At 72.5% G+C, this 54,346-nt stretch carries 60 protein-coding genes (2 of these 60 only partly in view); 35 read left to right on the top strand and 25 right to left on the bottom strand.

What is annotated here, in order from left to right:
• Both ACZBH1_RS11385 and ACZBH1_RS11380 read right to left on the bottom strand, forming a co-directional pair.
• Positions 1-1,097, bottom strand: partial view of a zinc-dependent alcohol dehydrogenase gene (locus ACZBH1_RS11385; protein ID WP_463646428.1) — the 5' portion only. 49 nt of this gene lie to the left of the window's left edge; 1,097 of the gene's 1,146 nt are visible here — the first part of the coding sequence; the start codon lies at positions 1,095-1,097; the stop codon falls past the left edge of the window.
• 126 nt (positions 1,098-1,223) lie between these two features.
• Positions 1,224-2,525, bottom strand: a complete 1,302-nt coding sequence (locus ACZBH1_RS11380; protein WP_463646427.1) for a M18 family aminopeptidase — start codon at positions 2,523-2,525, stop codon at positions 1,224-1,226.
• 248 nt (positions 2,526-2,773) lie between these two features.
• Here ACZBH1_RS11380 and ACZBH1_RS11375 point away from each other — a divergent pair, with 248 nt between their 5' ends.
• The 8 genes from ACZBH1_RS11375 (at position 2,774) to ACZBH1_RS11340 (ending at position 8,924) form a co-directional block, all read left to right on the top strand.
• Positions 2,774-3,772 (top strand): aggregation-promoting factor C-terminal-like domain-containing protein, encoded by a 999-nt coding sequence (locus ACZBH1_RS11375; protein ID WP_463646426.1) that lies wholly within the window; start codon positions 2,774-2,776, stop codon positions 3,770-3,772.
• A 96-nt stretch (positions 3,773-3,868) separates the two neighbouring features.
• The gene (locus tag ACZBH1_RS11370) at positions 3,869-4,549 is read left to right on the top strand and encodes a response regulator transcription factor (protein ID WP_463646425.1); all 681 of its coding nucleotides are present in this window, start codon (positions 3,869-3,871) and stop codon (positions 4,547-4,549) included.
• The gene (locus tag ACZBH1_RS11365; protein WP_378884476.1) at positions 4,546-5,589 is read left to right on the top strand and encodes a sensor histidine kinase; all 1,044 of its coding nucleotides are present in this window, start codon (positions 4,546-4,548) and stop codon (positions 5,587-5,589) included. The genes ACZBH1_RS11370 and ACZBH1_RS11365 overlap by 4 nt, the downstream gene beginning before the upstream one ends.
• Before the next feature lie 84 nt (positions 5,590-5,673).
• A complete protein-coding gene (locus tag ACZBH1_RS11360; RefSeq protein WP_378884479.1) occupies positions 5,674-6,147 on the top strand; it encodes a hypothetical protein in 474 nt (157 codons plus the stop codon).
• A gap of 35 nt (positions 6,148-6,182) precedes the next feature.
• A complete protein-coding gene (locus ACZBH1_RS11355) occupies positions 6,183-6,890 on the top strand; it encodes a ferric reductase-like transmembrane domain-containing protein (protein WP_463646424.1) in 708 nt (235 codons plus the stop codon).
• 23 nt (positions 6,891-6,913) lie between these two features.
• Positions 6,914-7,603 (top strand): ferric reductase-like transmembrane domain-containing protein, encoded by a 690-nt coding sequence (locus tag ACZBH1_RS11350; protein ID WP_463646423.1) that lies wholly within the window; start codon positions 6,914-6,916, stop codon positions 7,601-7,603.
• Between the two features lie 23 nt (positions 7,604-7,626).
• Positions 7,627-8,211 (top strand): FMN-binding protein, encoded by a 585-nt coding sequence (locus tag ACZBH1_RS11345; protein ID WP_378884484.1) that lies wholly within the window; start codon positions 7,627-7,629, stop codon positions 8,209-8,211.
• Positions 8,208-8,924 carry an FAD:protein FMN transferase gene (locus ACZBH1_RS11340; RefSeq protein WP_463646422.1) on the top strand — a complete coding sequence of 239 codons (717 nt, stop codon included), beginning with the start codon at positions 8,208-8,210 and terminating at the stop codon, positions 8,922-8,924. Before ACZBH1_RS11345 ends, ACZBH1_RS11340 begins: the two co-directional genes overlap by 4 nt.
• A gap of 76 nt (positions 8,925-9,000) precedes the next feature.
• On the opposite strand, the gene ACZBH1_RS11335 is transcribed toward ACZBH1_RS11340, so the two are convergent.
• Complete coding sequence (locus ACZBH1_RS11335) at positions 9,001-9,345, bottom strand: DUF2200 domain-containing protein (RefSeq protein WP_378884490.1); 345 nt, start codon at positions 9,343-9,345, stop codon at positions 9,001-9,003.
• Positions 9,346-9,695: 350 nt separating this feature from the next.
• Between ACZBH1_RS11335 and ACZBH1_RS11330 the strand changes: the two genes are divergently transcribed.
• Positions 9,696-10,496 carry a glycosyltransferase family 2 protein gene (locus ACZBH1_RS11330; protein WP_336394940.1) on the top strand — a complete coding sequence of 267 codons (801 nt, stop codon included), beginning with the start codon at positions 9,696-9,698 and terminating at the stop codon, positions 10,494-10,496.
• A 63-nt stretch (positions 10,497-10,559) separates the two neighbouring features.
• The gene (locus ACZBH1_RS11325; RefSeq protein ID WP_463646421.1) at positions 10,560-11,516 is read left to right on the top strand and encodes a hypothetical protein; all 957 of its coding nucleotides are present in this window, start codon (positions 10,560-10,562) and stop codon (positions 11,514-11,516) included.
• A gap of 13 nt (positions 11,517-11,529) precedes the next feature.
• Here ACZBH1_RS11325 and ACZBH1_RS11320 read toward each other — a convergent pair whose 3' ends face one another.
• The gene (locus ACZBH1_RS11320; RefSeq protein WP_463646420.1) at positions 11,530-13,191 is read right to left on the bottom strand and encodes an alpha-amylase family protein; all 1,662 of its coding nucleotides are present in this window, start codon (positions 13,189-13,191) and stop codon (positions 11,530-11,532) included.
• Positions 13,188-14,153 carry a TIGR03885 family FMN-dependent LLM class oxidoreductase gene (locus tag ACZBH1_RS11315; RefSeq protein WP_336394937.1) on the bottom strand — a complete coding sequence of 322 codons (966 nt, stop codon included), beginning with the start codon at positions 14,151-14,153 and terminating at the stop codon, positions 13,188-13,190. Before ACZBH1_RS11315 ends, ACZBH1_RS11320 begins: the two co-directional genes overlap by 4 nt.
• A gap of 213 nt (positions 14,154-14,366) precedes the next feature.
• On the opposite strand from ACZBH1_RS11315, the gene ACZBH1_RS11310 reads away from it, so the two are divergent.
• From ACZBH1_RS11310 to msrA, 4 genes are all read left to right on the top strand, one after another.
• On the top strand, positions 14,367-15,173 hold the full coding sequence (locus ACZBH1_RS11310; RefSeq protein ID WP_463646419.1) for an endonuclease/exonuclease/phosphatase family protein: 807 nt from the start codon (positions 14,367-14,369) through the stop codon (positions 15,171-15,173).
• Positions 15,170-15,748 carry a DUF2238 domain-containing protein gene (locus ACZBH1_RS11305; protein ID WP_463646418.1) on the top strand — a complete coding sequence of 193 codons (579 nt, stop codon included), beginning with the start codon at positions 15,170-15,172 and terminating at the stop codon, positions 15,746-15,748. Before ACZBH1_RS11310 ends, ACZBH1_RS11305 begins: the two co-directional genes overlap by 4 nt.
• Positions 15,749-15,858: 110 nt before the next feature.
• Positions 15,859-16,326, top strand: a complete 468-nt coding sequence (msrB, locus tag ACZBH1_RS11300) for a peptide-methionine (R)-S-oxide reductase MsrB (RefSeq protein ID WP_463646417.1) — start codon at positions 15,859-15,861, stop codon at positions 16,324-16,326.
• Positions 16,323-16,877, top strand: coding sequence for a peptide-methionine (S)-S-oxide reductase MsrA (msrA, locus tag ACZBH1_RS11295; RefSeq protein WP_336394933.1), 555 nt, complete (start codon positions 16,323-16,325; stop codon positions 16,875-16,877). Before msrB ends, msrA begins: the two co-directional genes overlap by 4 nt.
• Positions 16,878-16,935: 58 nt before the next feature.
• Here the strand turns inward: msrA and ACZBH1_RS11290 are convergent, their stop codons facing one another.
• Positions 16,936-17,598: a hypothetical protein gene (locus tag ACZBH1_RS11290; RefSeq protein ID WP_336394932.1), complete on the bottom strand. Its 663-nt coding sequence runs from the start codon at positions 17,596-17,598 to the stop codon at positions 16,936-16,938.
• A gap of 223 nt (positions 17,599-17,821) precedes the next feature.
• Here ACZBH1_RS11290 and ACZBH1_RS11285 point away from each other — a divergent pair, with 223 nt between their 5' ends.
• Complete coding sequence (locus ACZBH1_RS11285; RefSeq protein ID WP_336394931.1) at positions 17,822-18,277, top strand: SRPBCC family protein; 456 nt, start codon at positions 17,822-17,824, stop codon at positions 18,275-18,277.
• A 61-nt stretch (positions 18,278-18,338) separates the two neighbouring features.
• Here ACZBH1_RS11285 and ACZBH1_RS11280 read toward each other — a convergent pair whose 3' ends face one another.
• The 3 genes from ACZBH1_RS11280 to ACZBH1_RS11270 form a co-directional block, all read right to left on the bottom strand.
• Positions 18,339-18,965 (bottom strand): GyrI-like domain-containing protein, encoded by a 627-nt coding sequence (locus ACZBH1_RS11280; protein WP_463646416.1) that lies wholly within the window; start codon positions 18,963-18,965, stop codon positions 18,339-18,341.
• Entirely contained in the window at positions 18,962-20,053 is a 1,092-nt protein-coding gene (gnd, locus tag ACZBH1_RS11275; protein WP_336394929.1) for a phosphogluconate dehydrogenase (NAD(+)-dependent, decarboxylating), read from the bottom strand. The genes ACZBH1_RS11280 and gnd overlap by 4 nt, the downstream gene beginning before the upstream one ends.
• A gap of 67 nt (positions 20,054-20,120) precedes the next feature.
• The gene (locus ACZBH1_RS11270; protein ID WP_336394928.1) at positions 20,121-21,026 is read right to left on the bottom strand and encodes an SDR family oxidoreductase; all 906 of its coding nucleotides are present in this window, start codon (positions 21,024-21,026) and stop codon (positions 20,121-20,123) included.
• Between the two features lie 93 nt (positions 21,027-21,119).
• Here ACZBH1_RS11270 and ACZBH1_RS11265 point away from each other — a divergent pair, with 93 nt between their 5' ends.
• Complete coding sequence (locus ACZBH1_RS11265; protein ID WP_336394927.1) at positions 21,120-21,773, top strand: LON peptidase substrate-binding domain-containing protein; 654 nt, start codon at positions 21,120-21,122, stop codon at positions 21,771-21,773.
• Here ACZBH1_RS11265 and ACZBH1_RS11260 read toward each other — a convergent pair whose 3' ends face one another.
• The 5 genes from ACZBH1_RS11260 to ACZBH1_RS11240 form a co-directional block, all read right to left on the bottom strand.
• On the bottom strand, positions 21,774-22,409 hold the full coding sequence (locus ACZBH1_RS11260; protein ID WP_378884651.1) for a DUF1345 domain-containing protein: 636 nt from the start codon (positions 22,407-22,409) through the stop codon (positions 21,774-21,776). It abuts the gene before it with no gap.
• Between the two features lie 59 nt (positions 22,410-22,468).
• Complete coding sequence (locus tag ACZBH1_RS11255) at positions 22,469-24,169, bottom strand: ABC1 kinase family protein (protein WP_463646415.1); 1,701 nt, start codon at positions 24,167-24,169, stop codon at positions 22,469-22,471.
• A 103-nt stretch (positions 24,170-24,272) separates the two neighbouring features.
• Complete coding sequence (locus ACZBH1_RS11250; protein ID WP_336394925.1) at positions 24,273-24,836, bottom strand: PadR family transcriptional regulator; 564 nt, start codon at positions 24,834-24,836, stop codon at positions 24,273-24,275.
• Positions 24,837-24,939: 103 nt separating this feature from the next.
• Positions 24,940-25,434: a DUF427 domain-containing protein gene (locus ACZBH1_RS11245; RefSeq protein ID WP_378884520.1), complete on the bottom strand. Its 495-nt coding sequence runs from the start codon at positions 25,432-25,434 to the stop codon at positions 24,940-24,942.
• The gene (locus ACZBH1_RS11240; protein ID WP_336394923.1) at positions 25,431-26,849 is read right to left on the bottom strand and encodes a dihydrolipoyl dehydrogenase family protein; all 1,419 of its coding nucleotides are present in this window, start codon (positions 26,847-26,849) and stop codon (positions 25,431-25,433) included. The genes ACZBH1_RS11245 and ACZBH1_RS11240 overlap by 4 nt, the downstream gene beginning before the upstream one ends.
• Before the next feature lie 161 nt (positions 26,850-27,010).
• On the opposite strand from ACZBH1_RS11240, the gene ACZBH1_RS11235 reads away from it, so the two are divergent.
• From ACZBH1_RS11235 to ACZBH1_RS11220, 4 genes are read left to right on the top strand one after another with little or no spacing between them, the layout of a single operon-like run.
• Positions 27,011-27,835: an ABC transporter ATP-binding protein gene (locus ACZBH1_RS11235; protein ID WP_336394922.1), complete on the top strand. Its 825-nt coding sequence runs from the start codon at positions 27,011-27,013 to the stop codon at positions 27,833-27,835.
• Entirely contained in the window at positions 27,832-28,515 is a 684-nt protein-coding gene (locus ACZBH1_RS11230; RefSeq protein WP_336394921.1) for an ABC transporter permease, read from the top strand. The genes ACZBH1_RS11235 and ACZBH1_RS11230 overlap by 4 nt, the downstream gene beginning before the upstream one ends.
• Positions 28,512-29,237, top strand: a complete 726-nt coding sequence (locus ACZBH1_RS11225; protein ID WP_463646414.1) for an ABC transporter permease — start codon at positions 28,512-28,514, stop codon at positions 29,235-29,237. The genes ACZBH1_RS11230 and ACZBH1_RS11225 overlap by 4 nt, the downstream gene beginning before the upstream one ends.
• A gap of 26 nt (positions 29,238-29,263) precedes the next feature.
• Positions 29,264-30,178 carry an ABC transporter substrate-binding protein gene (locus ACZBH1_RS11220; protein WP_378884530.1) on the top strand — a complete coding sequence of 305 codons (915 nt, stop codon included), beginning with the start codon at positions 29,264-29,266 and terminating at the stop codon, positions 30,176-30,178.
• A 145-nt stretch (positions 30,179-30,323) separates the two neighbouring features.
• On the opposite strand, the gene ACZBH1_RS11215 is transcribed toward ACZBH1_RS11220, so the two are convergent.
• On the bottom strand, positions 30,324-31,079 hold the full coding sequence (locus ACZBH1_RS11215) for a sulfurtransferase (RefSeq protein WP_463646413.1): 756 nt from the start codon (positions 31,077-31,079) through the stop codon (positions 30,324-30,326).
• Between the two features lie 169 nt (positions 31,080-31,248).
• Here ACZBH1_RS11215 and ACZBH1_RS11210 point away from each other — a divergent pair, with 169 nt between their 5' ends.
• Complete coding sequence (locus tag ACZBH1_RS11210) at positions 31,249-31,449, top strand: hypothetical protein (protein WP_336394917.1); 201 nt, start codon at positions 31,249-31,251, stop codon at positions 31,447-31,449.
• 45 nt (positions 31,450-31,494) lie between these two features.
• Here ACZBH1_RS11210 and ACZBH1_RS11205 read toward each other — a convergent pair whose 3' ends face one another.
• Both ACZBH1_RS11205 and ACZBH1_RS11200 read right to left on the bottom strand, forming a co-directional pair.
• Positions 31,495-32,424, bottom strand: a complete 930-nt coding sequence (locus tag ACZBH1_RS11205; protein WP_463646412.1) for an SDR family oxidoreductase — start codon at positions 32,422-32,424, stop codon at positions 31,495-31,497.
• A gap of 21 nt (positions 32,425-32,445) precedes the next feature.
• Complete coding sequence (locus ACZBH1_RS11200) at positions 32,446-33,870, bottom strand: amidase (protein WP_463646411.1); 1,425 nt, start codon at positions 33,868-33,870, stop codon at positions 32,446-32,448.
• A gap of 177 nt (positions 33,871-34,047) precedes the next feature.
• Here ACZBH1_RS11200 and ACZBH1_RS11195 point away from each other — a divergent pair, with 177 nt between their 5' ends.
• A complete protein-coding gene (locus ACZBH1_RS11195) occupies positions 34,048-34,638 on the top strand; it encodes a Dps family protein (protein WP_336394914.1) in 591 nt (196 codons plus the stop codon).
• 103 nt (positions 34,639-34,741) lie between these two features.
• Positions 34,742-35,350 (top strand): ArsR family transcriptional regulator, encoded by a 609-nt coding sequence (locus tag ACZBH1_RS11190; RefSeq protein WP_463646410.1) that lies wholly within the window; start codon positions 34,742-34,744, stop codon positions 35,348-35,350.
• Between the two features lie 3 nt (positions 35,351-35,353).
• On the opposite strand, the gene fdhD is transcribed toward ACZBH1_RS11190, so the two are convergent.
• Entirely contained in the window at positions 35,354-36,277 is a 924-nt protein-coding gene (gene fdhD, locus ACZBH1_RS11185) for a formate dehydrogenase accessory sulfurtransferase FdhD (protein WP_452324591.1), read from the bottom strand.
• 1 nt (position 36,278) lies between these two features.
• On the bottom strand, positions 36,279-37,325 hold the full coding sequence (gene moaA / locus ACZBH1_RS11180; protein ID WP_452324776.1) for a GTP 3',8-cyclase MoaA: 1,047 nt from the start codon (positions 37,323-37,325) through the stop codon (positions 36,279-36,281).
• Positions 37,326-37,586: 261 nt separating this feature from the next.
• Between moaA and ACZBH1_RS11175 the strand changes: the two genes are divergently transcribed.
• The 4 genes from ACZBH1_RS11175 to cydC are packed head-to-tail and all read left to right on the top strand — an operon-like array spanning position 37,587 to position 43,534.
• On the top strand, positions 37,587-39,032 hold the full coding sequence (locus tag ACZBH1_RS11175) for a cytochrome ubiquinol oxidase subunit I (protein ID WP_463646409.1): 1,446 nt from the start codon (positions 37,587-37,589) through the stop codon (positions 39,030-39,032).
• A gap of 18 nt (positions 39,033-39,050) precedes the next feature.
• Complete coding sequence (gene cydB, locus ACZBH1_RS11170; RefSeq protein ID WP_463646408.1) at positions 39,051-40,085, top strand: cytochrome d ubiquinol oxidase subunit II; 1,035 nt, start codon at positions 39,051-39,053, stop codon at positions 40,083-40,085.
• 36 nt (positions 40,086-40,121) lie between these two features.
• Positions 40,122-41,816 (top strand): thiol reductant ABC exporter subunit CydD, encoded by a 1,695-nt coding sequence (gene cydD, locus ACZBH1_RS11165; RefSeq protein WP_463646407.1) that lies wholly within the window; start codon positions 40,122-40,124, stop codon positions 41,814-41,816.
• The gene (cydC, locus tag ACZBH1_RS11160; protein WP_463646406.1) at positions 41,813-43,534 is read left to right on the top strand and encodes a thiol reductant ABC exporter subunit CydC; all 1,722 of its coding nucleotides are present in this window, start codon (positions 41,813-41,815) and stop codon (positions 43,532-43,534) included. Before cydD ends, cydC begins: the two co-directional genes overlap by 4 nt.
• Here cydC and ACZBH1_RS11155 read toward each other — a convergent pair.
• The 6 genes from ACZBH1_RS11155 to ACZBH1_RS11130 form a co-directional block, all read right to left on the bottom strand.
• Positions 43,515-45,089: an SDR family oxidoreductase gene (locus ACZBH1_RS11155; RefSeq protein WP_336394907.1), complete on the bottom strand. Its 1,575-nt coding sequence runs from the start codon at positions 45,087-45,089 to the stop codon at positions 43,515-43,517. The two genes, cydC and ACZBH1_RS11155, sit on opposite strands and share 20 nt — an antisense overlap.
• A 65-nt stretch (positions 45,090-45,154) precedes the next feature.
• The gene (locus ACZBH1_RS11150; protein WP_463646405.1) at positions 45,155-45,766 is read right to left on the bottom strand and encodes a GNAT family N-acetyltransferase; all 612 of its coding nucleotides are present in this window, start codon (positions 45,764-45,766) and stop codon (positions 45,155-45,157) included.
• Positions 45,767-45,775: 9 nt separating this feature from the next.
• Positions 45,776-46,852 (bottom strand): ABC transporter ATP-binding protein, encoded by a 1,077-nt coding sequence (locus ACZBH1_RS11145; protein WP_336394905.1) that lies wholly within the window; start codon positions 46,850-46,852, stop codon positions 45,776-45,778.
• A complete protein-coding gene (locus tag ACZBH1_RS11140; RefSeq protein WP_463646404.1) occupies positions 46,849-47,619 on the bottom strand; it encodes an ABC transporter permease in 771 nt (256 codons plus the stop codon). The genes ACZBH1_RS11145 and ACZBH1_RS11140 overlap by 4 nt, the downstream gene beginning before the upstream one ends.
• A 59-nt stretch (positions 47,620-47,678) precedes the next feature.
• Positions 47,679-48,482, bottom strand: coding sequence for a molybdate ABC transporter substrate-binding protein (gene modA / locus ACZBH1_RS11135; protein WP_463646403.1), 804 nt, complete (start codon positions 48,480-48,482; stop codon positions 47,679-47,681).
• Between the two features lies 1 nt (position 48,483).
• Entirely contained in the window at positions 48,484-48,876 is a 393-nt protein-coding gene (locus tag ACZBH1_RS11130; RefSeq protein ID WP_336394903.1) for a TOBE domain-containing protein, read from the bottom strand.
• 176 nt (positions 48,877-49,052) lie between these two features.
• Between ACZBH1_RS11130 and ACZBH1_RS11125 the strand changes: the two genes are divergently transcribed.
• Positions 49,053-49,217: a hypothetical protein gene (locus ACZBH1_RS11125; protein WP_336394902.1), complete on the top strand. Its 165-nt coding sequence runs from the start codon at positions 49,053-49,055 to the stop codon at positions 49,215-49,217.
• The gene (locus ACZBH1_RS11120) at positions 49,210-50,442 is read left to right on the top strand and encodes an NAD(P)/FAD-dependent oxidoreductase (RefSeq protein WP_463646402.1); all 1,233 of its coding nucleotides are present in this window, start codon (positions 49,210-49,212) and stop codon (positions 50,440-50,442) included. The genes ACZBH1_RS11125 and ACZBH1_RS11120 overlap by 8 nt, the downstream gene beginning before the upstream one ends.
• 80 nt (positions 50,443-50,522) lie before the next feature.
• Positions 50,523-51,701: a ThiF family adenylyltransferase gene (locus ACZBH1_RS11115; protein WP_463646401.1), complete on the top strand. Its 1,179-nt coding sequence runs from the start codon at positions 50,523-50,525 to the stop codon at positions 51,699-51,701.
• A complete protein-coding gene (locus ACZBH1_RS11110; protein ID WP_463646400.1) occupies positions 51,698-52,942 on the top strand; it encodes a molybdopterin molybdotransferase MoeA in 1,245 nt (414 codons plus the stop codon). The genes ACZBH1_RS11115 and ACZBH1_RS11110 overlap by 4 nt, the downstream gene beginning before the upstream one ends.
• Positions 52,939-53,433 carry a cyclic pyranopterin monophosphate synthase MoaC gene (moaC, locus tag ACZBH1_RS11105; RefSeq protein WP_336394898.1) on the top strand — a complete coding sequence of 165 codons (495 nt, stop codon included), beginning with the start codon at positions 52,939-52,941 and terminating at the stop codon, positions 53,431-53,433. Before ACZBH1_RS11110 ends, moaC begins: the two co-directional genes overlap by 4 nt.
• On the top strand, positions 53,433-54,080 hold the full coding sequence (mobA, locus tag ACZBH1_RS11100; protein ID WP_452324605.1) for a molybdenum cofactor guanylyltransferase: 648 nt from the start codon (positions 53,433-53,435) through the stop codon (positions 54,078-54,080). The genes moaC and mobA overlap by 1 nt, the downstream gene beginning before the upstream one ends.
• Positions 54,077-54,346, top strand: a complete 270-nt coding sequence (locus ACZBH1_RS11095; protein WP_463646399.1) for a DUF6457 domain-containing protein — start codon at positions 54,077-54,079, stop codon at positions 54,344-54,346. Before mobA ends, ACZBH1_RS11095 begins: the two co-directional genes overlap by 4 nt.
• Position 54,346, top strand: partial view of a MoaD/ThiS family protein gene (locus ACZBH1_RS11090; protein WP_336394895.1) — a 1-nt sliver only. Its footprint extends 233 nt past the window's final position; a 1-nt sliver of its 234-nt coding sequence is all that appears in the window; the start codon is cut by the window's right edge — 1 of its three bases falls inside, at position 54,346; its stop codon lies off the right edge, out of view. The genes ACZBH1_RS11095 and ACZBH1_RS11090 overlap by 1 nt, the downstream gene beginning before the upstream one ends.

Here is a 54,346-nt window from a genome sequence, read left to right as displayed (position 1 = left end):
GAGAAGAGGTGGTACCCCTCGGCGATCTCGTCGAGCGGGATGCGGTGGGTGATGAGCTCGCTCGGGCGGAGGTAGCCGGCGCGGATGTGCTCGAACAACCGCGGCCACTGGCGCTTCACCGGCGCCTGGTTCATCCGCAGCGTCAGGCCCTTGTTCATCGCATCGCCGAACCTCACCGCGCTGAACATCGGCCCGTAGGCGCCCATGACCGAGACGGTGCCCCCCTTGCGCACAGAGTCGATGGCCCAGTTGAGCGCGACGGGCGAGCCGCCCTGCAGCTTCAGCTTCGCCGAGGTGACGTGCTGGATCACGTGGCCGTCGGCCTCGGCGCCGACGGCGTCGATGGCGACATCCGCCCCCAGCCCGTCCGTGAGCTTCTTCAGCTCGCGCACGATGTCGCCGACCTGCGTGAACGACACCGTCTCTGTGAAGGCGAAGTCCCTCGCCTTCTGCAGGCGGTAGTCCAGGTGGTCCACCACGATCACCCGGCCGGCGCCCATGAGCCAGCACGACCGCGCCGCAGCGAGACCGACGGGCCCCGCGCCGAACACGACCGCGGTGTCACCCGCCTCGATGTCGGCGAGCTGGGCGCCGAAGTATCCCGTCGAGAAGGCGTCGGTGAGCAGCAGCGCGTCCTCGTCGGCGATGTCCTCCGGGATGACGGTCGGCCCCACGTCGGCGAACGGCACCCGCACCAGCTCGGCCTGACCCCCGTCGTAGCCGCCCGTCGAGTGGGAGTACCCGTAGATGCCCCCGATAGCGGTCGCGTTCGGGTTGACGTTGTGGCAGTTCGAGAAGAGCCCCCGCGCGCAGAAGAAGCACGAGCCGCAGTAGATGTTGAAGGGCACCATGACGCGGTCTCCGACGCTCAGGCTCTGCACCGAGCCGCCGACCTGCTCGACCCGGCCGATGAACTCGTGCCCGAACGTGTGGCCGATGCGGGTGTCGGGCATCATCCCGTGGTACAGGTGCAGATCGGAGCCGCAGATCGCGGCGAGCTCGACCCGCACGATCGCGTCGTTGGGGTGCTCGAGCGTCGGCTCGGGCTTGTTCTGGACCCGCAGCTTGTACGGTCCGCGGTATGCCATCGCCTTCATCGCGCCTCCCGGTGTCTCACGACACCCTGCGCGACGACGGCGGGACGCATCGAGGGGGTTGCGTCGGCGCGTGCGTGCTGTATCGTGCGCCCGCGCCCGGCCGTCGATCCGCGCCCGGCCGCCGTCTCAGCCGCGGAAGTACGCCTCCGCGACGCGGGCGAGGTCCCACAGGTCGCTCACGCCCGCGAGCTCCCGCGCGGAGTGCATGGAGAGGATCGGGATGCCGACATCCACGGTCCGGATCCCGAGCCGCGTCGCGGTGATCGGCCCGATCGTCGAGCCGCAGGGCACCGAGTTGTTCGATACGAACTCCTGGCTGGTGACCCCGGCCTCGGCGCACCAGCCGTTCCACGCGGCCGCGCCGGCGGCGTCCGTCGCGTACCGCTGGTTGGCGTTGATCTTCAGGATCGGGCCGGATCCGAGCAGGGGCTGCACGACGGGATCGTGCTTCTCGGCGTAGTTGGGGTGGACGGAGTGGCCGACATCGCTCGAGACGCACCACGAGCCGGCGAGCGCACGCAGCTGCTGCTCGCGATCCGCGCCGAGCGACAGCCGGATCCGCTCGAGGACATCCGCCAGGAACGGCCCCGCGGCACCCGAGCGGGTGCCGGATCCGACCTCCTCGTGGTCGAAGACGGCGAGCATCGGGATGTGGTCGGCGGCCAGGTCGCCGGCGGTACGCTCGAGCGCCACCACGCCGGCGTGGACCGACGCGAGATCGTCCAGGCGGCCCGACGCGAAGAAGACGTCGTCGCGACCGAACGTCGCACCGCGCGCGGCATCCGCCGTCACGACGTCGTAGCCGCGGATCCGCGTCGCGTCCACGCCCGCGTCCCGAGCGAGCTCCGCCAGCAGGTCGGCCGACTCGACGGGCCCGAGCCCCCACACCGGCTGGGTCTGCGACTGCTTGTCGAGCGCGAGGTGGTCGTTCGCCTCCCGGTCGAGGTGGATCGCCAGCTGAGGCAGGCGCAGCAGCGGTCCGGTCGCCGCGAGGACGCTCGACCCGTCGTCCAGCACGAGCCTTCCCGCCAGACGCAGCTCTCGATCGAGCCAGGAGTTCAGCAGCGGCCCGCCGTAGACCTCGACACCGGCCTGGAGCCAGCCGAGCCGTCCCGTCGTGGGCTTCGGCTTGAGCTTGAAGCCCGGAGAGTCGCTGTGGGCACCGAAGATGCGCACCGGGGTGTCCGTCGTCGCGGTCGACGGCGCGACCCAGGCGATCACGGCGCCGTCGCGCACGACGAGGAACCTGCCGCCGCTCTGCGCGGGCCACGGGGCATGCTCATCGAGCCGGCTGAATCCAGCGGTCTCGAGCCGGCGGGCGACCTCGCCGGCCGCGTGGAAGCTCGACGGGGACGAGGCGACGAAGTCGGCCAGGTCGTCGGCGTGGCGCAGGGCGTCGGTGGCTGCGGGAGCGGTGGATGACGACACGAGCAGGGCCTCCTCGGGCGACGGCGGGGGACGTTCCGATCGTAGTTGCGCGGGGGGTCGGGACCTCGCCGCCGCGGAATCCGCGCGATTGATCTGGCCTTTTCGGACCTAGCGCTCACATGTAACGTTCAGGTAACGCACCGGAACCGTCCAGAAACTGCGGCGAGACTCGGGGACTTGTGCCCGCCCGAACGGTCACGACGCGCTCTTCGCGGCGCGAATCTGCTGATACGGAACCCGGTCTTCATATGCGCTCCCACTCGTCTTCGCCCGCCCGCCGCACGCTACGCCGCGCGGAACGACGCACCCGCCGTCGCCCCGTCCTCGTCGTTGCGACACTGGCGGTCGGGGCGCTGGCGACGGCCGGGTTCACCACGGCGGCGCCCGCCGCCGAGGCGCAGGCGTCCGGTTCGCTGGGCGGATTCGCGCTCGTGTCCTACAGCACCGCCTCCTTCGGCACCGCTCCCGAGACGGTGACGGCGTCCGCCGTCGAGAAGGCGGTGACGGATGCCTCGACCGCCGTGTCGGCGGCGGCGACCGTCGCTTCCGACATCGCCGCGTCGGGGCTGGACGTCGGCACGACCGACACGACGGTGGACACCAGCGAGCTCGAGACCGCGCTCGAGCAGCTCGAGCGTGCGCAGGCGCTTCCGGCGATGTACTCCGCGGAGTTCGCCGACGACGTGACCACGCTCACCGCGTCGGTGAACGAGGAGACCCAGGGCCTGCGAGGGAAGCTCGATGCCGCGCTGGCGCTCAAGGCGCAGCGCGAGGCCGAGGAGAAGGCCCGCAAGGAGGCCGAGGAGAAGGCGCGCCAGGAGGCGGAGGCCGCCGCAGCCGCCGAAGCAGCAGCCGCGGCGAAGCAGTCCTCGAACTCGGGATCGGGCTCGTCCTCGGCGCCCAACCCGGTGTACGCCACCGGCGGCGCTGTCGGCGGCACCAGCCCGGCCGACGCGCAGGCCACGGCGCGCGCCATGATCGGCAACTACGGCTGGGGCGACGACCAGTTCGCGTGCCTCGTGTCGCTGTGGCAGAAGGAGTCGGGCTGGAACTACCAGGCCTACAACCGCTCGAGCGGTGCGTACGGCATCCCGCAGGCCCTCCCCGGCAGCAAGATGGGCACCGCGGGCGCCGACTGGCAGACCAACCCGGCCACGCAGATCTCGTGGGGACTGGGGTACATCTCCGGCCGCTACGGCAGCCCCTGCGGGGCGTGGGGTCACTCGCAGTCGGTCGGCTGGTACTGATCTCCGCCGCATCCGCCACCGGCGGCACAGCGAAGTCATAGCGGATCGATAGGCAGGCGACCCCGCCCGTCGAGCCGCGCGACCGAGACTGAAGGCGTGAGTCTTCCGTCCCCCGCGCGCGCGACGGCACCCCGGCTGCTCTACGTCGAGGACGAGAGCGACATCGCCCGGATCGTCGTCGAGGTGCTCGGCGACGAGTACGACGTCGATCGCGCGGCGACCGGCGAGGAGGCGCTCGCCCTCGCGCTGGCACGCCGGTACGACGTCATGGTCATCGACCGGCGCCTGCCCGGCATGTCCGGCGTCGACCTCGTCCACGCCATCCGGACCGCGCGCATCGCGACGCCCGCACTCATGCTCACCGCGCTCGGCGCGCTGGAGGACCGCGTGAGCGGACTGGATGCGGGCGCCGACGACTACCTGCTGAAGCCGTTCGACTTCGCGGAGCTCCGCGCGCGGTTGCGCGCTCTGCGACGCGGCCGTGGCGCGGGCGACCGCCGCGAACTCGGCGACTGGGTCTTCACGCCGGCGTCGCAGGCCCTGTACTCCCCCACCGAAGGGCGCATCGCCCTCACCCACGCCGAGTCCGAGCTGCTTGCGCTCCTCACCTCGAGCCCTGAGCACGTGTTCTCCCGCGACGAGATCCTCGCTGACGTCTTCCCCGGCGGCTCAGCGGCGACGGTGGACACGTATGTGCACTACATCCGCCGCAAGTCGACGCCCGAGATCATCGAGACGGTGCGGGCCCGCGGGTACCGCAGCGGGACACCGCAATGAGCACGCGTACGGATGCCGCCACCACCGCCGACCGTCGCCGCGTGCAGCAGGCGGCGCTGCGGGCCGGGCTGTGGGTCGCGATCGCTTCGGCGGCCGTGGTGGCCGCCATCACCGCGGTCACCGTGGCCGTGCTGTTCGCCACGTCGCGACCGGAGCACGGGCCGCTGCGAGACGGCCCGCCCGGCGGCGGCTGGGACGGGCCGGGCGATCGTGTCATCGATCTCGACGCCGTCGTCCCGGCGGCGATCCTGGTCGGGCTGGTGGGCGTGATCGCACTCGGGTTCATCGCCTGGTGGGCGTCCAGGCGCGCGGCCCAGCCGCTGGCGGACGCCCTCGAGGTCCAGCGCGCGTTCGTCGCGGACGCCAGCCACGAGCTGCGCACGCCGCTCACCACGCTGGACAGCCGCATCCAGCTCGCCCAGCACCGTTCGGAACGCGGTGGCGACGTCCAGGCGGTGCTGGCGGATCTCCGCCGCGATGCGGCGGTGATGGACGCGGTGCTCACCGAGCTGCTGTTGTCGGCCGAGACGGCGGGCGCCGTCAGCGGTGACGGGAGCGCCACGGCGGATGTCGCGGCGTCAGCGGAGGCTGCGATCGCGGTCATCGCACCGAGGGCCGCCGAACGCGGCGTCCGCCTGGGGGTGAGCGCGTCCCCCGGCCTCGACGCCGGTGCGGATGCGACCGCGCTCACCCGTGCCCTCATCGCTCTGCTGGACAACGCCGTCCGCTACTCGCCGGCCGGGTCGACCATCCGCGTCGAGGGGCGGAGAGCCGGCCGCCGTGTCGAGGTGCGGGTCGCCGACGAGGGCAGTGGCATCGCGGCCGCCGACCCGGAGCGCCTCTTCGATCGCTTCGCGCGCGCCGGGGACGACCCCGGCGCCGGTAGCCGCAGGGGCTTCGGTCTGGGCCTCGCGCTCGTCCGTGACATCGCGACGCGCTTCGGCGGGACGGTGACCATCGAGACCACCTCGTCCGCGGGCACCACGTTCCTCATCGACCTGCCCGCCTCGGGCCGGCGCGCGGAGACCCGTCGACGCTGAGCGTTGCCCCTCGCGACCTTATGAGAATGCCCAGATCGGCTGACTCTTTGCGCATTCTTTGAACCGCGGCGGGACAGTGGCTCCATGTCCGATCACACCGAACCGACCGCCGGCACCGCACCGACGGCCGAGCCGTCCCCCACCGCAGCCATCCCCGCTCACCCGCCGCAGCCCTCGCCTCAGGCACCGGTGCCGACCGGAGCGGCGTCGACGGGAGCGGCGCCGACCGAACCCGCGTCGACGACAGCACCCGCGAAGCCCCCGCTCCTCCGCCGGCTGTGGGTGCGGATCGCTGGAGCGGCCGGAGCAGCCCTGCTCCTGCTGGGCATCGGATTCGGCACCGGCTGGGCGGCGAGCAGCGCCGCCTCCGTCGCGGGGGTGCCTACTGGCTGGAACCAGGGCGACCACGACTTCCCCGGCGATGGGCCGGCGGGGCGCGGCGGGCCGGACGGCCGGTGGCAGGACGGCGGCCCCGGAGGGGCGCCGGGCCAGGGTGACGACCTCGACGACGACACCGACGACGGCGCCGACACCGATGCCGACGGCGACGGGTCCTGACCCCGTCACTCACGAGAGACACCGAGGAGAACGCCATGGCGACGATCGCTTCCCCGCCCGTCCTGGCCGGCGTGCGGCATCCGTCGTCCGCAGCGCCCGCCCGCAGGCGCGCCGCGGCCTGGAACGCCGCGGCGGTCGTCGTCATCTGGCTGACGAGCCTGTTCGTCGCCGAGCTGTGGGTGTCGGGGGGCGGCGTCGACGCCGTGCTCGCGGGCGGGCCCGAGGCCGTCAACGCCGCCGGCCGGCTTTGCGGGCTGGTCGCGGCGAACCTCCTGCTCTACCAGGTGCTGCTCATGGCCCGCGTCCCGCTCTTCGAGCGGGGGTTCGGGCGTGACGGGATCACCCGCATGCACCGGCTGGGCGGCTTCTGGTCGTTCTGGCTGATGCTCGCGCACATCGCGCTGCTCGTGGTCGGCTACGCCGCGGTGGCTCAGGTCGGTCTGCCGGCACAGCTCTGGCAGTTCGTGTGGGACTACCCCGGCGTGCTCCTCGCAACGGCCGGTACGGCGCTCATCGTGCTCGTCACCGTCACCTCCCTCCGCCGTGCGCGCCGGCGGCTTCGCTACGAGTCGTGGCATCTCCTCCACCTCTACGCCTACGTCGGCGTGGGCATCGCGATCCCCCACCAGCTGTGGTCGGGGCCGACTTCACCGCCTCGCCGTGGGCCACCGCGTACTGGTGGACCCTGTGGGCACTCGCCACCGGCGCTGTCGTGGCGTTCCGACTGGCACAGCCGGCTTTGATCTCGCGGCGCCACAACCTCCGGGTGGCCCACGTCGCCGCCGACGGCGTCGGCGGCGTGACGGTGACGATGAGCGGCCGTGGGCTCTCCCGGCTGGGTGCGCGGGGCGGGCAGTTCTTCGTGTGGCGGTTCCTCGGCGGACGCGGCTGGTCCCGGGGTCACCCCTTCTCGCTCGCCGCGGCGCCCCGCGACGACGCCCTCACGATCTCGGCCCGGGTCGTCGGCGACGGCACAGCCCGGCTCGCGGGGCTCGCACGCGGGACGCGTGTGCTCATCGAGGGCCCTTACGGCCGACTGACCGGAGACGCCCGGCGCGGCGGCAAGCTGCTCCTTCTCGGTGCCGGCGCCGGCGTGGCGCCCCTGGTGTCCCTGCTCGAGTCGGAGGACTACGCGCCCGGAGACGCGGTCCTCGTGACGCGCGACTCCGCCGCCGAGGCGGCGCTGCGGCGCCCCGCGATCGAGGGGCTCGTGCGCGACCGCGGCGTCCGCCACATTGCTCTCGACGGGCCTCGCGCCGCCTCCGGCGCACCGTGGCTCCCCGACTCGCACCGTGCGTGGGAGGGCGCCGATGTGTTCCGCTTCCTCGCCGCCGACCTGGACGAGTACGACGTGTTCGTGTGCGGCCCTCCGGCCTGGATGGATGCGGTGACCGGCGATCTGCGCGCAGCGGGCGTCACCCGCGACCGCATCCACACCGAATCGTTCTCGATCTGACCCCCGGAGTCCAAGGAGTCGCCATGAAGAAGATCGTCTACGGCATCCTCGCCACCCTCAGCGGCCTCGTGCTGCTGTTCAGCTACCGCACGTCGCACGTCGAGAACGTGACGTCGCTCGCCGCGGAGACCCCGCCCAGCTCGTCTTCGACGTCGTCGGACTCCGGGGCCGGCACAGGCGGCGGCGCGGGAGACAGCGGCTCCGGCGCCGCGTCGGACAGCGGAGCCGGCTCCGGCGCCGCGTCGGACAGCGGAGCCGGCTCCGGCTCGGCCGGCACCGCCACCGGCTCGACCGGCGCGACATCTGGATCCTCCGACGTGACATCCCTCGCGGACGGCACCTTCACCGGCGACACCGTGAACACCCGATTCGGTCCGGTGCAGGTGCAGATCACGGTCGCCGGCGGGGTGATCACGGACGTCCAGGTGCCCGAGTACCCGTCGAGCAATCCGCGCGACCGGCAGATCAACGAGCGCGCGCTGCCCGTGCTGGTCTCCGAGACCGCCGAGGCGCAGTCCGCCGACATCGACATGGTCTCGGGTGCGACGTACACCAGCGAGGGCTATCGGGAGTCCCTGCAGAGCGCGATCGATCAGGCCCGCTCATGAGGGGCCGCCGCCACGTCGAGGTCGCCCACATCATGGGGACCGCGATCAGCGTGCACGTCGTGGGCGATGTCGACGAGGACGCCTTCACCACAGCGGCATCCGCGTGCTTCGCGGAGCTCCGCGCGGCCGACGCGGTCTTCTCCCCGTATCGCGACGACTCCGACATCTCGCGGATGGCGCGCGGCGAGCTGGTGATGGCGGATGCCTCCCGCTGGGTCGCCGAGGTGGCCCAGGCGTGCGCCGAAGCGGAGGTCGAGACGTCCGGCCGATTCTCCGCGACCTGGGCGGGAGCCTTCGACCCGACGGGGTATGTCAAGGGATGGTCGGTCGAGCGCGTCGCGCGGGCCCACCTCGCGCCGCTCCTCGCGCGCCCGGGCGTCGTCGCTGCCGGGATCAACGCGGGCGGGGACATGCAGCTGCTCACGGCTCCCGACGCCGACTGGACCTGGAAGGTCGGGATCGTCGACCCGGCCGACCGCTCGCGGGTGCTCGCCGTCACGTCCGTACGCAACGGGGCGATCGCCACGTCCGGCGGCGCAGAGCGCGGCCCGCACATCATCGATCCTCGATCCGGCACGCCCGCGACCGGCGCCGCCTCGGCGACGGTGGTCTCCGACGCGCTCTCGCACGCCGATGCGTGGGCGACCGCCGCCGTGGTCGCCGGCGTCGACGACCTCACCTGGATCGCGCGCGCCGGCCGCACCAGCGGATGATCGTCGGACCGGGCGGACGGGTGCGGCGGTGGCTCGAGGGGGTGGAGGTCAGCGTCGCCGATGCGGCAACTCCGGGTCAGGCGGGCCGCAGCACCTTCTCCATCGGCTTCCCCTTCGCCAGCTCGTCCACGAGCTTGTCGAGGTAGCGGATCTGCTGCATCAGGGGATCCTCGATCCCCTCCACGCGGACACCGCAGATCACGCCGGTGATCTGCGAGGCCCGGGGGTTGAGGCGGGCGTCCGCGAAGAAGTCCTCGAACGTCGTGCCCTCGGCGAGATGCCGGCGAAGCTCCGCGTCGTCGAACCCCGTCAGCCACTGGATGACCTCGTCGACCTCCTCGCCGGTGCGGCCCTTCTTCTCCGCCTTGGCGACGTAGAGCGGGTAGACCGACGCGAAGCTCGTCGTGTAGATGCGGTGCACGCGGCCAGCGTATTCGACGGCGGCCGGCGTATTCGACGGGTGCGCCGTGCGGCCGATCGCCCGGCACAGGCAATGATGGTCCCGGTGGGTAGCCCTCCCACCGGGACCATCGCGCGATTACGGGAGACTGGACGGCGACCCGAACGCCGAAGCTCGACCGCCCCGCGCTGCTTTGCTTGCCTGCCCTGCAAGCGTACGTCGCCCGGTTTCGCCCGACTCGGCCTTGACACGCGAGGCGGCGCCCTGATAGGCGATGAGCGCCGCCGCGGCGCGCCGCCGGCCGTCACCGATCGGGCCATCCGAGGTCAAGGCCCTTCTCGCGCTCCGTGCGCCTCGGATGGAATGTCACCATGTCGAACGCTCCGCGCATCTCGGTCGTCATCCCGGTCAAGGACGACGACACCGAGCTCGCGCGGTGCCTCCAGGCGCTCGCGCGCCAGACCCGGCCGCCGGACGAGGTGGTCGTCGTGGACAACGGATCGACGGATGCCTCCGCCGGCGTCGCCCGCGTCTTCGGCGCCCGCCTGGAGCGGTGCGAGACGCCCGGCATCCCCGCGGCGAGCGCGGCCGGGTACGACGCCGCCACCGGGGATCTGATCCTGCGACTGGACGCCGACTGCGTTCCGGATGCGTCGTGGGTGGGGACGATGGCCGACGCGTTCGCCGCACGCCCGGACGTCGCCGCGTTCACCGGCGGAGCGCGCTTCATCGACGGTCCGCCGGGCCTGCGCGGTCCGCTCGCCGTCCTCTACCTGGGCTCCTATGCCGCCGTCATGACCATCACGCTCGGTCATCCCCCGCTGTTCGGATCGAACCTCGGCATGCGGCGAGACGCGTGGCGCAGCATCCGTTCCCGCGTTCACCGTGACGACGCGGAGCTGCACGACGACATGGACCTGTCGTTCCACCTCGGTGAGCGCGGACGCATCCGCCTCTTGCCGAGGGCCCGCATGGGCATGTCGATGCGGCCGTTCACGAGCGTCCGCGACTTCGCGCGCCGTGTCGAGCGCGGCCTGCGGACCGTCATGGTGCATCTCCCCCGCGACTTCCCGCCGGTGCGATGGTCCCGCCGCACGCTGCGCGCTGTGCGCGCGAGGTGCCGCGGGAACCGCCGCGCCGCAGCCCTCGTCGCCTCCCGGCGGTGGCGCTAGGCTGACGCGCACGGCGCATGCGGTCCTCTGCCGACCGCGTCGACGCCAGGAGGGAGCCGACCGATGAGCGAGGTCGCAGCGACGACGCAGGAGGCACCGCCGCCGGAGCCCGCTCCGCGACGTATTCCGCTCTGGGCATGCCCGGTCATCGGCATCGGCGCCGCGCTCGCCGGGTTGCTGCCGTGGCTCGTGAGGGGGCCCCGTCTGCCGCTGCAGGACCTGTGGGCCGTCGACACCGCGCCCGGGGACATGCCGCTGGTCCTGCTGCCGTTCAGCCAATACTCCCTCACGCTGCTGTTCGGCCTGATCGTCGTCGGGTCCGCCGCGGCCGGCATCGTCGCCCGCGCCACCGCCGAGCGGCTCCCCCGCGGCGGGTTCGCGCTGATGGCCCTGGGCCTGCTCGCCGCTCAGGCCGCCGCGATCACCCAGTCCGCTCTCGTCGTGCGCGGCGGGCTGCAGGAACGCAGCATCTCCACGCTGTACCTGGGGGCGCTGGTGGCGGTGTGCACGGTCTCGTTCCTCGTCGGGCTGGTGTCTGTCCTGCTCATCGCGCGCGCCCCGCGCGCGGGCGCGCTCCTCGGCCTCACGCTCGGGGCGATCGCCGCCGCGCCCTGGGCCGGGGGGCTGGTGCAGCCGCTGCTGACGACGGACCAGGGCACGCTCTCGTCGATCGTGTGGCTGCTGCAGTGGGTGACACCGGTGCTGACCGGGATCGCGATCGCGTGGACGGGGGTGAACACCGTCGGCAGGGTGCTGGCGGCACTGGTGAGCCTGGCCCTCATCTGGATCGCTCCGGCCGCGATGACCGGCATCGCCAGTGCGGCGGGGAGCCGCGCGCTCGCGCGGGACCCCCTCGACATGATCGACTACGGCGTCTCCGTGTTCCGCATGGCGCTGTTCATCCCGGAGCTGGCCCTGCGGCCCATCGTCGCCGCGCTCGCCGTCGCCGTCATCGGCCTGCTCGTGCGGTGGGCCGTCGCCAGGGCGCGGCGGGACCGGCGGTCCGCCGCCGTCTCCTGACGGCTGCGGCCGGCTAAGACACGCGGCCGTCCCCGGGGCGCGACACCCGCAGCCACCGGTAGCCGTATGCCGGCACCTCGAGCTCCACTCCCCCGCGATCGTCCAGCGGCAGGCGATCCGATCCCAGCAGGTCGACCAGTGCCGTGCCCTCCGGCTCGTCGGCGAGCGCGAACCGCGTGGTCGCCGGGACGCCGGCGAGGTTGTGGATCGCCACCATCCGGCCGACGTCGGCGCGCAGCGAGTGCACGAGGATCGCGTCGACCGGCTGCTCGAGCACCTCGAAGTCACCCCACCCGAGCTCGGGCGAGATGCGGTACCGCGAGATGAGGTCGCGGAAGAAGTGCAGCAGCGAGCCGCGATCCTCGATCTGATCCGCCACGTTGACGTGCTGGGGCGCATAGCCGTCCCCCGGCGGGCGCGCGACGAGTCGTGACGGGGACGCCTGCGAGAAGCCGCCGTTCTTCTCGGACGTCCACTGCATCGGCGTCCGCACCGCGGTGCGCCCCGGGATGTCGATGTTCTCGCCCATGCCGATCTCCTCGCCGTAGAAGAGCACGGGTGTTCCGGGGAGCGTGAACATGAGGCTGTACGCCATGCGGATGCGGCGCGGATCGCCGAGCATCGGGGGCAGCCTGCGGGTGATGCCCCTTCCGAACACCCGCTGCCGCTCGTCGGGCGCGAACGCCTCGAACACCTCCTCGCGCTCCTCATCGGAGAGCTTGTCGAGCGTGAGCTCGTCGTGGTTGCGGAGGAAGTTCGCCCACTGCACCTCGACGGGCAGCGACGGGCGGGACGACAGCGCCTCGACCAGCGGGGCGGGGTTCTCGCGCACGAGCGAGAGGTAGAACGCCTGCATGCCGACGAAGTCGAACTGCATCGACAGCTCGTTGGCGTCGGCGCCGCCGAAGTAGTCCACCTGCTGGTCGTACGGCAGGTTGACCTCGCCGAGCAGGATGGCCTCGCTGGACCGGCGCTGCAGGAATCGCCGGAAGTCGCGCAGCAGCTCGTGGGGGTCGGGGATCTGCGCGCCCGGAGGCATCTCGAGGAAGAACGGCACCGCGTCGACGCGGAATCCCGCCACGCCCAGCTGCAGCCAGTACCCGATCACGCGGGCGAGCTCGTCGCGCACCGCGGGGTTCGCGATGTTGAGGTCGGGCTGGTGCTCGTAGAAGCTGTGCTGGTACCACTGCCCGGACGCCTCGTCCTTCGTCCAGATGCCGTCCGCCTCACCGGGGAAGACCGCGTTCTTCTGCCCTTTCGGAGGCGCGTCGTCCCGCCAGATGTAGTAGTCGCGGTAGGGCGAGTTCACGCTCCGCTTGGCGCTGACGAACCACGGATGCCGATCGGAGGTGTGGTTGACGACGAGGTCGACGATCACACGCATTCCGCGATCGTTCGCGGTGCGGATCATCTCGACGAACTCGCCGTGGTCGCCGAGCCGCGGATCCACGCCGTAGAAGTCGGAGACGTCGTACCCGTCGTCACGATCCGGCGACGGATAGAACGGCATGAGCCACAGGCACGTGACCCCCAGCTGAGCGAGGTAGTCGATGCGCTGCGCGAGGCCTCGCATGTCACCCACCCCGTCGCCGTTGCCGTCGAGGAAGGTCTCCACGTCGAGGCAGTAGATGACCGCGTTCTTCCACCAGAGGTCGCTGGTATCGGTGATCTTCATCGCGCCTCCTTCAGGCGGGGCAGGATGCCGGACTCCGCGGCACCCAGGAAATAGGACTGGTCACGGCCGACGTGGTGGATGTATACGCGGTCGAACCCGATCTTCACCAGCGCCTCGATCCGCTCGGCGAGGGAGACGGGGTCGGGATCGACGAGGACCGCCTGGCGCAGCTTCGCCTCGTCGACCTCGCCGACCGCCGCGTCGAAGTCCTCGGGCTGCTCGAGATCCCACGCCAGCGGCGGTGAGACGAGACCATTGCGCCACTGGTCCTTCGCGATCGCGTACGCCTCGGCGTCCGTCTCGGCGATGCTCACGTGCACCTGCAGCACGCACGGGCCGGCCCCGCCGTTCGAGCGGTAGGCGTCGACGACCCGCTCCAGCGCGTCCGGCGCCTGCACGACAGTGGCCAGGCCCTCGGCCCACGACGCCGCCCACGCCGCCGTCTCGGCGCTGACGGCCGTCGCCATGAGGGGCGGCGGCTCGACCGGCCGGCTCCAGAGGCGGGCACGGTGGACCGTGACCAGCCCGTCGTGCGTCACCTCCTCGCCGGTGAGCAGCCGTCGGATCACGTCGACGCTCTCGCCCAGGCGCCGGGTGCGCACATCCTTGGGAGGCCAGGGGTCGCCGGTGACGTGCTCGTTCATCGCCTCGCCGCTGCCGAGCGCGGCCCAGAAACGCCCGGGGAACATCTCCTCGAGCGTCGCGAACGCCTGCGCGACGATGACGGGGTGGTATCGCTGACCGGGGGCGTTGACCATGCCGATGGAGAAGTCCGTCCGCGCGAGGGCGGCGCCCAGCCAGCTCAAGGCGAAGCCCGACTCGCCCTGCCGGGGGTTCCAGGGAGCGAGGTGGTCGGAGCACATGGCGCCGTCGAACCCGGCCGCCTCGGCCTGCTGCACAGCGGTGAGCAGGTCGCTGGGCAGGATCTGCTCATGGGACGCGTGGAAGCCTACGAAGACCATCCAGCGAGTCTGCCGCGCGGGCCGTCCATCCGGGAAGCCCTTGAGATCCGGCGCGGTGTCGGTTACACCCGCGCCCGACCGTCCGCGCGGCGGGAGTCAGCGGCAGGCCGCAAGCCCTTGCGTCCGCAGGCAGGGATCTGCGTACCGTGAGCAATGCACACCCGACCGACGACGCCCGCAGATGAGCGCAGATCCGGGCCGCTCATCGGACCCGTGGCCGCGCCGGAGCTCCACGTGATGACCTTCAACGTCCGGCGCCGCATGAACGGACTCGCGTGGCGTCGCGCCGACCGGTGGCGTCACCGCGAGGCCGCCGTCAGGGCTCTCCTGCGGATGGAGCACCCGACCATCGTGGGCGCGCAGGAGGTGCTGCCGGATCAGGCCGAGGCGATGCGGGACGCGCTCGGCGCGCGCTACCGCTTCATCGGACGCGGTCACGGCCCGCGCGGCACCGGCGAGGGCTGCCCGCTCTTCTTCGACGCCGAACGTCTCGACCTCGTCGAATGGGAGCAGACCGCGCTGTCGGAGCACTCCCGCGAGCCGGGCTCGCGCTCGTGGGGCAACCTCATCCCCCGCATCGCGGTGACGGCGCGCTTTCGCGACCGGGGAACCGGGCTCGTCTTCACCGCCGTCAACACCCACCTCGATCCGTTCTCGCCCCGCTCCCGCATCCGCTCGGTCGAGGCCCTGCTGGCGATGGCCGATCCGGGCCCGGCGATCCTGACCGGGGACCTGAACGCCGGCGAGGGGTCGCGCACCCTCCGGGCGCTGCTCGGCGGGGGTTCGCTGCGCGACGCCTGGACCGCCGCCGACGAGCGAGTGACGGCATCCGTCGGCACCTTCGCCGGCTACCGCACGCCGCGACCGGACAGGGCGCGGATCGACTGGATCGTCGTGACGCCGGATGTCGCCGTGGCGCGGGTGGCGATCAACGCCTTCCGCCACGAGGACGTGTGGCCGTCCGACCACCTCCCCGTGCAGGCCGTCGTGACGGTGCGACCAGAGCGGACACGGCCGTGATCCGGCGCTTCCTCAGGCCGCCGAGCGGCGCCGGCGAGTGGATCGCCGACGCGATCCGGGTGCTGGGGCCGCTCAGCGTCGTCGCCGGGTTCGTCTGGTGGGCGCCCACCGACGCCGGGGTGCTCGCCCTCGCCCTCTTCGGGCTCGTCCTCCCCCGCTTCGTGGGAGTGAGACCGGGATTCGACATCGCCTTCTGCGTCACGGTGCTCGTGGCGGCCTGGAGCAACGTCTTCCTGCTGTACCAGACGGTGCTCGGCTGGGACCTCGTCGTGCACTTCGCCTTCACCGGCATGGTGGCCGCCATGGCGTACCTCCTGCTCTCACGACTCGGGCTCGTCCCGCCGCCGCTGGCGCCGGACACGCGGCCTGCGACGCCGATCCTGCTCGTGACGAGCCTCGGGATGGCCCTCAGCGCCGTGTGGGAGATGCTCGAGTGGATCGGCTGGCGGTTCATCTCGGAGGAGATCTACGTCGCCTACGAGGACTCGATCGGCGACATGGCCGCCGGGGGCCTCGGGGGCGTTCTTGCCGGTCTCCTCGTCGCCCGCGTCAGGCTGCTGGAGGAACAGGACTGACCTCCGACAGGAACTCAGAGCGCGTTCCCAGGTTCACGGGACCAAAACCGGCGCGGCATCCGTTCTCCCTCAATGACGCCGCAGCCAGCGGCGTCGCATCAGGAGGAATCGTGAGCAACGAGTACCGCAGGACCCCCGAGGCACTGAGCCGCCTCACCGACGCCCAGTACCGCGTGACGCAGGAGGACGGCACCGAGCCGGCTTTCCGCAACGAGTACTGGAACAACCACGAGCCCGGCATCTACGTGGATGTCGTCTCCGGCCAGCCGCTCTTCTCATCGACCGACAAGTACGACAGCGGAACCGGATGGCCGAGCTTCACCAAGCCGATCGAGCCCGACGCCGTCGCCACCAAGACCGACTGGAAGCTGCTGATTCCGCGCACCGAGGCGCGGTCATCGGGCGCCGACAGCCACCTCGGGCACGTCTTCCGCGACGGCCCCCGGCGGGCCGGCGGCCTGAGATACTGCATGAACTCGGCCGCATTGCGCTTCGTGCCCGCCTCGTCGCTCGAGGACGAGGGCTACGGGGCCTACCGACACCTCTTCACCATCGAGAACCAGGAGCACGCATCATGACCAGCGGTCCCTTCGACACCGGCGAGATCACCCGCACCCCCGGCACCGAGACGGCAGTCCTCGCGGGCGGGTGCTTCTGGGGCATGGAGGACCTGATCCGCCGCCAGCCCGGCGTCCTCGATACGCGGGTGGGCTACACCGGCGGCGAGAACGCGCACGCCACCTACCGCAAGCACCCCGGTCACGCCGAGGCGGTCGAGATCGTCTTCGATCCGACGAAGACCACGTACCGCGACATCCTCGCGTTCTTCTTCCAGATCCACGACCCGTCGACGCTGAACCGTCAGGGCAACGACATCGGCTCCAGCTACCGGTCGGCGATCTTCCCGCTCTCTCCCGAGCAGGAGCAGGTCGCGCGCGAGACCATCGCCGACGTGGACGCGTCCGGGCTCTGGCCGGGCAAGGCCGTCACGACGATCGAGCCCGCGGGCCCGTTCTGGGAGGCCGAGCCCGAGCACCAGGACTACCTGATCCGCATCCCCAACGGGTACACGTGCCACTTCCCGCGCGCGGGCTGGGTGCTGCCCAAGCGCGCCGACGCCACCGCGTAGGCGAAGAGCACGAACGGATGCCGCGACCCGGCCGGGTCGCGGCATCCGTTCTGTGCGCTCAGTGCGTGGAAGCCCAGGACTGCAACTGCGTGAGCGTGATGCCTGACTTGGAGTCCTTCACGCTCAGCCGCAGAGCCTTGGCGATCTGGCCCGCCGAGCAGCCGCCGGCGTCGACCACCGTGAGGTTGGCCGAGCGACCGGTGCCGTCGACGAATGCGCCCGTGGACTTCGCGTAGTAGCGGCCCGCGACGGGCTTGCTGATCGCATCGGGCAGGACGGTCGCCGCACAGGCGTCCGCCGAATCCGCGACGCCGTCCCGGTCCGAATCCGCCACGATGGGCGTCGTCGTGCCTGAAGAGGTCGAGCAGTCGAAGGTCCACGTGATGCTGGACGGGCGCGTGCCCGCCGCTTCGAGGGACCAGCCGAGGTTGTACGTCCCGTCGGCGGGAGCCTTGAACGCGAGACCGGTGGTGGCCGGCGCCGAGTACATCGTGATGCTGAAGCCGCGGGCGACGCTCAGCATGATCTTGTCGCCCGTCGCGGCGGGGGACATCTTCGCCGTGATCGTCTCGCCCGACCGCAGCGTCACACCGGTGTAGCTCACCGTCGACTGGGTCAGCGCGAGTCCTTCGAACGTTCCGCACGAGTACGCCGCGGTGGCCGTCTGAACGCCGCCCGATGGAGCGGCCGACGCCGGCGACACCGCCAGCCCGATCGCCATGGCCAGTCCTACTAGAGCTCCGCTCAGAGCGAGCCTCGATCGCCGTGCACGCATGCGTTCTCCCCTCGGATATACGAGTCGACGCCCGCGCCGGGCGGCGGGCAGTCGAAGTCAAGAAGTATCAGACGGCGACTGAATATGCCATGTGTACGGCTCAATACGTGCTTCCGCGGTCCTCGTCAAGAGGGTGCGAGGGGGCGGGGCCGACGCGCAGGCTGGGGGCATGAGTCAGATCATCGAGACCATCGACGTGGACGTGCCCGTCACCATGGCGTACAACCAGTGGACCCAGTTCGAGACCTTCCCGAAGTTCATGGACGAGGTCGAGTCGATCACTCAGATCGACGACACCCACAACCACTGGAAGGTCAAGGTCGGCCCGGTCGAGCGCGAGTTCGACGCCGAGATCACCGAGCAGCACCCCGACGAGCGGGTGGCATGGCGCAGCATCGACGGCGAGACCGTGCACGCCGGCGTCGTCACGTTCCACAAGCTCACCGACACCAGCACCCGGGTCACCGTGCAGATCGACTGGGAGCCGACGGGCGTCGTCGAGAAGGTCGGGGCCGTCGTGGGCGCCGACAACTTCGCCGTGAAGCGGGACCTCGAGAACTTCAAGAAGTTCATCGAGAAGGCCCCGCAGGAGACCGGAGCCTGGCGCGGCGACGTGCCGCGCTGACACGGGCTCAGCAGACCCGCGGATGCCGCGCCCCGGCTGGGGCGCGGCATCCGCTGCGTCGTCAGTCCCGGGCGGCCGGCTCCACCGGCTGTCGCAGGATCGTGCGCAGCCGCTCGGGCGCCGACCGGCGCGGGTCGGTGAGGTAGATCTCGTGGTGACGCCCGGTCATGCGCAGCCCGTGCGCCGGGATGAACCGCTCGTGCATGTCGGCCAGGACCGGTGCCTCGTCGTCGTACGAGCCGACGTGCAGCGTCTGGACGCAGGTGCCCTCCGCGAGATCTCCGAGCCGGAGGGAGCCGAGGGCGGCGGAATCGCCCTTCTCGGCGGCCGCCCGGCGGGCGCGCTCCGCATGGACCTCCTCGATCCATTCCGGCACGAGGATCATCATCGTCCAGCTCCAGCGGGATTTGTCGCGCGACGTGGTGAAGGTCGCCATGTCGTCGGACCACCACAATCCCTCGAGCGGCATGACGACGTAGTCCCGGCCCAGCTCGGTCTTGCTGAGGAACTTCAGGCGGTATGCCGTGCCGAAGAGCGCCGCGACCGCATCCGTGTACTGCCCGGACGCGTTGGGGTCGCCGTGGCCGTCCACCATCAGGTAGCGGAGCGGCGGCACCTCGACGACCTCGAACGCACCCCGGGGCGCCGTGTAGGAGGGGATGGTCCGCTTCAGGTCGACCTTCGTCACCCGGCGTCCTCGGCGGTGCGCGACTGACCGCCGGCGGAGGACTCGGACTTGCGCCCGCCGGCCTCCAGGACATCGCCCGCCGGGAGCTCCTGGTGTCCGCCGAACTGCAGGCGCATCGCCGAGAGGACCTGATTGGCGAAGCGGTCCTCGTCGCGCGAGGCGAAACGCTCGAACAGCGAGGCCGCGAGCACCGGCGCCGGCACCCCGGTGTCGACGGCCGCCTTGACGGTCCAGCGCCCCTCGCCGGAGTCCGAGACGCGCCCCGCAAGCCCGTCGAGCGTGGGGTTGCCGTGCAGGGCAGCGGCCGTGAGATCCAGCAGCCAGGAGGAGATCACCGAGCCCCGGCGCCACAGCTCCGCGACCTTCGGGGTGTCGATGGTGAACTGGTAGAACTCCGGCTCCTCCAGGGGAGCGACCTCGGCGGAGTGCTCCGCCTCGCGCACACCCGCATCGGCATGCTCGAGGATGTTCAGTCCCTCGGCCAGCGCCGCCATCACGCCGTACTCGATGCCGTTGTGGACCATCTTCACGAAGTGCCCGGCACCGGACGGACCGCAGTGCAGGTACCCGAGCTCCTCCGGTGCGAAGTCGCCGTCGCGGCCCGGCGTGCGAGCAGCCTCCCCGCTGCCCGGTGCGATGGTCCTGAGGATCGGCTCGATGCGCCGGAACGCCTCGTCGGGGCCGCCGACCATGAGGCAGTAGCCGCGCTCCAGCCCGAACACGCCTCCGCTGGTGCCGATGTCGACGTAGTGGATGCCGGTGTGCTGGAGCGCGACCGCGCGCCGCACGTCGTCGCGGTAGTTCGAGTTGCCGCCGTCGATGATGATGTCGCCGGGGTCGAGCAGCGCTGCGACCTCGTCCACCACCGTGCCCGTGAGGCCCGCCGGGATCATGAGCCACACCGCGCGCGGCGCCTCGAGCTTCGACACGAGCTCGGCCAGGCTCGTCGAGCCCTCGGCCCCCTCGCCGGCCAGCGTCGCGACAGCGTCGGGGCTGACGTCGTACACCACGCAGTCGTGCCCGTCGCGCATCAGGCGCCGGACGATGTTCCCGCCCATCCGGCCGAGTCCCACCATTCCCAGCTGCATCCCCGCTCCTCCACTCGTCGGTCGGGCGCCTCGCGGACGGAGGCCCGTGGTCGAAGTCTAGGCAGGCTCAGGGCGTCGGGGACCCGCCGGTCACGGCGAGGGTCTCGCCGGCGACGTAGCTGGACTCCGCCGACGCGAGGAAGACGTAGGCCGGCGCGAGCTCGGCCGGCTGACCGGCACGTCCCAGCGGCGTCTGCTCGCCGAAGCTCTCGATCTTCTCCTGCGGCTGGCCGTCGGTCACCTGCAGCGGAGTCCAGATCGGCCCAGGAGCCACCGCGTTCACCCTGATGCCCTTCGGCGCCAGCTGCTGCGCGAGCGCCTTGGTGAAGGCGTTGATCGTCGCCTTCGTCGAGGCGTAGTCCACGAGGATCTCCGACGGCTGATACGCCTGGATCGACGTGGTGTTGATGATCGCGGATCCCGGCTTCAGATGCGGCAGCGCCGCTTTGGTGATCCAGAACATGGCGTACACGTTGGTCTTGAAGGTGTCGTCGAACTGCTCGTCGTCGAGGGTCGTCAGATCCTCGTTGAAGATCTGCTTGCCGCCGTTGTTGACCAGGATGTCCAGGCCTCCGAGCCCCTCGACCGCTCGCTCTACGAGGTCCCGGCAGTAGGCCGGATCGCGCAGGTCGCCGGGGATGGTGAGCGCCGTCACGCCGGCATCCTGGAGGATCCCCGCGACGCGCTGCGCGTCCCGCTCCTCCTCCGGCAGGTACGACATCGCGACATCCGCGCCCTCGCGCGCGAAGGCGATCGCGGTAGCCGCGCCGATCCCGGAATCCGCACCCGTGATGAGGGCCTTGCGACCGGCGAGCCGGCCGGTGCCCCGATACGTCTCCTCGCCCAGATCGGCCTTCGGCTGCAGCTCGGCGTCGAGACCCGGCTCGGGCTGACGCTGCTTCTTCGGATCGAAGTCCGCGTACAGCTCGGCGGGGTTGGTGAACGTGTACTGGTCGCGCTGTTCGCCTGTCATGAGGCCACGCTAGGCACGCCGCGCGCCGGCGTGACGGGGGTTGCGCCGGGACGGAACGGCCGTTAGTGGCCGGCCGCGTGCTTGACTTGAGCCATGCGCGAGGTGGCGATGTTCCCGCTGGGGAGTGTGCTGTTCCCCCACACGCCGCTCCTCGTGCGCATCTTCGAGCCCCGCTACCTGACCATGCTGGGCAGGCTGCTCGACGAGGAGGACCCGCGCTTCGGCGTCGTGCTCATCGAGCGAGGACGCGAGGTCGGGGGCGGCGACATCCGCACCGGCGTCGGCACGTTCGCCCGCCTCATTCGCGTGGACGCGGCGAGCGAGGCGATGTACGCCGTCGCGGTGGGGGGCGACCGGTTCGAGGTGGCGGAGTGGCTGGACGACGACCCCCACCCGAGAGCACGCGTCGACGCTGTGCCCGAACTGGAGTGGGACGATGCCCTCACGGCGTTGCGCGGCGAGGCCGAGGCCATCGTGCGGCGCGTCGTCGCCCGCGCGTCCGGCGCGGAGTCCGGGGGCCTGGAGATCGTGCGGTGGGATGCCGACACCCCGCTGTCGGACGATCCGGTCGAGGCCGCGTGGCAGCTGGCCGCACTGGCCCCGCTCGGCGAGCTCGACCGCTACTCGCTGCTGCAGTCGACCACGATGGGCGGGCTCCTTCGCATGATCATCGACCTGACGCTCGACATCGAGCCCGTCATCACCGCCGGCCCGGCGGACGGCGGCGGCTACTCGCCGGCGGGCTGATCAGCCGCTGATGATCGTGCTGAAGGCGAGCACGATGATCAGCGCGTTGAGGAAGAAGCTCGTGACGGTGTGCCACACGACGGTCCACCGCATGCGCGTCGTCATCACCTGCACGTCGGAGACAGAGAAGTTCGTGGCGTTGGTGAACGAGAAGTAGACGAAGTCGGCGATCCGGGGCGCGTCCGTGCCGGGGAAGACCAGGGGGGCGACGTCGGCGACCCGGAAACGCCGGTGGTAGATGCGGGCGAACCCCCAGTGGTACAGCGCCCAGGACAGCAGCATGGCCGAGATCGCGACCGGCTCGACCCACCCGGCCCAGTCGGGGTCGTCGCGGAGGATGAGGATCTCGATGGCGGCGACGATCCCGACGATGCTCGCCAGGAATGTGGCGGTCACGCTGACGACGGCGACCGCGGGGTGCAGGTCGAGCCGCCCCAGCCACGCGGGTGCCGCGACTTCGGACCGGCGCACGCTGATCGCCACCGCGATGACCGACGCCAGCCAGTACAGGCCCCCGATGACGCACCACAGCGCCAGCGCGTCCAACGTGCTGTCGGGATCCTCCACGAGGATGATCGCGAGGCCGATCCCGATGAGGCCCAGCTGCACGAGCAGGTCCGCGACCCGCAGCATCATCACGCCGAGCACTGGTCACCCCCGCAGTCAGGTCCTCCGTGACACCGTAGCGGGTGGCTTCAGTCGCCCGGGCCCTGGCGCCCGGCGAAGCCCGCGAACAGCGTGTGCAGGAGCGGGATCACCGACCCGACCATGAGCACGGTGCCCACGAACAGATCCTCCGCGCGCAGCACCGCGCCGCTGATCAGGAGCGCGGCGAAGAGCACCGCGGACACGGCGCGGCGCCCCATGCGCTCCAGCCGGCGAAGGCGCTGCTCGAGCTTCGGGGCGTCGGCGACGAGCCGGCCGTCCTCGGCGCGCGTGATCATGTCGTCGAGCCGGCGCGGAAGGCGGGCGACCACGGCCGCGGTGGAGGCGGCCTCGCGGGCGAACGCCTGCACCACGTTGCCCCGCTCGTCGCGCAGGAGGCGGTCGGCGTAGGGCTCGACGGCGTCCCAGACGTTGAATTCGGGGTCGAGCGAGCTGCACATGCCGCTGGTCAGCGAGACGGCGCGGATGATGAGCAGGAAGTTCTCCGGCAGCTGGAAGGGCAGCGAGCGCACCACGTCGCCGAACTCCGTGGCGAAGGCACGGAACTCCCGCGGGTCGACCTTCTGCAGCTCCGCGAAGCCCATCCCGCCGAACCGGGCGAACAGCGCCGTCATCGCCCGCTCCAGCTCGTTCGTGTCGGCGGACGGCAGCAGCACGCCGACCGCGCGGATGCTCTCGATCATCTTGGCGCTGTTGCGCGACGCCACGGCGATGACGAGCTGCTGCAGCCCGTGGCGCAGCCCGTCGGGCACCTCGCCCATCATGCCGAAGTCGATGAACGTCAGCTTCCATGCCTTCCCGCCCTCGCCGGCGCCGCGCTCGACGGGCGTGACGAAGATGTTCCCCGGATGGGGATCGGCGTGGAAGAAGCCGTTCGAGAACAGCTGATCGAACATGACGTCGGCGAACTCGATGGCGACGTGGCCGGGGTCGATGCCGGCCGCGCGGAGCCCGTCGACGTCGTTGATCTTGATCGCGGTGACGTCCTCCAGGGTGAGGACCCGCCGCGTCGTGCGCTCCCACGCCACGTCCGGCACGCCGACGCGGGGGTCGCCGGCGAAGTCGGCGGCGAACCGCTCGGCGTTCTGCGCCTCGTGGAGGTAGTCGATCTCCTGCCGGCTGGTGTAGGCGAACTCCTCCAGCAGCGCCGGCAGGTCGACGTGGTCGCGGACCACTTTCACCCGGCTCAGCCACGCCGCCACGCGCCGCAGGGCGGCGAGGTCGACGTCGACGATCGCCTCGATCCCCGGGCGCTGCACCTTGATCACGACGTCCGCGAACCCCGTCTCGGCCGCGTCGGCCTGGGTGAGCCGCGCACGATGCGCCTGGCCGAGGGATGCCGCGGCCACGGGGGTCTCGTCGACCCATTCGAACGCGCGCCCGAGCGGGACGCCCAGCTCCGCCTCGGCGAGTGTGCGGATCGCCGGGAACGCGACCGGCGGCACCTCGTCCTGGAGCCCCTCGAGCTCCTTCGTGATCTCGGGCGGCAGCACGTCGAGCCGCGACGACAGGAACTGGCCGACCTTGATCATGAGCCCGCCGTACTGCACGGCGAGCACATGGAACCGGCGAGCGATCGTCTGCAGCCGTCGGGCGCGCCCGCGGGCGGCGAGGGCGCCGAACCCCAGGCGCGGCAGGAAGAGCTCGTACCACCACGCCTGGACCATGTAGCGTCCGGCGAACCGGAGGATCCTGCGGTAGCGGGCGCGCGTGTTCCCGACGTCGGCCATCGAATCTCCTAGATCGCGGTGCCTGCGATCCCGATCGTCCGGGATCGCACGCCCCGTCGAACCCGCGGGCTCGGGCCGGCGTCTACCGGCACGCGGCCGGCGATCAGTCCTGAGCCAGGATCGAGTAGAGCTTACGCCGCGCCTCGTCGAGCACTTCGACAGCCTGCGCGACCTGCTGCGGCGTGCCGCTGCGACCGACCTGGGCGGCGGCCTGTGCGAGCTTGGCACCCGACTTGGGCAGCGCCGAGGTGCGACCGGTGTCGCGTGAGCTGAACGATTCCCACGGCGCGGACTTGTCCTCGGCCGACGCCGTGGCCTCGGCCCGGCCCGCCTCGGTGAGCGAGTACGTCTTCTTGCCGTTGGACTCCTCCGCCGCGACCAGTCCCTCGTCGGCGAGCAGCTGGAGAGTCGGGTAGACGGAGCCGGGGCTCGGCTTCCACGCACCGTCGCTGCGCGCCTCGATCTCCTGGATGATCTGGTATCCGTGCATGGGCTTCTCCGCCAGCACCGCCAGCACCGCCGCACGGACGTCGCCCTTGGCGACGCGCGGCGAGAATCCCTTCTCGAAGGCCTCGCGCAACTGATCCATCGCGTCCCACAGGCTGTTGGGCAGGCCACTGCCCTGACCTCCTGGACGCGAACCGAAACCGGGGAATGAACCACTCATGGCTGTCTCCTAACGAGCGTCTGCCGATACCCCGACGATACATACCGATATATCGGTGCGGAAGGGCACCGGCCTGGGTGTTCCCTGTGTCACCGCTGAGAGGTCACCACCCCATGGAGCCCGGAACGCCCTTGAACGGGCCGGCGATGTCGGGGGTGATCCACCCGCCGTAGAAGCGGCCCGGCTGTGGTGTCACCTCGACCCCGTCGATCGTGCAGCGGTCCATGTCACAGGCGTAGACCGCCACCCGATCGGCCAGCTGCTCGTAGCCGGCCGCGGGCCGCGGATACGTCCACGCCGCCCGTGGCCGGACCTCGCCGCCGCCGCGCACGTCGAAGTAGCGCGCGCCGCCCTTGAACTCGCAGAACGAGGAGCCCTCCCCGTGCGTGAGTGCGCCGTCGGCGAACGCCGCGATCGGCAGGTAGTAGACGGGCGGGTGGCTCGTCTCCAGCACCCGCACGACATCGTCGGTGTCGAGGATCTCCCGGCCGCCCAGCTCGATGCGCACCCGCCGCGCGACCCGCTCGACGCGCGGCGGTCGGGGGTAGTCCCACACCGACTCCTGGCCGGGGCCGACGGGATCGGGCTCGGGTCTCATGGGCGACCGCATTCCTCGAGCCAGCGCAGCCACACCTCGCTGATCGTCGGGTACGACGGCACCGCGTGCCACAGGCGGTCGATCGGCACCTCGCCGACCACGGCGATCGTCGCGGCGTGGAGCATCTCGCCGACGTCCTGCCCCACGAATGTCGCCCCGACGACGACGCGGCGATCCTCGTCGACGATGACGCGGGCGCGCCCGCGATAGTCGTCGGCGTGCTCACTCGCGCCGGCGAGCCATGAGAGGTCGTAGTCGATCACGCGGATGCGCAGGCCCGCGGATCGAGCCGACTCCTCGGTGTGCCCGACCGCGGCCACCTCCGGATCGGTGAAGACGACCTGCGGCACCGCCGAGTGATCGGCGGTCGCCACGTGCGCTCCCCAGGGGCCGTCGTCGACCTCGCCCTGCGTCGCGCGGGCTGCGATGACGTCGCCCGCGGCGCGGGCCTGATACTTGCCCTGATGCGTGAGCAGGGCGCGATGGTTGACGTCGCCCACGCCGTAGAGCCAGTCCACGCCGCGCACGCGCAGCGTGTCGTCGACATCCAGCCAGTCGCCCGGCGCCAGCCCGACCGCCCCGAGCCCCAGGTCCTCCGTGCGGGGCCGCCGCCCGGTGGCGACCAGGACCTCGGCGGCGCGCACCTCGGACCCGTCGGAGAGCGTGAGCACGACACCGTCGGCGTCGCGGCCGGCACGTTCGACCTCGACGCCGGTGCGGACGTCGGCGCCGGCATCCGTCAGCGCCTTCGCCACCGCCTCACCGGCGAACGGCTCGACCCCACGCAGCAGACCGGAGCGCGCGATGACCGTCACCTCCGCGCCGAGTGACGTGTAGAGCGTCGCCATCTCGCTTCCGACGACGCCGCCGCCGAGGATCGCGAGGGACGCCGGGACGTCCCGCACGCCGGTCGCGTCCCGGCTCGTCCAGGGCTGCGCCTCGCGCAGGCCGGGGATGTCGGGCACCAGCGCCGCCGAGCCGGTGCACACGGCCACGGCATGGCGGGCCCGCAGGACGGTCTCGGCGCCGTCCGCAGCAGCCACGGTGACCTCCCGCTCGCCGCTCAGGCGTCCGTGGCCGCGGACCAGGTCGATGCCCGCCCCGTGCAGCCACTCCACCTGTGAGCTGTCGTCCCAGTCGTGGACCAGCACGTCGCGCCGGCGCAGCGTCGCCGCCACGTCGACCGTGCCGGTGACCGCCTGCGCGGCGCCGCCGACGGCCCGGGCGGCACGCAGGGCGGCGCCAGGCCGCAGCAGCGCCTTGGAGGGGATGCAGGCCCAGAAGGAGCACTCGCCTCCGACGAGCTCGCTTTCGACCACGACGACCGACAGGCCGCCCTGTCTCGCGCGGTCGGCCACGTTCTCGCCGACGGGCCCCGCGCCGATCACGATCAGGTCGTACTCCCGAGCAGTCATGCGCCCAACGTAGCGGCGCCCCCCGACGGCGGGCGAGACCCGCCCTCGCGATGAGTGTGGCCGGGCCGCAGCACAGACGATGCGCGCAGGTCAAGATCCGGCATCAACGGGCCCGATGTCGCCGACGTGTGGTTTTCTGGGTTCTCCGCCGAAAGGACAGCATGGCGATCGAATTCCGCGCGGTTTCCAAGCGCTTCGCGGACGGCACCCTCGCCGTCGATGACTTCAGCCTGCTTCTCCCCGCGCACAAGACGACGGTCCTCGTCGGCTCGTCGGGGAGCGGCAAGACGACGCTGCTGCGCATGATCAACCGCCTGGTCGAGCCCTCGGACGGCGTCATCACCATCGACGACGAACCGATCTCGCAGCGCGACCCGGTCGCACTCCGGCGCGGGATCGGGTACGTGCTGCAGAGCGCGGGCCTGCTCCCCCATTTCTCGGTCGTCGACAACATCGCCACGGTGCCGGTGCTCACGGGCGTGCCGCGGGCGCAGGCGCGGCGGCGCGCTCTCGAGCTCATGGACGTCGTGGGCCTGGAGCGAGGACTCGCCAAGCGGTACCCGAGTCAGCTCTCCGGCGGGCAGCAGCAGCGCGTCGGCGTGGCGCGGGCGCTCGCCGTCGATCCCGACATCCTCCTCATGGACGAGCCCTTCGGGGCCGTCGACCCCATCGTGCGACGCGAGCTGCAGGCCGAGATCATCAGGCTCCAGCGGGAGCTGCACAAGACGATCGTGTTCGTCACGCACGACATCGACGAGGCGTTCCTCCTCGGCGATCAGGTGGTGATCCTCGAGAACGGCGCCCGCGTCGCCCAGATCGGCAGCCCGAGCGAGATCATCGAGAACCCCGCGAGCGACTTCGTCGCCGATTTCATCGGCGCCGAGCGCGGCACTCGCGCGCTGCGGGCGAAGCAGACGCCGCAGGGCACGGTGCTCGTCGATGCCGCGGGGCGCACGCAGGGCGTGCTGGTGGAGGACTCGCCGTGAGCTGGGTGCTCGACAACCTGGACCTCATCGGCGCGCTCACGGTCGACCACCTGCGGCAGAGCGCCATCGCGATCATCATGGGATTCGCCGTCGCCATCCCGATCGGGTGGCTCGCGTTCCAGTACACGCGGCTGCGGGGCCCGGTGCTCACGGTCGTCGGGCTGCTGTACACGATCCCGTCCCTCGCGCTGTTCCCGCTGCTGCAGCTGCTGGGCATCCCGTTCCTGTCCGAACTGAACCTGATCGTGGCGCTGGCGATCTACGCCGTCGCGATCATGACCCGATCGGTCACCGAGGGCCTGGCCTCGGTCGATCCCGCCACGCGCAGCGCGGCCGTCGCCGTCGGCTACGGCACCTGGCGACGCTTCTGGACGGTCGACTTCCCGCTGGCCGGCCCGGTCATCCTCGCCGGGCTGCGCGTCGCCGCGGTGTCGACGATCTCGCTGGCCACCGTCGGTGCCCTGGTGGGCGTGCAGAACCTCGGCTATCTCTTCACGAACGGGTCGCAGCGGCGGATCGTGGCCGAGGTCTTCGCCGGAGTGGTGGCCGTCGTGGTGGTGGCGCTGGTGATCGATCTGCTCCTGGTCCTCCTCGGCCGCGCGCTGATGCCCTGGGTGCGCAGGACCTCGCCGACGCGCGCCTCGCAGCGGCGGGCGGTGTCGACGGCGGTGGCGACGTGAACCTCCTCGCCGAGGCCCTCGCCTGGATCTTCTCGCCCGACCGCCTCACCGGCTCGCTTCCGCTGCCGACCGCGATCGCGCAGCACCTGGCGTTCACGTTCGGCTCCGTGGCCATCGCCGCGGTGATCGCCATCCCCGTCGGCTGGGCGGTCGGCCACACCGGGAGAGGACGCGACGTGGTCGTCTTCCTCAGCGGCGCCGCGCGGGCCCTCCCCGCGCTCGGCCTGGTGGTCCTGCTCGTGCTGCTGGTAGGGGTCTCGCAGAAGACCGACGCCGCCGTCGCCGCCTTCGTGCTCCTCGCGATCCCCTCGATCCTCGCCGGTGCGTACGCCGGCGTCGAGGCGATCGACCGCTCCGTGATCGATGCCGGGCGCGCGATGGGAATGACCGAGTGGCAGATCCTGTTCCGGATCGAGATGCCCCTCGGACTCGCACTCCTGATCGGCGGACTGCGGTCCGCCACTCTCCAGGTGGTCGCCACGGTGACCATCGCGGCCTATGTCGGCCTCGGCGGCCTCGGGTTCTATCTGATCCAGGGGCTGGCTCTGCGCCGGTTCGACCAGATCCTCGGCGCCTCCATCGTCATCGTCGCGCTCGCGCTCGCCCTGGACGGCCTCTTCGCCCTTCTCGCCCGCTTCGCTGTGCCTCGCACCGACGGTCCCCGCTCGCGCCGCGAGGCCGCGGCGCAGGCGCTCGCCCCCGTCCCCCAGCTGTCCCGCTGACCCCTCACCACATCGGAGGTTCCCCCATGTCCACAGCACGCACCCGCCTCGCCCTGGCGCTCGCTGCGACAGCCGTCACCGCGCTCACCCTCGCCGGGTGCGCCTCCAGCGACCCGCTCGAGAGCGACGGCGGAGACACCGGCGACGCCGGCGACTCGTCGACCATCGTCATCGGGTCGCAGGCGTACTACTCCAACGAGATCATCGCCGAGATCTACGCCCAGGCCCTCGAGGCCGAAGGCTTCACCGTCGAGCGCGACTTCAACATCGGCCAGCGCGACGCCTATATGCCGGCCATCGAGGACGGCTCGATCGACCTGTTCCCCGAGTACACCGGAAACCTCCTGCAGTACTTCGAGCCGGACACCACCGCCACCACGCCCGACGACGTGTACGCGGCGCTGCAGGACGCCCTCCCCGACGGGCTGACCGTCCTCGAGCAGTCCTCGGCGACCGATCAGGACTCGTACAACGTCACAGCCGCGTTCGCCGAGGAGAACGGGGTCGCCTCCATCGCCGACCTCGCCGGCATCGACGGGCTCGTGCTCGGCGGCGCGCCCGAGCTCGAGGAGCGCCCCTACGGCCCGAAGGGCCTCGAAGAGGTGTACGGCGTGACCGTGTCGTTCCAGGCCACCGCCGACACCACGGTCGAGGAGCTCGTCGCGGGCAACATCCAGGTCGCCAACGTCTACAGCGCCGACCCGCGCATCGAGACCGAGGATCTGGTGACGCTGGAGGACCCGGAGGGTCTGTTCCTCGCGTCCAACGTCGTCCCGCTGGTGAACGCCGACGTCGCCGAGGAGATCGCCGACGTCATCAACGCCGTGAGCGCCGCGCTGACCCCCGAGGGCCTGGTGGCGATGAACGTGCAGTCCACCGAGGAGCAGCTCTCCGCCGAGGACATCGCCGCCGCGTGGCTCGCCGACAACGGACTGGCCTGACGCTCCCGGCATGACACGTCACGCCCCGCCCGGCCGCCTTCCGGCCGGGCGGGGCGTCGCGCGTGACAGACGCTCAACCCGGATGGCACCGCGCACCGCGGGCGATGCGCGAGCCCGCAGGTGCGCCGAGAGGCCGGCGGAACGCTCACGCCGCCGCAGGGCGCGGGGCGGTGGAGCGCGGGGCGAGTGCCGGCGTGAGGGCTTCGCGCCCGTCGAACACGAAGCAGTCGCCGTTCCAGTGGGCGCCGCCGACGCGCTCGAAGTACCCCAGGATGCCGCCGTCCAGCTGATAGGCGTCCACGCCCGCCTCGCGCAGGTAGATCGCGGCCTTCTCGCAGCGGATGCCGCCCGTGCAGTAGCTCACGACGGTCTTGCCGGCGAGGTCGGGCGCGGCGGCGGCCGCGGCATCCGGGAACTGCGTGAACCGCTCGATGCGCCAGTCGATCGCACCGTCGAAAGCGCCGTAGTCCACCTCGAACGCGTTCCTGGTGTCGACCAGCACGACCTCTCGACCCCGGTCGTCGCGTCCCTCGTCCAGCCACCGACGCAGCGTCTCGGGCGCGACAGCGGGCGCGCGCTCGGCGTCCGGGCGGATCGTCGGGTGGTCCATGCGGATGATCTCGCGCTTGACCTTGACGAGCATCTTCCCGAAGGGCTGCGTGTCGGACCAGCTCTCCTTCGTGGTCAGCGGCGCGAACCGGGGGTCGATCCGCAGCTCGTCGATGAAGGGGCGCACGGCGTGGGCCGCGCCCGCGAGGAACAGGTTGACGCCCTCCTCCGCGATCAGAATCGTGCCCTTGAGCCCGGCCGCGAGCGCTCGCTCGCGCAGCACCTGCCGCAGCGCGCCGGGGTCGGCGATGCGGGTGAACAGGTACGCCGAGACGTTGAGAACGGATGCCACGCCCTCCAGCCTACGGAGGTGTTGGCACCGCCCCACGCAGCCGCGGGCACCCTCTCGGCGTCCGGTACCGCGGCGGTCCGACGCGGTCAAGACCCTCGCGCGCGGTCCGCGCAGGGTCGAAGGTGGGAGGACGTCAGCGGCGCCGCCGCGACACGACGGCAGGAGTGAGATGACCGATCCGACCCTCCCCGAACCGCTCCCGGGCCAGACGCCGCCCGGCGAAGTGCCACCGGGCCCGCCCTCGCCGGCACCCGCCGACCCGCCGCCCGGGCTGCCGACCGAACCGCCGGCACCCTGGCCGGACGAGCCGCTCGCGCCCAACCCCGAAGAGCCGACGTTCCCGCAGACGCCCGAGACGCCGTTCCCCTGAGCATCACCGCTGCTCAGGCGCGTGCCGGACACGTCCACCCGGGCGTCACCGTGCGCGCACTCGTCCGGCGAGCAGGCGCTCGGCGACGTCCCAGACCCGCGCGCCGGCAGCCGGATCGGTGACCCGCCGGTATGCCTTCAGTGGACCGGCAGCACCCCCGAGGTGCAGTGGTCCAAGCGGTCCGAAGAAGCCGGGAGGCGCGGCATCCGTCACCGCGGCCAGCAGGGCCGGCTGCGCGGCCTCGGCGGGCGTGTTGCCCCATCGCTCGGCCAGCGCCTCGCCCGCACCGCCGCGGCTGCGCTCGCGCATCGCGGGCGCGATGGCGGTGCCGGGCGCGATGCCCGGATGGCTGAGGTGCACCGTCAAACGCCCGTCGCTCGCGGCGGAGCGCCGCGCGAGCTCGTAACCGAACAGCCCGAGCGCGACCTTCGATGCGCCGTACGCGCGCAGGGGCGCGTAGCGACGCTCGCTCTGCAGGTCGTCCCACGCGAGCCGTGCCACACCGGCGGCGAGGCTCAGCTGGATCACGACCCGGGTGCGCCGGTCGCGCAGCAGCGGCAGGAGCGCGGTGGCGAGCGCGAAGTGCCCGAGGAAGTTGGTCTGGAAGTGCAGCTCGAAGCCGTCGACGCTCGTGTGCCGCTCGCCGTCTCCGAGCAGCACGATGCCCGCGTTGAGCACCACGATGTCGAGGGGCGCGCGTTCCGCGGTGAGGGCCGCCGCCAGTGCGGCGACGGAGTCCAGCCGGGCGAGGTCGAGATCGCGAAGCTCGATGCGGGTCTGCGGGGCAGTGCTGCGCAGGCCCGCGACCGCGCGCTCGCCCTTCTCGCGGCGACGGACCGGCAGCACCAGGTCGGCTCCTGCCGCGGCCAGCCCGCGCGCGATCTCCACTCCGACGCCGTCGCTCGCCCCGGTGATCAGAGCCGTGCGGCCACGCAGGTCGGGCAGCGCCACAGGCGGGGCGGGAGTGCGGGCCATGGGTCCTCCGTTCGGCGTCCGTCAGTCAGGAGGGGCGACAGATGCCGCTGATACCACGGGCAGTGGACCCGCACCGGTCTCCACGGCCCGGCCCGCCGCGAGCACGATCGCCTCACCGAACGGCGGGCCGATCAGCTGCACGCCGGTCGGCATCCCGTCGCCGCCCATGCCGGTGGGGAGCGCGAGCGCCGGCAGCCCGAGGAAGTTGGCCGCCACGGTGAGCCACAGTGCGCGCCAGGCTTCGTCGGCTGCGGACGTTCCGCCGAGGTCGTAGTCCGGTTCGCGCATCCTCGTCGTCGAGACCGGCCCGAGGATCAGCGGGACCTCGGTCTGGAGCCGCCGCCATTCCGCCGCGATCACCGCGCGCCGCGCCCAAGCCGCGGCGTACTCGCGCGCCGTCTCGTACGGCCGGGCCGCCGCCGTGCTGTCGCGCAGGAACGCGGTCGCCGAGCGCCCGAGCGGCTGGCCGAGGGCGGCGGGGTCGAGGGAGATCAGCATGTCGGTGCACGAGAGCCTGCGCCACAGCACCGCAGCCTCCTCGAGCAGAGGTGGGTCGAGGTCGACCGTCTCCCACCCGGCCCGGCGGAGTGCCTCGGCGGCGCGCTCGATGCCCGCGGCGACGTCGCGGTCGACCGGCGCTCCGCCCGGGTCGCGCACCACGCCGACGCGACGCGGAACGTCGTCGGCGCGGAGAGACGGCGCGTCGAGCGAGACCGGGTCGTCGGCATCCCACCCGCTCATCACGTCGAGCGCGAGGCCGACGTCGCCGACGCTGCGCGCCAGGGGTCCATTGACCGAGAACTCCTGCAGCGTCAGCGCGACCGGACGGTCCTGCACCGCCGCCCGGGGAACGCGTCCGCGCGTGGGACGCATCCCCACGATCCCGGCCGCGTAGGCGGGAAGGCGAAGGGATCCGCCGAAGTCGTTCCCGAGCCCGACGGCGCTCATGCCCGTCGCCGCGGCCACGGCGTCGCCGGCGCTGGATCCGCCGGGGCTGCGCCCGCGGTCCCAGGGGTTGAGCGTGCGGCCGAAGAGATCGTTGTCGGTGTCCCAGCGCATGCCGAAGTCGGGCATGTTGCCGCGACCGATGGGCACGGCGCCCGCCGCCCGCAGTCGCCGGACGATCGTCGCGTCGCGCGCCGGCACGGCGTCGGCGGAGCCGCGCCAGCCGTTCGTGGTCGCCGACCATGTGAGCTCGATGTTCTCCTTCACCGACACCGGGACCCCGGCGAGCGGACCCGGATCGCGCCCGTCGGCGATGGCCGCGTCCACGTCGGCGGCCGCAGCCCGTGCCCTGCCGGCGAACACGACGGTGAGCGCGTTGAGGTCACCGTTGCGGTGCGCGATCCGGTCGAGGTGCGCTTCGACGACGGCCACGGCGGTCGTCTCGCCCCCGCGCACGGCGGCGGCGATGTCGACGGCGGACGGCAGAGCGGTCGGAGTCATCGGTTCCATCCCACCACGACCACCGGCGCCGCGTCAGCCGTTAGCACGCGGACGCGCGGAGGGCAATCCCCGGGCCTGCGCGGCCGGCTCTGGCTACCGTCGATGACACACCCCACCGCGGCGCGGATCCCTCACGGCCGGTCCCCCGCGGCAGGCGACCGACGAAACGGAGCGACAGTGGCGACGACGACCGCGAAGAAGAGCACGGCGAAGAGCAGCACGAACTCCTCCGGAGCCTCGGGCAACAAGAGGCGGGCCGCGCGCGGCGGAGCTGGCGCCGAGCTCACGCCGGAGCAGAACGCGGAGCGGGGCTTCACGGCCTCCGAGACGCTCAGCGAGAACCTGCAGAAGGTGCTGGTCGACCTCATCGAGCTCTCGCTGCAGGGCAAGCAGGCGCATTGGAACGTGGTGGGCCGCAACTTCCGCGACACCCACCTGCAGCTCGACGAGATCATCGAGGCCGCACGCGACTTCGCCGACACCGTCGCCGAGCGCATGCGCTCGCTGCACGCGCTTCCCGACGGACGCAGCGACGAAGTCGCACGGACCACCACCCTCCCGGAGTTCCCGCAGGGTGAGATCGCGACGACGGAAGTCGTCGATCTGATGACGGAGCGATTGGATGCCGTGGCCGCGACGTGCCGCGACGTCCACGACGACGTCGACGAAGAAGACCCCACGAGTGCCGACATCCTGCACGCCATCCTCGAGCGGGTGGAGCAGCTCTCGTGGATGGTGAGCGCGGAGAACCGCACCCCGCAGCGGTGATCCCAGGCGCCCTGACGCTGCCCGCCCGTCCCCGGACCGGCGGGCAGCGCCGCGTCCGGGCACGGCGGCACGGTCGCGCGACCGCGGCCGCGATAATGGGAGCATGACCGGCGGCTACAGCGCGATCTCGAGCTATTCGCGCGTCGAGATCATGCGCCTGCTGCAGGAGCGGCCGCAGCGGGCCATCGCCGAGCTCGTCGAGGCGACCGGACTCCACGCCAACACGGTCCGCGAGCACGTGCAGCGTCTCATCGATGCCGGCTACGTCATCGCCGAGACCGAGCGTCGCACCACCCGCGGGCGACCGCGCGTGCTCTACTCGGCGGCGACGGGCGCCGCGCAGGCGTCGAGCCCCGTGGCGGCGCGCCGGGCCGAGGAGGCGGCGCGCCGAGGCGACCTCCTGCGCCGCGTGTACGGATCGGACGCGGATGCCGAACTCGGCGCGGATGCCCTGCACCAGCTCGACGCACTCATGGAGGACCTGGGCGACGCCGGATTCGACCCCGTGGTCGACGAGCGGGAGCTGACGGTCGACCTCACGCCCTGCCCGCATGCGGCCTCGGCCGACCATCGGGGCGTGCTGTGCGGCGTCCACGTCGGCCTCATGGACAGCGTGCTCGCGCAGGCCGGCGGACCGCTGCGGGTCGAGGGTATCGCGCCGTCGTGCGACCCGACGCAGTGCGTCGTGCAGCTCGCCGCGGCCCCCGCCTGAGCGTCAGCCCGGCGCCGGCACCCGCACGCGGTCGGGCCGCGCGTAGACGTTCATCGACGACCCGCGCACGAACCCGACGAGGGTGAGCCCCGAGGCGGCCGCCAGCTCCACCGCGAGCGAGGACGGCGCCGAGACGGCGGAGAGCACCGGGATGCCGGCCATGACCGCCTTCTGCACGAGTTCGAAGCTCGCCCGGCCCGACACCTGCAGCACGGTGCCGCCCAGCGGAAGGCGGTCCTCCAGCACCGCCCACCCCACGACCTTGTCGACGGCGTTGTGGCGGCCGACGTCCTCGCGAAGGACGAGGAGCTCGCCGGTGGCGGCGTCGAAGAGCGCCGCGGCGTGCAGACCCCCGGTCTTGTCGAACACCGCCTGCCCGGCCCGCAGCGCGTCGGGGAGCGCCGCCAGGGTCACCGCGTCGACGGTCGCGGCATCCGTCGACACGTCGTAGCGCGATGATTTCTCGATCGCCTCGATCGACGCCGTTCCGCACACGCCGCACGAGCTGGTCGTGTAGAAGTTGCGCGCGATGTCGGTCACCGGCGGCGTGACTCCCGCGGCGAGCGCGATGTCCAGGACGTTGTACGTGTTCTCGGTGGCCGCGGCCGTGCCGACCAGGGCCGGCCCGATCGTGAGGAGCGGCCCGTCGCCGGCGGGAGCGGCCGCAGCCCCGGTGCCGGGACCGCCGCAGTGGATCGCCGACCGGACGTCGCGGCCCTCGGTGATGACACCCTCCGACACCAGGAATCCTGCGGCGAGCTCGAGATCATGCCCGGGGGTCCGCATCGTGACGGTCAGCGCCTCGCCGCCGATGCGGATCTCCAGCGGCTCCTCCACGACGACGGTGTCGGCGCGGCGCCGGACGGCCGCGCCGCCGTCGCCGAGCGCGATGCGGGTCACGGGGGTGCGGGTGGTGAGGCGTCCCACGTCAGCCGCCGATGGCGTTCATGCCGCGCGCGGGCTGCAGGAACGACGGATCGTTGATGGCGTGCCCCGGCATCTTCCCCCGCACGCAGGAGCGCAGCATCCCGTCGATCTCGCCCTCGTCGCCCCCGGCGCGGAGGATCGGGAGCAGGTCGTACTCGGTCGTGGAGAACAGGCAGTTGCGCAGCTGGCCGTCGGCCGTGAGGCGCAGCCGGTCGCAGTCGCCGCAGAAGGGCGCGGTGACCGAGGCGATGACGCCCACCGAGTGGGGGCCGCCGTCGAGCATCCAGCGGGCGGCCGGCGCTCCTCCGCGCCCGGGCACGGGGGTGAGCGTCCATCGCGCCGACAGGGTCGCGAGGATCTCGTCCTGCGTGACCATGCGTGCGCGGTCCCATGTGTGACCGGCGTCGAGGGGCATCTGCTCGATGAAGCGCATCTGCGCATCGTGGCGGATCGCGAACTCCACGAGGTCGACCAGCTCGTCGTCGTTGACGTCTCGCATGGCCACCGCGTTGAGCTTGAGGGGACGCAGGCCCGATGCCTCGGCCGCCGCGATTCCCGCCAGCACGTCCTCGAGGCGGTCACGGCGCGTGAGCTCGCGGAAGCGGTCACGCCGGAGCGTGTCGATGGAGACGTTGAGGCGCTGCAGGCCGGCGTCGACGAGCGCGGGCAGCAGCTCGGGAAGACGGATGCCGTTCGTCGTCATCGCGATCTCGACGGGACTGCCGGACGGGCCGATGATCGCCGCGAGGCGACGCACCACCTCGACGATGTCGGTGCGCAGCAGCGGCTCGCCGCCGGTGAGCCGGAACGTGGTGATGCCGTCGGCCGCGGCCACGCGCGCGATGCGCTCGATCTCGTCGAGGGACAGGATGCTCGTCTTCGCGAGCCACTCGTTGCCCTGTTCGGGCATGCAGTAGGTGCAGCGCAGCGAGCACCGGTCGGTGAGCGAGATCCGCAGGTCGCGGTGCACGCGTCCGTGCGTGTCCACGAGCGGCGCGCCGAGGCCGGCGTCCGCAGCGGATTGAGCGGATGCCGGGGGCAGCGGCATCCGTCGTCCGATCGTGACCGGGATCGCGGTCACGCGGACGGCCCCGTTCGCAGTGCCCGACTCGCCATGGTTCGAGGGTAGCCGCGTCGGGAGGCGGGGGCGCCGCGGCCGCCCGATTATTCACGGCCGGCGAGGCCGTCGGCCGACGGCGTTCCTGCCACGCTGGGGTGCGACGGGCGCCCTGCGGGGAAATGTCGCCCGTGTGGTCTGACCACATGTTACTGTGGTCAGACCACGTCCGAAGCGATCGGAGAACGCATCGTGGATCTGCTGGACCCTCTCCTGCTGGCGCGCTGGCAGTTCGGCCTCACGACGCTGTACCACTTCCTCTTCGTGCCCCTCACGCTGGGCATGGCGCTGACCGTCGCGATCTTCCAGACGGCGTGGTTCCGCACGGGGAATGTGAAGTGGCTTCACCTCACCCGCTTCTTCGGCAAGATCTTCCTCATCAACTTCGCGATGGGCGTCGTCACCGGCATCGTGCAGGAGTTCCAGTTCGGCATGAACTGGTCGGCCTACTCGCGGTTCGTCGGCGACGTCTTCGGCGCCCCGCTCGCCTTCGAGGGCCTCATGGCCTTCTTCTTCGAGGCGACCTTCATCGGCCTGTGGATCTTCGGGTGGGACAAGCTGCCGCGCGCCCTCCACCTCGCGAGCATCTGGATCGCCACCGTCGGCGCATGGTTCTCGGCGTACTTCATCCTCGCGGCCAACGCCTTCATGCAGAACCCGGTCGGCTTCCGCATGGCCGACGACGGCTCGCGCGCCGAGATGACCGACTTCTTCGCGGTGCTGTCCAACCCGGTGGCGCTCGCCGCGCTCCCCCACACCCTGTTCGCTGCGTTCATGATGACCGCCGGCGTCATCATCTCGATCTCGGCCTGGCACCTGCTGCGCAGGCAGAACGTCGAGATGATGCGCTCGTCGCTGAAGTACGGGCTCTGGGGCATGATCGTCGCCTTCGCCGGCGTGGCGCTCTCGGGCGATCAGCTCAGTCTCGTCATGGTCGCGACGCAGCCGATGAAGATGGCGGCGGCCGAGGCGATGTTCGACAGCGCATGCGGGGCGGATGCCTCGTTCTCGGTGTTCACGCTCGGCACGCCCGACGGCTCGACCGAGCTGTTCTCGATCCGCGTGCCGTACCTGCTGGCGCTGCTGTCGACCCACTCGCTGGACGGCTGCGTCGAGGGCATCAACGACCTCAACCTGCAGTACACGACCGAGCTGTTCCCGCAGTTCGCCGACCAGGTCGACGGCAACTTCGCACCGATCCTCTGGGTCACCTACTGGTCGTTCCGCTGGATGATCGGCCTCGGTGGCATCGCCGCGCTGACCGCCGTCGTCGGCCTGTGGCTCACGCGCAAGAGCGCCAAGCGCGAGGTGCCCGCGTGGGCATGGAAGCTCGCGATCTGGGCGTGGCCGGCGTCGCTCTTCGCGATCCTCGTGGGCTGGGTCTTCACCGAGATGGGCCGCCAGCCGTGGATCGTCTTCGGCCTCATGCTCACCGAGGACGGCGTCTCGCCCTCGGTGCCCGGATGGACGGTGCTGATCTCGCTCGTCGCCTTCACCCTGGTCTACGCCGCGCTGGCGGTCGTGGAGGTCGGCCTCATCATGAAGACCGCCAAGAGGGGCCCCGAGCCCCTCCCCGAGCCGGGCGCGCCGGACCCGCGCACCCTGGCGGTCGAAGACACCCCGACGACGGTCTACTAGGAGCCCCGGAGCAACGTCATGGATCTCGCCTACCTCTGGTTCTGGATCGTCGGATTCCTCTTCGTCGGCTACTTCGTGCTCGACGGGTTCGACTTCGGCGTCGGCATGTCGCTGCCCTTCCTCGGCCGTGACGACGTCAGCCGCCGCCAGGTCATCAACACCATCGGTCCGGTGTGGGACCTCAACGAGACCTGGGTCATCGTGGCCGGCGCCTGCCTTTTCGCCGCGTTCCCCGAGTGGTACGCGACGCTGTTCAGCGGCTTCTACCTCGCACTGCTGCTGATCCTGCTCGCCCTCATCCTCCGCGGCGTCTCGTTCGAGTACCGCCACCAGCGGGACTCGCTGCGCTGGAAGAAGGGGTTCGACACCATGATCATCGTGGGCTCCGCTGTGCCGGCGCTGCTGTGGGGCGTCGCCGTCGCCAACATCGTGCAGGGCGTGCCGCTGGATGCCGACCACGAGTTCACCGGGTCCCTGCTGACGCTGCTGAACCCGTACGGGCTCCTCGGCGGCCTCACGACGCTCCTGCTGTTCTTCACCCACGGCGTCTACTTCGTCGCCCTCAAGACCGACGGCCAGGTCGCCGCGGATGCCCGTCGCCTGGCGGGCCGCGCAGGCCTGCTGACGATCGTCGTCGCGGCGGCGTTCCTGGTGTGGACCGTCGGCATGGCATTCGGCGAGGGGCGCGACTTCGCGCTCGTCACGGCGGTCCTGTCGGCCGTGGCGGCCGCGGTGCTCATCGCGTCGTGGCTCGCCAACGCCCGCGGGCGCGAGGGATGGGCCTTCGGCTTCGGCGCCGTCACCATCGTGTCGGCCGTGCTGGCGGTGTGGTTCGCGCTGTTCCCGTACGTGATGCCCTCGACGACCGATCCCGCCGGCTCGCTCACCATCGAGAACGCCTCGAGCACCGACTACACCCTGACGATCATGTCGTGGGCGGCCCTCATCTTCCTGCCGCTGGTGCTCGCGTACCAGGGCTGGACCTACTGGATCTTCCGCAAACGCGTCACCCGCTCGCACATCGAGGCGGCCGCGGCGGCGCCCGTGCACTGAGACGGCGAGGGGCGCATCGGTAGGGTCGAAGGAGCAATGGACGACACGCAGGACGACGGACCGCCCCCGAGTTCAGGCAAGCCCGTCGACCCCCGACTGCTGAGGTACGCGCGCGCATCGCGGTGGTTCTTCGCCGCCGTCGCCGCGCTCGCCCTCGCGCAGACCGCCGTGATCGTCGCGTTCGCCTGGCTGCTCACGCGCGCGGTCACGGACGCGATCGACGGGATGCCGCTTGCTGCTCTGACGCCGACGCTCGGCGCGCTCGCGCTCGTCGTCGCCGCGCGGGCCCTTCTGCTGTGGGCGCGGGAGGCCGTCGCGGCGCGCGCGGCGGCGCGCGTGCAGTCGCAGCTGCGGGCGGCGCTCGTCGACGCCATCGGGACGCTCGGGCCGGAGTGGCTCGCGGGGCGCAACTCGGCTTCGCTCGCGGTGATCGCCGGGCGCGGGCTCGACGCCCTCGAGGCCTATTTCGGGCGCTACCTGCCGCAGCTCGTCCAGACCGTCGTCGCGACGCCGCTCATCCTCGCCGTGATGTGGTGGGCGGACTGGATCTCGGGGCTTACGGTCCTGCTCACGCTCCCCCTGATCCCGATCTTCATGGTGCTCATCGGTCTGGCCACGCGCGCTGTCCAGCAGCGGCAGTGGCGGACGCTGCAGCGCCTGGCGGCCCGCTTCGCCGACACCGTGCAGGGGCTGTCGACGCTCAAGGTGTTCGGGCGGCAGCATCGCGCCGCGGCCTCCATCGAGCGCGTCACCGACGACTACCGCCGCGAGACCATGCGCGTGCTGCGCGTGTCGTTCCTGTCGGGGTTCGCGCTGGAGTTCCTCGCGTCGATCTCGGTCGCGATCGTCGCGGTGTCGATCGGCTTCCGACTCATCGACGGCGCACTCGCCCTCGGCGTCGGCCTCTTCGTGCTGCTGCTCGCGCCCGAGGCGTACCTGCCGCTGCGGCAGGTGGGCGTGCAGTTCCACGCGGCCGCCGAGGGCATCGCCGCGACCGTCGACGTGTTCGACGTGCTCGACGCGGCCCGCGCGAGGGGACCTCGGCCGGTGTCGGGCGCCTCCGCACCGTCCCCTGCCTTGCGCGCGGACGGCACGGCGCCCGTCCTGCGCCTGGACGCCGTGCGCGTGCGGCGCGGCGAGCGGCAGTTGCCACCCGTCGGCCTGACCGCCGCGCCGGGGTCCGTCACCCTGATCGAGGGCCCGAGCGGCGCCGGCAAGTCGAGCCTCTTCGCAGCCCTTCGCGGCGTCGCGGCGTTCGACGGCGACGCGTCCTGGGACGGCGTCGACGTGCGGGCGCTCGCGTCGTCGGACTGGCTGGCGTGGGCCGGGCAGCGACCCGGCCTGATGACGGGGACGATCGGCGACAACGTCGCCCTCGGCGACCCCGTCCCCGACGCCGCCGTCGTGCGCCGCGCGCTCGACCTGGCCTGCGCCGGCGGGCTCGATCCGGCACACGGACTGGGGGTGCAGGGTTCGGGACTCTCGGGCGGCCAGGCCCAGCGGGTGGCCGTCGCACGCGCCTACTACCGCCATCTGCGCGGCGCCGCACCGGTGATCGCGCTCGACGAGCCGAGCTCGGCGCTGGACCCCGAGACGGAGCACCGGCTGTGGCGCGGCATCCGCCTGCTCGCCGACGACGGGGCGACGGTGCTGCTGGTGTCGCATCGGACGTCCGCCCGCGCGATCGCGGACGACGTGGTGCGGCTCGAGCCGAGCGAGGTGCCGGCATGACCGCCGCCGGCGCGGTGCTGCGCGGAGCGATGCCTCCGGCCCGACGGTTCTGGTGGACGATCGCGGCGGGTTTCGCCTCCGAGGCGTCGGCCGTGGCGCTGCTCGCCGTGAGCGCGTGGCTCATCGTGCGGGCGAGCGAGCAGCCGCCGGTGCTCTACCTGTCGTTCGCCGTCGTCGGTGTGCGCTTCTTCGCCATCTCACGCGCCGTGTTCCGCTATCTGGAGCGCCTCACCGGCCACGACGCCGCACTGCGGCAGCTCTCGTCCACGCGCGCCGACCTCATGCGGCGGCTGGTCCCGCTCGCCCCCGACGGGCTGGGCCGCACCCGTCGCGGCTCGGTCCTCGGCGCGCTGGTCGACGACGTCGACGAGCTCCAGGACCTGCCGCTGCGGGTGGTGCAGCCGCTGGCGTCGTCGGCGCTCGTGGCCCTCGGCGCCGTCGTGCTCGTCGCGTTCGTCTGGTGGCCGGCTGCGCTCACCCTGCTGGCGTGCCTCGTGGTGGCGGGTGCGGTCGCGACACTGTGGGGCTGGGCCGCCGGCGCCCGGGCCGAGCGCACGATCGCTCCGCTGCGAGCCGATCTGACCGACGCGGTCCTGGACCACGTCTCGAACCTCGACGTGCTCGCCGCGTACGGCGCCGAGGAAGGCAGCCGGGACCGGATCGAGCGGGCCGACGCGGCGCTCCGCCGCGCGGTCGTCCGGCGGGCCGGCGCCCAGGCGGGCACCACCGCCCTCGTCTCATTGCTGGCCGGCGCCGCCTCGATCGCCGCGGTGCTCGTGACGGCGCCGGGCGTGGCATCCGCGACCCTCGACGGCCCGGCGCTCGCCGTGGCCGTCCTCGTGCCCATGGCGGTCTTCGAGGTGTTCGGCGCCGTCGCGCTCGCGTCGGCGGCCTGGCGCAAGGTCCGTTCCGCCGCCGGCCGGATCGCGGACGCACTGCCCGCCACCCCGCCGCGCGAGCTCGCACCCGAGACGGCGTCCCCCACCGGCGAGGCGCCGGAGCTGGGCGAGGGCGTCCGCCTGCGTGGCGCGAGTGTGCGCTGGCCGGGTGCGGCGCAGGCGTCGCTGCACGACGTGGATCTCGACATCCGGCCGGGCGAACGGATCCTCGTCCTGGGCTCCAGCGGCGCCGGCAAGAGCACCCTGGCGCACGCGCTGGTGCGCTTCCTCGAGACCGAGGGCTCCTACGAGATCGGCGGGCGCTCGGTGCACGACCTCTCCCCCGACGACGTGCGGCGGTCGGTCGGCCTCTGCGAGCAGCATCCGATGCTCTTCGACGAGGACATCCGGCAGAACCTGCTCTTCGCGCGCGACACCGCCACCGACGCCGACCTCGAGGCGGTCCTGGACCGCGTGGGGCTGGGCGCGTGGCTGCGCGAACGGGGCGGGCTCGACGCCCGGGTCGGCGAGCGCGGGGCGCTCGTCTCGGGCGGGCAGGCGCAGCGCATCGCCCTGGCCCGTGCGCTGCTGCGCGGCTTCCCGGTGCTGGTGCTCGACGAGCCGACCGCGGGCGTCGACCCCGAGGCATCCGCCGCGCTGCTCGTCGACCTGCTGGGCGCGGTGCGCGACGACCAGGCCGTCGTGCTCATCTCGCATGTCGCCGTGCCCGAGGCGCTCGTCGACCGCGTCGTGCGCATCGACGACGGCCGCCTGCACGACGGGTCGACACCGGGGCGCACGCCTGACGCGCGGCCCGCGGTCAGTCCGATGCGGCCGTGACCTCCGCCTCGTCCCCCGTGCCCGACTGGGCCTCCGCGGTCGCCGTGATGCGCCGCGCCATGCCGGCGAAGACGAAGCCGTGGAAGGGCAGCACCGCCAGCCAGTAGAGACGGCCGGCCAGCCCGCGCGGGAAGAACACCGCCCGCTGGTCGTACCGTGACCCGCCGCGCTCGTCATCGGCGGAGGAGCGCAGCTCGAGCCAGGCCAGACCGGGAACCTTCATCTCGGCGCGCAGGCGCAGCATGCGCCCCGGCTCGAGGGCCTCGACCCGCCAGAAGTCCAGTGCGTCGCCCACGGCGAGGCGGTCGCGGCTGCGGCGGCCGCGTGCGAGTCCGATGCCCCCGACGAGCCGGTCCATCCAGCCGCGGATGGCCCACAGCACCGGTGAGGAGTACCACCCGTTCTCGCCCCCGATGCCGATGATCACGCGCCACAGCGCCTCGGGAGAGGCGGAGGTGTGCGCGGAGCGGACGTCGGTGAAGACCACGCGGCCCGCCCAGTCGGGGTCGTTCGGCAGCGGGTCGCTCGGCGCGCCCATCACCTCGGAGTCCTGCCAGCTCGTCTCGATGGCGTCCGCCTCGACCCGGCGCAGCGCCCGGCGCACGGCGGTGCGGTACGGCATGAGGCCGTCCTCGGGCGGCGGGATGAGGGCGTCGACGTCGTGGTCCTTCATGATGCACTCGTTCTGCAGGGACTCCACGAGGGGCCGCGCGATCGACCGCGGGATCGGCGTGACGAGGTTCACCCAGTGCGAGGCGAGGCGCGGCGTGAGCACGGGCAGCGCCGCGATCGGCCGCTGCGGAAGGCCGGCCTCGACGGCGTAGCCGTTCATCATCTGGCCGTAGCGCAGCACGTCGGGTCCTCCGATGTCGACGGCGCGGTTCACCTCGGCGGGCACCCGCGCCGCGCCGAGCAGATAGTGCAGCACATCGCGGACGGCGATCGGCTGGATGCGGTTGCGCACCCACTTCGGTGCGGGCATGTAGGGCAGCACCTCGGTGAGGTGGCGGACCATCTCGAACGACGCCGAGCCGGATCCGATCACGACGCCGGCCTGCAGCACGAGGGTCGGCACGCCGCTGTCGAGGAACATGCGGCCGACCTCGACGCGCGAGCGCAGGTGGGGTGAGAGCGGAACGCCTTCGGGATGCAGGCCGCCCAGGTAGACGATGCGGCCCACGGATGCCGCCGCGGAAGCCTTCGCGACGGTCTCGGCGGCGCGCCGGTCCGCGTCGCGGAAGTCCTTGCCGCCCGACATCGAGTGGACGAGGTAGTAGAGCACGTCGACGTCGCGCACGGCGTCGGCGACGGATGCCGCGTCGGTGGCGTCGCCGTCGACCACCTCGACCCGATCGCCCCACGGGAAGGCCGACGCCCGCGCCGGGTCGCGGACGAGCACGCGCACCTCGTACCCGGCGGCGAGCAGGCGCGGCACGAGGCGCCCGCCGATGTACCCGGTCGCACCGAGCACGAGGGCACGCGGTGCGCTGCCGTCGGGGCGCGGCAGGGCCGACAGCACCGGCTCACGGCCGGTCGGCGAGGAGACGTCTTCCACAGGGGCAGACTACGCGCGCCCTCGCGCGACCCGGCAGGCTTGACGACCCGGCCCCGAGGGCGTAGTCAGAGGCGCTTGGCGAAGACCTGCGTGCCCTCGGGCGACGCGAGGGGCTCGAAGCCGACGCGCGGGTAGAACGCCACGGCTCCGGTGTTCTCGGCCGAGGCGACGAGGTGCAGGCCGCCGACACCGGCGGCGCGCAGGGCGTCCTCGAGGGTCTCGATGAGCCGGCGGCCGAGTCCCTGCCCCTGGGTCTCGGGGAGCAGATCGATGTGGAGATGGGCCGGGTACTCGTCGCCGAACGGCTGAGAGCCGCCGCGGCGCGCGTGCGCGTACCGGACGATGCCATCCTGTCGCGAGACGCTCACCGGCTTCGGATCGCCCTCGGGCCGGGGCCACCGCGTCGCGTGCCGCGGCCACCACTCGGTGGCGAACCAGTCCTCGAACGCCGCGGAGTCGGGCGCCCCCACGATGTACCCGACGACCCGGCCGTCGTCGGCCTCGACGACGAAGGAGAACTCGGGGTGGCGCGCGACGTACGGCAGGACGAAGATCTCGGCCCAGAGATCGTCGTCGTCGAGCAGCCCGGTCGCGTCGGCGCCGGCATCCGCCGTCCTGAGACAGATCTCGGCGAGCGCCGGCTCGTCACCGGCGCGGAAGGGGCGGATGCTGCTCACCGGCCGAGTCTAGAAGACGCCGCCGTCGCCGGCTGAGACGAACCGCACGTCGGCCGGGTCCAGGCGCAGTGTCACGGCGTCCCCGACGCCGAGGCCCGTCGCGCGCTCGGCGACGACGTCCACCGCCACATCGGGATCGGCCGTGCGCAGCCGGACGCCCGCGGGCGTCTGCTCGAGGCGCACGACGCGCGCCGTCCATTCCCCGGGACCCGCGGGAGGCGCGTCGACGATGCGCACGTCGCCCGGCCGGAAGACCGCGGCCCGCGCCGCGCCGACCGGGACGGCGGGGCGGGGCAGCACGAGGCCGCCGGCGCGCCAGGTGGCGGCATCCGTCGTCCCCGTCACACGGTTCAGCCCCCCGACGGCCGCCGCGAACCGGGTCGCCGGATTCGCCAGCACGTCCCGCACGGGGCCGGACTGCGTCACCCGCCCGTCCTCGAGCACGACCAGTCCGCCGGCCAGCGCCACGGCGTCCACCGCATCGTGCGTGGCGACGACGGCGGTCGTGCCGGTCGCCGCCAGCTGCTGGTGCAGGAGAGCCCGCACGTCGCCGGCCGTCTCGGTGTCGAGCGACGTGAGGGGCTCGTCGAGGAGGAGCGCCTCCGGCGCGGTGGCGAGCGCCCGCGCCAGCGCGACGCGCTGCTGCTGTCCGCCCGACAGCCGCGAGGGGCGGCGGTCGCCGAGCCCCTCCAGTCCGACGCGCCGGAGCCAATCCGCGGCGCCGCGGGAGGCGGCATCCCTGCTCACCCCGTGCACGCGCAGACCGAACGCGATGTTCTCGCCGGCGCTCAGGTGCGGGAAGAGTCGCGGGTCCTGGCCGAGCAGCACCACGCCGCGGGCGGCGGGCGGCGTGCGGCGACCCGGCGCGACGTCGAGCGTGCGCTCCCCCAGGGCCACGTGCCCTTCGTCGAGCGGGGCGAGTCCCGCGAGCACCCCGAGGAGGGTGGACTTTCCGGCACCGCTGGGACCCATGAGCGCGACGACGCCCCCCGCGGGCACCTCCAGGGCGGCGTCGAGCGTGAATCCGCCGCGCCGCACCACGACTCGCGCCTCGAGCCCCGCGGCCGTCGCCCGGGCCGCGGTCATCGCGGTGCCTCCGCGCGCCACGCGCGCACGAGCAGCAGCACGCCGACGGCCGTGACCAGCAGCAGCAGCGACAGCGCGACCGCGGTGCCCTGCGAGACGCCGGCCCCGTTGAACGCCGTGTAGATCGCCAGTGGCATGGTCTGCGTGACCCCCGGCGCGTTGCCCGCGAACAGCGCCGTCGCCCCGAACTCGCCGATCGCGCGCGCGAAGCACAGCACGACGCCGGCCACGAGGCCCGGCGCGGCCAGCGGCAGCGTCACCCGGGCGAGGATCGTCCAGCGCCCGGCGCCGAGGCCGGCCGCGGCCTCTTCGAACCCGGTGCCGGTGGCACGCAGCGAGCCCTCCAGCGCGAGCACGAGGAACGGCAGGGCGACGAACGTCTGCGCGAGCACGACCGCGGTGGTGGTGAACGGGATGCGGATGCCCCACTCCGCCAGCAGCGCGCCGAGCCAGCTCGTCCGGCCGAAGAGGAACAGCATCGCCACACCGCCCACCATCGGCGGCAGCACGAGAGGCACGGTGACGATCGCGCGCAGCACCGCCGCCGTGCGCACCGTGCTGCGCGCGATGAGCAGCGCGAGGGGCACGCCGAGCACGACGCACACCGCCGTCGCGACCGCTCCCGTCGCCAGCGACAGTCCGAGGGCCGAGAGCGCCTCCGGCGAGGTGACGTCACTCCACAGCGTCGACCATTCGACGCGGAGCACGAGCGCGCCGAGCGGGAGGACCAGCAGCGCGAGTCCCACGGCGGCCGGAATGACGAGCACGCGTGGGACGAAGCCGGAACGTCGGCTGCGATCGCGTTCGCCGATCGCCCGCTCCCCGGTCACGGCGCCCCGAAGCCGTGGTCGGCGAGCACCGCCTGTGCATCGTCGCCGAGCACGAACGCGACGAAGGCGTCTGCCGCCGCCGCATTCGCCGCACCGGCCAGCGCCGCGACCGGGTAGCGGTTGACGACGCCGTCGGCGCCCTCGGGCTCGATCGCATCGACGGCCGCCGTGGTGGAGGCATCCGTCGCGTAGACCAGCCCGGCGTCCGCCTCGCCGGCGGCCACCTTCGTGAGCACCGCGGTGACGTTCTGCTCGTAGCTGTCGGCGCTGGCCTCGACACCCGCGCTCGACAGCAGGGTGGCCGAAGCCGCGCCGCACGGCACTTCGGCGGCGCACAGCACGATGGTCGCGGCCGGGTCGGCGAGATCGTCGAGACCGCGGATGCCCGCGGGATTGCCGGCGGGGACGACGAGCACGAGCGTGTTCGTCGCGAACACGCGCGGGTCATCGGCGAGACCCTCGTCGACGACCCGCGTCATGCTGCGCTCGTCCGCGGCTGCGAACACGTCCGCCGGCGCCCCCTCGATGAGCTGCGTCGCCAGCGTCGAAGAGCCCTCGTACGCTATCGGCCGGACGTCGACGGACGGATGCCGCTCCTCGAACATGGTCGACAGCTCGTCGAACGCCGCCGCGAGCGAGGCGGCCGCGTACACGGTGAGCGCGCCCGAGAGCCCGGATCCCGAGCCGGCCGCGGACGGGGTCGCCGCTCCTGTGCCGTCCTCGGCGGGCGCGCAGCCGGTGAGGCCGAGCGCGAGGGCGGTGACGACGGAGGAGACGCCGAGGACGATTGGGCGGTGCACGTCAGGCCCTGGGCGTCTCGACGATCACCGTGGTGGCCTTCACCACCGCGACAGCGAGGGAACCGGGCTCGAGGGCGAGCTCGCGGACGGCCTCGGACGACATGAGCGACACGACCCGGTGCGGGCCGGACTGGATGTCGACCTGCGCCATCACCCCGTCGATCTGCACGCGGGTGACGAGGCCGACGAAGCGGTTGCGGGCGCTGGTGAGCACGTCGGCCGGGTCGCGCGGCGACGCCGCGAGCTCGACGGCGTGCGCCGCGAGCGCGTCGCCCGGGATGGCGGTGGGCGATGCGCCGGTTGTCGGCAGCGTGCCCGCGTCCACCCACCGCCGGACGGTGTCGTCGCTCACCCCGAGCAGGCGGGCGGCTTCGGCGATCTTGTATGTGGCCACGCTGCCACGGTACCCGCATCTGCGGATAGATGTTCATACTTTCTCCGCATGCGCGGGCGATTCTCCTGGCGCGCCAGGGCTGGCGGAGGGCGCGACGTGGCGGTCACTGTTTGTCAACCGGGGTCCGCGAGCCCGCGGCCAGACGTAGGTTGCTGGCACGACGGAAGGAGTCAGCGATGGACCGGGACACCAGCGCATCGAAGCCGGAGGACGAGGGCACGCCGAAGCCGGGAGGCCTCGGACCGGACGGCACGATCCCCGACGACCCGGACGGTGTCGCCGCCGGTCACACGGGTGAGCCGTCGACGTTCGAGCCCGAGGAGGACGAGAGCGGTGCCTAGCCCCGACGCCGTAGACAGCTCCAGGGCGGCACGCAACGAGACCCACCACCGCGTCGTGGTCATCGGCGGCGGCAACGGCGGGATCTCCGTCGCGGCGCGCCTGCGCCGGCGCGGCATCAAGGACGTCGCCGTCATCGAGCCGCGCGACGAGCATCAATACAAGCCGCTGTTCTCGCATGTCGCAGGCGGCACGGCTCCCGCGAGCATCACCGTGCGCCCGCAACGGGAGGTGATCCCGAAGGGCGTGGAGTGGATCCAGGATGCCGTGACCGCCGTGCAGCCGGAGGCGAACGCCGTCGTGCTGGCCGGCGGCGGGCGGATCAGCTACGACCACCTCATCGTCTGTCCCGGCATCCAGCTGGACTGGAACCGGATCCCCGGGCTCGCCGAGGCGATGCAGACGCCGGCCGCGGCATCCCACTACGCACTCGAGCTCGCGAAGAAGGCGTCCCGGCTCCTGCGAGACCTCACGGAGGGGACCGTCGTCTTCACGCAGCCCGACGGACCCGCATCGTGCGCGGGGGCGGCGCAGAAGCCGATGTACCAGGCCTGCGACTACTGGCGGGCGAAAGGGGTGCTCGACGCGATCCGAGTGGTCATGGTCGTGCCGACCGAGACGGCATACCTCGCGCCGTTCGACGAGGAGCTCCAGCGCAAGATCGACGAGTACGGCATCGAGCTGCGCACGCGCAGCGTCCTGCTGCGGGTGGACCCGGATGCGCACGAGGTGGTGCTCGGCGGCCCGGACGGCCCGGAGCACCTGCACTACGACGTGCTGAACGTCGAGCCGCCGCAGTCCGCCCCCGACTGGCTGAAGGCGTCGGAGCTCGCCGCGCCCCGCTCGTCCGGCGGGTTCGTCGAGGTCGACCCGCAGACGCTCCGGCATCCCCGGTTCCCGAACGTCTGGTCGCTGGGGGACGCCGCCGCCACGACGAACTCGAAGTGCGGCGGGGCGCTGCGCAAGCAGACGTGGGTGCTGGCGAAGAACCTGTCGAAGGCGCTGCGGGGCAAGGAGCCCACCGCTCGCTACGACGGCTACGCGGTGTGCCCGTTCACCGTCTCGCGGTCGACCGTCGTGTGGGCCGAGTTCGACGACAAGGGCAGGCAGAAGCCGACGATCCCCTTCTACAAGCGCATGTATCGCGAGAGCCGGCTGTCGTGGATCTTCGACCGGCACGTGCTGCCCTGGGTCTACTGGAACCTCATCCTCACCGGCCGCGTGTGAGGAGGCAGGACGGGTCGTCGGGCCCACGCCTGTCCGGGCATCGCAGCGCCGCCGCCGCGGGCGCGGCGTAGCCTGTCGGCATGGCCTTTCCTCCACTCGTCGAGCCGGTCGCCGAGCTCACCGCCGCGGAGAGCACGCGCACCGCGCGCCACCGCGTCCTGGCGGGATTCGGCGACGTCGCGCAGCGCCGCCTCGCCGCCGCCCACGTCGCCGTGGTCGGTGCGGGCGGTCTCGGCTCCCCCGCCGTGCTGGCCCTCGCGGCCGCCGGCGTCGGCACCCTCACCATCATCGACGACGACCTGGTGGAGGCATCCAATCTGCAGCGCCAGGTCATGCACCGCACGCGCGACGTCGGGGCGCCGAAGGTCGACTCGGCCGTGCGCATCGCCGCCGACTTGTCGCCGACCACCGTCGTGCGCGCGGTGCGAGCCGTGCTCACCCCCGCGAACGCCGTCGAACTCCTGGCCGGCGCGCACGTCGTCGTGGACGGCACCGACACCTTCGAGACGCGCGAGACCGTCGCGGCCGCCTGCGAGCAGCTCGGCGTGCCGCTCGTGTGGGGCGTCGTGCAGGAGTTCCACGCCCAGGCGACGGTGTTCTGGTCGTCGCCGCCGGCCGGAGCGGCCCCCGTGCGCCTCGCGGACCTGTACCCGCCGGATCCCGCGCGCGACGCCCCCACCTGTGCGCAGGTCGGCGTGCTCGGTGCGCTGTGCCTGCAGGTCGGCTCGCTCCTGTCCATCGAGGCGATCAAGCTCATCACCGGCGTCGGCGAGCCCCTCCTCGGGCGCGTGCTCGTCATCGACGCCCTCCGCGGCCGCACCTCCGAGGTCCCGCTGCGCCCCGCCGCCACGACCGCCGGCGGAGGGCGCGCGACGCCCGCCGAGCGCGGTGCGGCCGCCGAACGCGGGGCGCCCGCCGCACGACCGGGTGCGGAGCCGACCCCCCGCACGCCGATCCCGCAGCTGACGCCCACCGAGGCGCTCGCCGCGCAGCAGGCGGGCGCGGTGCTGCTCGACGTGCGGGAGCCCTTCGAGACCGAGCGCGGCGTCATCCCGGGATCGACGCTCCGCCCGCTCGCCGAGGTGCTCGCCGACCCCGGCAGGATGGGCGCCGCGCCCGTGGTCGTGGTGTGCCAGGTGGGGATGCGCGCGCAGCGCGCGGCGGCGGCCCTCCGCGGCGCGGGGATCGAGGCATCCGTGCTCGCCGGCGGCATCGAGGCGTGGACGCGCGAGACCGCCGACGCGGCGGTGGACGCGTGAGCGGGCTGCGCAGCGTCGAAGAGCACCTCGCCGACGTGCTGGCGGCCGCCGAGCCGCTCGAGGCCGAGCGGCTGCCGCTCGCCGCGGCGCACGGCCGCACGCTGCGCGCGCCGGTGCACGCCGCGGTCGACATCCCCGTGTTCGACAACTCCGCCATGGACGGGTTCGCTGTACGCTTCGCGGACGTCGCGGATGCCGCGCCCGCCGCACCCGCCGCCCTCCGGGTCGTCGCGGACCTGCCCGCCGGCTCCGACGCCGACCCGCGCGTGGCTGCGGGCGAGGCGGCCCGCATCATGACGGGATCGGCGCTGCCGACCGACGCCGACGCCATCGTCCCGTTCGAGGACACCGCGGGCGGCCTCGCCGATTCCCTCGGAACGATCTCGGTCCTCGCCGCCCCCCGTGCGGTGGGGGCCCACATCCGCCGCGCCGGCGAGGACGCGCGCGCCGGCGACGAGGTGCTCCCCGGCGGCGCGCTCCTGGGCCCCCTGCAGCTCGCGGCCGCCGCGGCGGCCGGTGTCGCCGAGGTGGTGGTCGCGCGGCGCCCGCGTGTCGCCGTCATCTCCACGGGCAGCGAGCTCGTGGAACCGGGCTCGCCGCTGCGCCGCGGCCAGATCCCGGAGTCCAACAGCTTCCTGCTCGCCGCCCTCGCCGCGGAGGCAGGAGCGGACGTGGTGCGCCGCGCGAGCGTCTCCGACGAGGGCGGCGGACTCGAGACGCTGCTCGCGGAGGTGACCGACGCGCGATCGTCCGACCGCGCCGACGTGGTGATCTTCTCGGGCGGCGTGAGCGCCGGAGCGTACGAGGTCGTCAAGACCACGCTCAGCGGCCGCATGAGCTTCTCGAGGGTGGCGATGCAGCCCGGCAAGCCGCAGGGGTTCGGCCGCCTGGAGTCGGGAACGCTGCTGTTCGGGCTTCCGGGCAACCCGGTCAGTGCCGCGGTGTCGTTCGAGGTGTTCGTCCGGCCGGCGCTGCTGCGCCTGCAGGGACGGGAGGTGCTCGATCGGCCCGTGATCACGCTCCGCGCCGCGGCCGGCTGGCGCACCCCGCCCGCGCGGCGGCAGTACCTGCCGGTGACGATCGACCGGTCGGTCCCTGGCGGATGGCTCGCCGTGCCCGCCACGAGCGGCGGGTCGCACCTCGCCGGCGGACTCGGCCGCGCCGAGGCCTACGCCGTGGTGCCGGCGGAGACGGATGCCGTCGCGGCGGGCGATCCCGTCGATGTCATGCTGATCTCATGAGCACGCACGAGCAGCCGACGTTCACGCATCTCGACGACGCCGGGAACGCCCGCATGGTCGACGTGACCCTCAAGCAGCCGACGGTGCGTTCGGCGACCGCCCGTGGGTTCGTGCGCTGTGCGCCCGAGGTCGTCGCGGCGCTGCGGGATGGGTCGGTGCCGAAGGGCGACGTGCTCGCCGTCGCCCGCATCTCCGGCATCCAGGCCGCCAAGCGCACCCCCGAGCTGCTCCCACTCGCCCATGTCATCGGCGTGCACGGCGCAGCGGTCGACCTCGCGATCGAGGACGACGGCGTCGCGATCGAGGCGACGGTCCGCACCGCCGACCGCACCGGGGTCGAGATGGAGGCCCTCACCGCCGTCTCGGTGGCCGCCCTCGCGGTGGTCGACATGGTGAAGGGCATCGACAAGGGCACGTCGATCGAGAACGTGCGGATCATCGCCAAGACCGGGGGCAAGAGCGGCGACTGGCGCCGCCCGGCCGGGGAATGATGGCCGCGCCGACCGATCCTCGCCGACTCGGCGCGATCCTCCTGGCCGGCGGCCGGTCCACGCGCGTCGGCGGCGCGACGAAGCCGCTGTTCGAGGTCGGCGGCCGCACGCTGCTGTCGACAGCCGTGTCGGCGGCGACGGATGCCGGGGCCCGGCCGATCACCGTCGTGGCACCGGTCCTCGACGAGACGCTGCCGGTGACCTGGGTGCGCGAGGACCCGCCGTTCGGCGGCCCCGCCGCGGCGGTCGTCACCGCGCTCGGGACGTGGCCCGCCGCGACGGACCCGGAGTGGACGCTCCTCCTCGCGTGCGACCTCCCCTGGGCAGGGCAGGCGGTGCGCCGCCTCGTGGACGACCTGCCGCTCCTGCCGCCCGACACCGACGGCCTCTGCCTCGGCGACGGGTCGAGCCGGCCCCAGTGGCTCACCGGCGCCTACCGCACGAGGGCGCTGCGGGCCGCGGCATCCGCTCTCCCGGACGCCGGACGCGACCAGCCGGTGCGCGCGCTCGTCGCCGAACTCGCGATCGCCGTCGTGGCGGCGCCGGACGACCTGACCCGCGACGTCGACACGTGGCAGGATCTGGAGGAGGCACGCGCGCGAGCCGATCGCGCGGCGCACGACCGGATCTCGGAGGAGCCGTCATGAGCGAGCAGTCCCGCACCCTTCCGCCCGAAGCCCTCGACGACTGGGCGGCGGCGCTGCGCGACCGCTTCGGCCTCGGCGAGGCCGACGTGCCGGTCGGCGCGGTGCTCGACCTCGCGCGCGATGTGGCCAACGGCGTCGCCCGGCCGGCCGCTCCCCTCGGCGCCTTCGTCGCGGGCCTCGTCGCCGGACGCGCGGGGACCGACCCGGAGGAGGTGCGCGCGGCGCTGGCCGCGGTCACCGCGATGGCGAACAGCTGGGAGCAGTAG

This window comes from Microbacterium sp. ZXT2-5 (assembly GCF_055329545.1).
Note: the sequence above shows the minus strand (reverse complement) of the source record. Positions and strands in the feature narration are given on the sequence as shown.

Excerpts from the sequence above, each read along its gene's own strand:
- moaC (WP_336394898.1), top strand. The coding sequence starts at position 52,939 with ATGAGCACGCACGAGCAGCCGACGTTCACGCATCTCGACGACGCCGGG.
- ACZBH1_RS11260 (WP_378884651.1), bottom strand. The coding sequence starts at position 22,409 with ATGATGCTGCGGGTCGCGGACCTGCTCGTGCAGCTGGGCCTCATCGGG.
- ACZBH1_RS11235 (WP_336394922.1), top strand. The coding sequence starts at position 27,011 with ATGGCGATCGAATTCCGCGCGGTTTCCAAGCGCTTCGCGGACGGCACC.
- ACZBH1_RS11265 (WP_336394927.1), top strand. The coding sequence starts at position 21,120 with ATGCGCGAGGTGGCGATGTTCCCGCTGGGGAGTGTGCTGTTCCCCCAC.
- ACZBH1_RS11200 (WP_463646411.1), bottom strand. The coding sequence starts at position 33,870 with ATGACTCCGACCGCTCTGCCGTCCGCCGTCGACATCGCCGCCGCCGTG.
- ACZBH1_RS11365 (WP_378884476.1), top strand. The coding sequence starts at position 4,546 with ATGAGCACGCGTACGGATGCCGCCACCACCGCCGACCGTCGCCGCGTG.
- ACZBH1_RS11210 (WP_336394917.1), top strand. The coding sequence starts at position 31,249 with ATGACCGATCCGACCCTCCCCGAACCGCTCCCGGGCCAGACGCCGCCC.
- ACZBH1_RS11285 (WP_336394931.1), top strand. The coding sequence starts at position 17,822 with ATGAGTCAGATCATCGAGACCATCGACGTGGACGTGCCCGTCACCATG.
- ACZBH1_RS11375 (WP_463646426.1), top strand. The coding sequence starts at position 2,774 with ATGCGCTCCCACTCGTCTTCGCCCGCCCGCCGCACGCTACGCCGCGCG.
- ACZBH1_RS11205 (WP_463646412.1), bottom strand. The coding sequence starts at position 32,424 with ATGGCCCGCACTCCCGCCCCGCCTGTGGCGCTGCCCGACCTGCGTGGC.
- ACZBH1_RS11315 (WP_336394937.1), bottom strand. The coding sequence starts at position 14,153 with ATGGTCTTCGTAGGCTTCCACGCGTCCCATGAGCAGATCCTGCCCAGC.
- ACZBH1_RS11345 (WP_378884484.1), top strand. The coding sequence starts at position 7,627 with ATGAAGAAGATCGTCTACGGCATCCTCGCCACCCTCAGCGGCCTCGTG.
- ACZBH1_RS11145 (WP_336394905.1), bottom strand. The coding sequence starts at position 46,852 with ATGACCGCGGCCCGGGCGACGGCCGCGGGGCTCGAGGCGCGAGTCGTG.
- ACZBH1_RS11340 (WP_463646422.1), top strand. The coding sequence starts at position 8,208 with ATGAGGGGCCGCCGCCACGTCGAGGTCGCCCACATCATGGGGACCGCG.
- ACZBH1_RS11355 (WP_463646424.1), top strand. The coding sequence starts at position 6,183 with ATGGCGACGATCGCTTCCCCGCCCGTCCTGGCCGGCGTGCGGCATCCG.
- ACZBH1_RS11325 (WP_463646421.1), top strand. The coding sequence starts at position 10,560 with ATGAGCGAGGTCGCAGCGACGACGCAGGAGGCACCGCCGCCGGAGCCC.
- ACZBH1_RS11220 (WP_378884530.1), top strand. The coding sequence starts at position 29,264 with ATGTCCACAGCACGCACCCGCCTCGCCCTGGCGCTCGCTGCGACAGCC.
- ACZBH1_RS11360 (WP_378884479.1), top strand. The coding sequence starts at position 5,674 with ATGTCCGATCACACCGAACCGACCGCCGGCACCGCACCGACGGCCGAG.
- ACZBH1_RS11330 (WP_336394940.1), top strand. The coding sequence starts at position 9,696 with ATGTCGAACGCTCCGCGCATCTCGGTCGTCATCCCGGTCAAGGACGAC.
- cydC (WP_463646406.1), top strand. The coding sequence starts at position 41,813 with ATGACCGCCGCCGGCGCGGTGCTGCGCGGAGCGATGCCTCCGGCCCGA.
- ACZBH1_RS11240 (WP_336394923.1), bottom strand. The coding sequence starts at position 26,849 with ATGACTGCTCGGGAGTACGACCTGATCGTGATCGGCGCGGGGCCCGTC.
- cydD (WP_463646407.1), top strand. The coding sequence starts at position 40,122 with ATGGACGACACGCAGGACGACGGACCGCCCCCGAGTTCAGGCAAGCCC.
- moaA (WP_452324776.1), bottom strand. The coding sequence starts at position 37,325 with ATGCCGCTGCCCCCGGCATCCGCTCAATCCGCTGCGGACGCCGGCCTC.
- gnd (WP_336394929.1), bottom strand. The coding sequence starts at position 20,053 with ATGCAGCTGGGAATGGTGGGACTCGGCCGGATGGGCGGGAACATCGTC.
- ACZBH1_RS11115 (WP_463646401.1), top strand. The coding sequence starts at position 50,523 with ATGGCCTTTCCTCCACTCGTCGAGCCGGTCGCCGAGCTCACCGCCGCG.
- ACZBH1_RS11270 (WP_336394928.1), bottom strand. The coding sequence starts at position 21,026 with ATGACAGGCGAACAGCGCGACCAGTACACGTTCACCAACCCCGCCGAG.
- ACZBH1_RS11320 (WP_463646420.1), bottom strand. The coding sequence starts at position 13,191 with ATGAAGATCACCGATACCAGCGACCTCTGGTGGAAGAACGCGGTCATC.
- ACZBH1_RS11245 (WP_378884520.1), bottom strand. The coding sequence starts at position 25,434 with ATGAGACCCGAGCCCGATCCCGTCGGCCCCGGCCAGGAGTCGGTGTGG.
- cydB (WP_463646408.1), top strand. The coding sequence starts at position 39,051 with ATGGATCTCGCCTACCTCTGGTTCTGGATCGTCGGATTCCTCTTCGTC.
- ACZBH1_RS11190 (WP_463646410.1), top strand. The coding sequence starts at position 34,742 with ATGACCGGCGGCTACAGCGCGATCTCGAGCTATTCGCGCGTCGAGATC.
- ACZBH1_RS11095 (WP_463646399.1), top strand. The coding sequence starts at position 54,077 with ATGAGCGAGCAGTCCCGCACCCTTCCGCCCGAAGCCCTCGACGACTGG.
- ACZBH1_RS11125 (WP_336394902.1), top strand. The coding sequence starts at position 49,053 with ATGGACCGGGACACCAGCGCATCGAAGCCGGAGGACGAGGGCACGCCG.
- ACZBH1_RS11290 (WP_336394932.1), bottom strand. The coding sequence starts at position 17,598 with ATGGCGATCGGGCTGGCGGTGTCGCCGGCGTCGGCCGCTCCATCGGGC.
- ACZBH1_RS11255 (WP_463646415.1), bottom strand. The coding sequence starts at position 24,169 with ATGGCCGACGTCGGGAACACGCGCGCCCGCTACCGCAGGATCCTCCGG.
- mobA (WP_452324605.1), top strand. The coding sequence starts at position 53,433 with ATGGCCGCGCCGACCGATCCTCGCCGACTCGGCGCGATCCTCCTGGCC.
- msrA (WP_336394933.1), top strand. The coding sequence starts at position 16,323 with ATGACCAGCGGTCCCTTCGACACCGGCGAGATCACCCGCACCCCCGGC.
- ACZBH1_RS11250 (WP_336394925.1), bottom strand. The coding sequence starts at position 24,836 with ATGAGTGGTTCATTCCCCGGTTTCGGTTCGCGTCCAGGAGGTCAGGGC.